At 51.6% G+C, this 56,872-nt stretch carries 54 protein-coding genes and 1 pseudogene (2 of these 55 running past the window's edge); 34 read left to right on the top strand and 21 right to left on the bottom strand.

All coding sequences use genetic code 11. The features are described 5' to 3' along the window. On the bottom strand, window positions 1-205 hold the 5' portion of the coding sequence (gene yjfY / locus ACLJR2_RS15410) for a DUF1471 family protein YjfY (protein ID WP_000466074.1). Its footprint begins 71 nt before the window's first position; the window shows 205 of its 276 coding nt (coding positions 1-205); its start codon is at window positions 203-205; its stop codon lies beyond the left edge, outside the window. A 386-nt stretch (window positions 206-591) separates the two neighbouring features. Between yjfY and rpsF the strand changes: the two genes are divergently transcribed. The 5 genes from rpsF to ACLJR2_RS15385 all read left to right on the top strand — a co-directional run bounded on the left by rpsF (window position 592) and on the right by ACLJR2_RS15385 (window position 3,105). Further along, window positions 592-987, top strand: a complete 396-nt coding sequence (rpsF, locus tag ACLJR2_RS15405) for a 30S ribosomal protein S6 (protein WP_001216673.1) — start codon at window positions 592-594, stop codon at window positions 985-987. Window positions 988-993: 6 nt separating this feature from the next. After that, entirely contained in the window at window positions 994-1,308 is a 315-nt protein-coding gene (priB, locus tag ACLJR2_RS15400) for a primosomal replication protein N (RefSeq protein WP_001519453.1), read from the top strand. A gap of 4 nt (window positions 1,309-1,312) precedes the next feature. Next, complete coding sequence (rpsR, locus tag ACLJR2_RS15395; protein ID WP_000135199.1) at window positions 1,313-1,540, top strand: 30S ribosomal protein S18; 228 nt, start codon at window positions 1,313-1,315, stop codon at window positions 1,538-1,540. Between the two features lie 41 nt (window positions 1,541-1,581). Further along, entirely contained in the window at window positions 1,582-2,031 is a 450-nt protein-coding gene (gene rplI, locus ACLJR2_RS15390) for a 50S ribosomal protein L9 (RefSeq protein WP_001196065.1), read from the top strand. Window positions 2,032-2,178: 147 nt separating this feature from the next. Continuing rightward, window positions 2,179-3,105 carry a DMT family transporter gene (locus ACLJR2_RS15385; protein ID WP_001534469.1) on the top strand — a complete coding sequence of 309 codons (927 nt, stop codon included), beginning with the start codon at window positions 2,179-2,181 and terminating at the stop codon, window positions 3,103-3,105. A 49-nt stretch (window positions 3,106-3,154) separates the two neighbouring features. Here the strand turns inward: ACLJR2_RS15385 and ACLJR2_RS15380 are convergent, their stop codons facing one another. After that, a complete protein-coding gene (locus ACLJR2_RS15380; protein WP_001119446.1) occupies window positions 3,155-3,790 on the bottom strand; it encodes an OapA family protein in 636 nt (211 codons plus the stop codon). Window positions 3,791-4,009: 219 nt separating this feature from the next. Here ACLJR2_RS15380 and fklB point away from each other — a divergent pair, with 219 nt between their 5' ends. Together fklB and cycA are read left to right on the top strand one after the other, a co-directional pair. Next, the gene (gene fklB / locus ACLJR2_RS15375; RefSeq protein ID WP_000235161.1) at window positions 4,010-4,630 is read left to right on the top strand and encodes an FKBP-type peptidyl-prolyl cis-trans isomerase; all 621 of its coding nucleotides are present in this window, start codon (window positions 4,010-4,012) and stop codon (window positions 4,628-4,630) included. 295 nt (window positions 4,631-4,925) lie between these two features. Continuing rightward, window positions 4,926-6,335 (top strand): D-serine/D-alanine/glycine transporter, encoded by a 1,410-nt coding sequence (gene cycA / locus ACLJR2_RS15370; protein ID WP_000228322.1) that lies wholly within the window; start codon window positions 4,926-4,928, stop codon window positions 6,333-6,335. Between the two features lie 111 nt (window positions 6,336-6,446). Here the strand turns inward: cycA and ytfE are convergent, their stop codons facing one another. The 3 genes from ytfE to ACLJR2_RS15355 form a co-directional block, all read right to left on the bottom strand. Beyond that, a complete protein-coding gene (ytfE, locus tag ACLJR2_RS15365) occupies window positions 6,447-7,109 on the bottom strand; it encodes an iron-sulfur cluster repair protein YtfE (RefSeq protein ID WP_000331471.1) in 663 nt (220 codons plus the stop codon). A 102-nt stretch (window positions 7,110-7,211) separates the two neighbouring features. Next, window positions 7,212-8,177 carry a DMT family transporter gene (locus ACLJR2_RS15360; protein WP_000623290.1) on the bottom strand — a complete coding sequence of 322 codons (966 nt, stop codon included), beginning with the start codon at window positions 8,175-8,177 and terminating at the stop codon, window positions 7,212-7,214. An 80-nt stretch (window positions 8,178-8,257) separates the two neighbouring features. Next, window positions 8,258-9,106, bottom strand: a complete 849-nt coding sequence (locus ACLJR2_RS15355) for an SDR family oxidoreductase (protein ID WP_000560603.1) — start codon at window positions 9,104-9,106, stop codon at window positions 8,258-8,260. 87 nt (window positions 9,107-9,193) lie between these two features. Here ACLJR2_RS15355 and ACLJR2_RS15350 point away from each other — a divergent pair, with 87 nt between their 5' ends. Next, entirely contained in the window at window positions 9,194-9,580 is a 387-nt protein-coding gene (locus tag ACLJR2_RS15350; RefSeq protein ID WP_001201295.1) for a winged helix-turn-helix transcriptional regulator, read from the top strand. A gap of 57 nt (window positions 9,581-9,637) precedes the next feature. Here ACLJR2_RS15350 and ACLJR2_RS15345 read toward each other — a convergent pair whose 3' ends face one another. Further along, window positions 9,638-11,581, bottom strand: a complete 1,944-nt coding sequence (locus ACLJR2_RS15345) for a bifunctional 2',3'-cyclic-nucleotide 2'-phosphodiesterase/3'-nucleotidase (RefSeq protein WP_000589401.1) — start codon at window positions 11,579-11,581, stop codon at window positions 9,638-9,640. A 267-nt stretch (window positions 11,582-11,848) separates the two neighbouring features. Between ACLJR2_RS15345 and cysQ the strand changes: the two genes are divergently transcribed. Continuing rightward, window positions 11,849-12,589 carry a 3'(2'),5'-bisphosphate nucleotidase CysQ gene (gene cysQ, locus ACLJR2_RS15340; protein ID WP_000893398.1) on the top strand — a complete coding sequence of 247 codons (741 nt, stop codon included), beginning with the start codon at window positions 11,849-11,851 and terminating at the stop codon, window positions 12,587-12,589. Here cysQ and ACLJR2_RS15335 read toward each other — a convergent pair. Continuing rightward, complete coding sequence (locus ACLJR2_RS15335) at window positions 12,579-13,136, bottom strand: YtfJ family protein (RefSeq protein WP_000175300.1); 558 nt, start codon at window positions 13,134-13,136, stop codon at window positions 12,579-12,581. The two genes, cysQ and ACLJR2_RS15335, sit on opposite strands and share 11 nt — an antisense overlap. Before the next feature lie 326 nt (window positions 13,137-13,462). Here ACLJR2_RS15335 and ACLJR2_RS15330 point away from each other — a divergent pair, with 326 nt between their 5' ends. Further along, entirely contained in the window at window positions 13,463-13,669 is a 207-nt protein-coding gene (locus tag ACLJR2_RS15330) for a DUF1107 domain-containing protein (protein WP_000689229.1), read from the top strand. A gap of 84 nt (window positions 13,670-13,753) precedes the next feature. On the opposite strand, the gene ACLJR2_RS15325 is transcribed toward ACLJR2_RS15330, so the two are convergent. Next, window positions 13,754-15,097, bottom strand: a complete 1,344-nt coding sequence (locus tag ACLJR2_RS15325) for a hemolysin family protein (protein ID WP_000934974.1) — start codon at window positions 15,095-15,097, stop codon at window positions 13,754-13,756. 182 nt (window positions 15,098-15,279) lie between these two features. Further along, complete coding sequence (msrA, locus tag ACLJR2_RS15320; RefSeq protein WP_000051471.1) at window positions 15,280-15,918, bottom strand: peptide-methionine (S)-S-oxide reductase MsrA; 639 nt, start codon at window positions 15,916-15,918, stop codon at window positions 15,280-15,282. A 212-nt stretch (window positions 15,919-16,130) separates the two neighbouring features. On the opposite strand from msrA, the gene tamA reads away from it, so the two are divergent. Genes tamA through ACLJR2_RS15305 form a run of 3 tightly spaced genes read left to right on the top strand, consistent with a single transcriptional unit; the run spans window position 16,131 to window position 21,987 of the window. After that, entirely contained in the window at window positions 16,131-17,864 is a 1,734-nt protein-coding gene (gene tamA, locus ACLJR2_RS15315; RefSeq protein WP_001120230.1) for an autotransporter assembly complex protein TamA, read from the top strand. Beyond that, window positions 17,861-21,640: an autotransporter assembly complex protein TamB gene (gene tamB / locus ACLJR2_RS15310; protein WP_000060817.1), complete on the top strand. Its 3,780-nt coding sequence runs from the start codon at window positions 17,861-17,863 to the stop codon at window positions 21,638-21,640. Before tamA ends, tamB begins: the two co-directional genes overlap by 4 nt. Window positions 21,641-21,642: 2 nt before the next feature. Continuing rightward, window positions 21,643-21,987, top strand: a complete 345-nt coding sequence (locus ACLJR2_RS15305) for a gamma-glutamylcyclotransferase (protein ID WP_001219167.1) — start codon at window positions 21,643-21,645, stop codon at window positions 21,985-21,987. A gap of 53 nt (window positions 21,988-22,040) precedes the next feature. Here ACLJR2_RS15305 and ACLJR2_RS15300 read toward each other — a convergent pair whose 3' ends face one another. From ACLJR2_RS15300 to fbp, 4 genes are all read right to left on the bottom strand, one after another. Further along, a complete protein-coding gene (locus ACLJR2_RS15300; protein WP_000203131.1) occupies window positions 22,041-23,249 on the bottom strand; it encodes an MFS transporter in 1,209 nt (402 codons plus the stop codon). Then, window positions 23,246-24,409, bottom strand: a complete 1,164-nt coding sequence (locus tag ACLJR2_RS15295; RefSeq protein ID WP_000977194.1) for a metallo-dependent hydrolase — start codon at window positions 24,407-24,409, stop codon at window positions 23,246-23,248. The genes ACLJR2_RS15300 and ACLJR2_RS15295 overlap by 4 nt, the downstream gene beginning before the upstream one ends. A gap of 409 nt (window positions 24,410-24,818) precedes the next feature. Further along, window positions 24,819-25,349, bottom strand: a complete 531-nt coding sequence (gene ppa / locus ACLJR2_RS15290) for an inorganic diphosphatase (RefSeq protein WP_000055079.1) — start codon at window positions 25,347-25,349, stop codon at window positions 24,819-24,821. A gap of 226 nt (window positions 25,350-25,575) precedes the next feature. Further along, window positions 25,576-26,574: a class 1 fructose-bisphosphatase gene (fbp, locus tag ACLJR2_RS15285; protein WP_000853764.1), complete on the bottom strand. Its 999-nt coding sequence runs from the start codon at window positions 26,572-26,574 to the stop codon at window positions 25,576-25,578. Between the two features lie 174 nt (window positions 26,575-26,748). On the opposite strand from fbp, the gene mpl reads away from it, so the two are divergent. Further along, window positions 26,749-28,128 (top strand): UDP-N-acetylmuramate:L-alanyl-gamma-D-glutamyl-meso-diaminopimelate ligase, encoded by a 1,380-nt coding sequence (mpl, locus tag ACLJR2_RS15280; protein WP_001219823.1) that lies wholly within the window; start codon window positions 26,749-26,751, stop codon window positions 28,126-28,128. A gap of 490 nt (window positions 28,129-28,618) precedes the next feature. Continuing rightward, window positions 28,619-29,452: a myo-inositol utilization transcriptional regulator IolR gene (gene iolR, locus ACLJR2_RS15275; protein ID WP_000033840.1), complete on the top strand. Its 834-nt coding sequence runs from the start codon at window positions 28,619-28,621 to the stop codon at window positions 29,450-29,452. Window positions 29,453-29,502: 50 nt separating this feature from the next. On the opposite strand, the gene iolT1 is transcribed toward iolR, so the two are convergent. After that, entirely contained in the window at window positions 29,503-30,936 is a 1,434-nt protein-coding gene (iolT1, locus tag ACLJR2_RS15270; protein WP_000107709.1) for a myo-inositol import MFS transporter IolT1, read from the bottom strand. Between the two features lie 227 nt (window positions 30,937-31,163). Then, entirely contained in the window at window positions 31,164-31,358 is a 195-nt protein-coding gene (locus ACLJR2_RS15265) for a hypothetical protein (RefSeq protein WP_000667713.1), read from the bottom strand. Window positions 31,359-31,394: 36 nt separating this feature from the next. Here ACLJR2_RS15265 and iolT2 point away from each other — a divergent pair, with 36 nt between their 5' ends. Continuing rightward, window positions 31,395-32,831 (top strand): myo-inositol import MFS transporter IolT2, encoded by a 1,437-nt coding sequence (gene iolT2, locus ACLJR2_RS15260; RefSeq protein ID WP_000083109.1) that lies wholly within the window; start codon window positions 31,395-31,397, stop codon window positions 32,829-32,831. Window positions 32,832-33,183: 352 nt separating this feature from the next. On the opposite strand, the gene iolB is transcribed toward iolT2, so the two are convergent. From iolB to ACLJR2_RS15245, 3 genes and pseudogenes are all read right to left on the bottom strand, one after another. Continuing rightward, window positions 33,184-33,993 carry a 5-deoxy-glucuronate isomerase gene (gene iolB, locus ACLJR2_RS15255; protein ID WP_001534487.1) on the bottom strand — a complete coding sequence of 270 codons (810 nt, stop codon included), beginning with the start codon at window positions 33,991-33,993 and terminating at the stop codon, window positions 33,184-33,186. A 24-nt stretch (window positions 33,994-34,017) separates the two neighbouring features. After that, the gene (gene iolA, locus ACLJR2_RS15250) at window positions 34,018-35,523 is read right to left on the bottom strand and encodes a malonate-semialdehyde dehydrogenase IolA (protein ID WP_000450729.1); all 1,506 of its coding nucleotides are present in this window, start codon (window positions 35,521-35,523) and stop codon (window positions 34,018-34,020) included. 15 nt (window positions 35,524-35,538) lie between these two features. Then, a pseudogene (locus ACLJR2_RS15245) lies at window positions 35,539-35,841 on the bottom strand (hypothetical protein). Window positions 35,842-35,963: 122 nt separating this feature from the next. Between ACLJR2_RS15245 and reiD the strand changes: the two are divergent. The 5 genes from reiD to iolI1 all read left to right on the top strand — a co-directional run bounded on the left by reiD (window position 35,964) and on the right by iolI1 (window position 41,271). After that, window positions 35,964-36,788 carry a myo-inositol utilization transcriptional regulator ReiD gene (gene reiD / locus ACLJR2_RS15240; RefSeq protein ID WP_000332219.1) on the top strand — a complete coding sequence of 275 codons (825 nt, stop codon included), beginning with the start codon at window positions 35,964-35,966 and terminating at the stop codon, window positions 36,786-36,788. A 258-nt stretch (window positions 36,789-37,046) separates the two neighbouring features. Continuing rightward, on the top strand, window positions 37,047-37,967 hold the full coding sequence (gene iolE, locus ACLJR2_RS15235; RefSeq protein ID WP_012601329.1) for a myo-inosose-2 dehydratase: 921 nt from the start codon (window positions 37,047-37,049) through the stop codon (window positions 37,965-37,967). An 18-nt stretch (window positions 37,968-37,985) separates the two neighbouring features. Further along, window positions 37,986-38,996 carry an inositol 2-dehydrogenase IolG1 gene (gene iolG1, locus ACLJR2_RS15230; protein ID WP_000172704.1) on the top strand — a complete coding sequence of 337 codons (1,011 nt, stop codon included), beginning with the start codon at window positions 37,986-37,988 and terminating at the stop codon, window positions 38,994-38,996. Between the two features lie 97 nt (window positions 38,997-39,093). After that, window positions 39,094-40,437, top strand: coding sequence for a lysosomal glucosyl ceramidase-like type III secretion effector SrfJ (srfJ, locus tag ACLJR2_RS15225; protein WP_000678388.1), 1,344 nt, complete (start codon window positions 39,094-39,096; stop codon window positions 40,435-40,437). Further along, a complete protein-coding gene (gene iolI1 / locus ACLJR2_RS15220; RefSeq protein ID WP_000976927.1) occupies window positions 40,438-41,271 on the top strand; it encodes a 2-keto-myo-inositol isomerase IolI1 in 834 nt (277 codons plus the stop codon). It begins immediately after the preceding gene. Here iolI1 and ACLJR2_RS15215 read toward each other — a convergent pair. Beyond that, entirely contained in the window at window positions 41,268-42,434 is a 1,167-nt protein-coding gene (locus ACLJR2_RS15215; protein ID WP_001111176.1) for an MFS transporter, read from the bottom strand. The genes iolI1 and ACLJR2_RS15215 overlap by 4 nt on opposite strands. A gap of 60 nt (window positions 42,435-42,494) precedes the next feature. Then, complete coding sequence (locus tag ACLJR2_RS15210; protein WP_014343940.1) at window positions 42,495-44,432, bottom strand: bifunctional 5-dehydro-2-deoxygluconokinase/5-dehydro-2-deoxyphosphogluconate aldolase; 1,938 nt, start codon at window positions 44,430-44,432, stop codon at window positions 42,495-42,497. 416 nt (window positions 44,433-44,848) lie between these two features. Here ACLJR2_RS15210 and iolD point away from each other — a divergent pair, with 416 nt between their 5' ends. The 5 genes from iolD to iolH all read left to right on the top strand — a co-directional run bounded on the left by iolD (window position 44,849) and on the right by iolH (window position 51,204). Beyond that, entirely contained in the window at window positions 44,849-46,789 is a 1,941-nt protein-coding gene (gene iolD, locus ACLJR2_RS15205) for a 3D-(3,5/4)-trihydroxycyclohexane-1,2-dione acylhydrolase (decyclizing) (protein WP_000849472.1), read from the top strand. Between the two features lie 180 nt (window positions 46,790-46,969). Continuing rightward, window positions 46,970-47,992, top strand: coding sequence for a D-chiro-inositol-2-dehydrogenase IolG2 (gene iolG2 / locus ACLJR2_RS15200; protein ID WP_000736098.1), 1,023 nt, complete (start codon window positions 46,970-46,972; stop codon window positions 47,990-47,992). Window positions 47,993-48,064: 72 nt separating this feature from the next. Beyond that, window positions 48,065-49,291 (top strand): MFS transporter, encoded by a 1,227-nt coding sequence (locus ACLJR2_RS15195; protein WP_000661780.1) that lies wholly within the window; start codon window positions 48,065-48,067, stop codon window positions 49,289-49,291. A 160-nt stretch (window positions 49,292-49,451) separates the two neighbouring features. Then, window positions 49,452-50,267: a 2-keto-myo-inositol isomerase IolI2 gene (gene iolI2 / locus ACLJR2_RS15190; RefSeq protein ID WP_001019385.1), complete on the top strand. Its 816-nt coding sequence runs from the start codon at window positions 49,452-49,454 to the stop codon at window positions 50,265-50,267. Window positions 50,268-50,319: 52 nt separating this feature from the next. Next, window positions 50,320-51,204 carry a sugar phosphate isomerase/epimerase IolH gene (gene iolH, locus ACLJR2_RS15185; protein ID WP_000683955.1) on the top strand — a complete coding sequence of 295 codons (885 nt, stop codon included), beginning with the start codon at window positions 50,320-50,322 and terminating at the stop codon, window positions 51,202-51,204. A 55-nt stretch (window positions 51,205-51,259) separates the two neighbouring features. Here the strand turns inward: iolH and yjgA are convergent, their stop codons facing one another. Then, entirely contained in the window at window positions 51,260-51,811 is a 552-nt protein-coding gene (yjgA, locus tag ACLJR2_RS15180; RefSeq protein WP_000166287.1) for a ribosome biogenesis factor YjgA, read from the bottom strand. Between the two features lie 95 nt (window positions 51,812-51,906). On the opposite strand from yjgA, the gene pmbA reads away from it, so the two are divergent. The 8 genes from pmbA to ACLJR2_RS15140 all read left to right on the top strand — a co-directional run. Continuing rightward, on the top strand, window positions 51,907-53,259 hold the full coding sequence (gene pmbA / locus ACLJR2_RS15175; protein ID WP_000852995.1) for a metalloprotease PmbA: 1,353 nt from the start codon (window positions 51,907-51,909) through the stop codon (window positions 53,257-53,259). Between the two features lie 98 nt (window positions 53,260-53,357). After that, the gene (gene cybC / locus ACLJR2_RS15170; RefSeq protein WP_001232230.1) at window positions 53,358-53,744 is read left to right on the top strand and encodes a cytochrome b562; all 387 of its coding nucleotides are present in this window, start codon (window positions 53,358-53,360) and stop codon (window positions 53,742-53,744) included. Between the two features lie 277 nt (window positions 53,745-54,021). Then, window positions 54,022-54,360: a glycine dehydrogenase gene (locus ACLJR2_RS15165; protein ID WP_001255103.1), complete on the top strand. Its 339-nt coding sequence runs from the start codon at window positions 54,022-54,024 to the stop codon at window positions 54,358-54,360. 10 nt (window positions 54,361-54,370) lie between these two features. Continuing rightward, window positions 54,371-54,733, top strand: coding sequence for an SFCGS family glycine-rich protein (locus tag ACLJR2_RS15160; protein ID WP_000435389.1), 363 nt, complete (start codon window positions 54,371-54,373; stop codon window positions 54,731-54,733). Beyond that, window positions 54,733-55,035 carry a DUF4312 family protein gene (locus ACLJR2_RS15155; protein WP_000975187.1) on the top strand — a complete coding sequence of 101 codons (303 nt, stop codon included), beginning with the start codon at window positions 54,733-54,735 and terminating at the stop codon, window positions 55,033-55,035. Before ACLJR2_RS15160 ends, ACLJR2_RS15155 begins: the two co-directional genes overlap by 1 nt. Window positions 55,036-55,057: 22 nt before the next feature. Next, on the top strand, window positions 55,058-55,834 hold the full coding sequence (locus ACLJR2_RS15150; RefSeq protein ID WP_000478578.1) for a DUF4311 domain-containing protein: 777 nt from the start codon (window positions 55,058-55,060) through the stop codon (window positions 55,832-55,834). Window positions 55,835-55,845: 11 nt separating this feature from the next. Continuing rightward, the gene (locus tag ACLJR2_RS15145; protein ID WP_000392128.1) at window positions 55,846-56,490 is read left to right on the top strand and encodes a DUF4310 family protein; all 645 of its coding nucleotides are present in this window, start codon (window positions 55,846-55,848) and stop codon (window positions 56,488-56,490) included. Between the two features lie 58 nt (window positions 56,491-56,548). Continuing rightward, window positions 56,549-56,872, top strand: partial view of an amidohydrolase/deacetylase family metallohydrolase gene (locus ACLJR2_RS15140; RefSeq protein ID WP_000459951.1) — the 5' portion only. It continues 810 nt past the right edge of the window; 324 of the gene's 1,134 nt are visible here — the first part of the coding sequence; the start codon lies at window positions 56,549-56,551; its stop codon lies off the right edge, out of view.

Raw genomic sequence — 56,872 nt, 5'->3', positions numbered from 1 at the left:
AGTACATTGCGCCTCGCGCATCAGTTTCTTCTTTCAGCGCCTGGCGGGCCTCGCTTTCAGTCGCGAAATTATGGTTTATGTAAATCACGCCTAAGCTCTGTATATCGTCCATATTTCTGGCCTGACGATTATCAATTTCAATGGCTGCCATTGTATTTACGCTGAGCAAAAATCCAGCCAGAAGGGGGAAAATACGGAAGAACATAGTGACCTCCTCGGCGGCGGTTGCTGACCTGGCCCTGCCTCCTTTTTTGTGAACCTCTGATGTTATTTTAATCGCTACCAGCAGGAGCGATAGCGACCATTTCTGATGCAGTTGTTCAAAAAATTACCGCATTTCCCGCTGATGCCTGATAAATCGTCAACTCGCTAGCTGTTATGGTGGTTAACAGGTCGGTATCTCATCCTTAATCTTTTACATTTCAGAACTGATCGGCAGGCACATAAATAATCGAACTATTGCCTTGAGTTTCGCCGGGCGTGTCAGTATTATAACGCGTCATTTTTCAGCCGACCTTTAACACGTTCCTTGCCTCCATGGGCCGCGGCTGACCCAGACAGGAGGCTGAATAATCCGTAAGGAGCAATTCGATGCGTCATTACGAAATCGTTTTTATGGTCCATCCTGACCAGAGCGAACAGGTTCCGGGTATGATCGAGCGTTACTCTGCCGCCATCACTGGCGCAGAAGGCAAGATCCATCGTCTGGAAGACTGGGGCCGCCGTCAGCTGGCTTACCCGATCAACAAACTGCACAAAGCGCACTACGTTCTGATGAACGTTGAAGCGCCGCAGGAAGTGATCGATGAGCTGGAAACTACCTTCCGCTTCAACGATGCCGTTATCCGCAGCATGGTTATGCGTACTAAGCACGCTGTTACCGAAGCCTCTCCGATGGTTAAAGCGAAAGACGAGCGCCGTGAGCGTCGCGATGATTTCGCTAACGAAACCGCAGATGATGCTGAAGCTGGGGATTCTGAAGAGTAATTTCTGATGACCAACCGTCTGGCGTTGTCCGGCACCGTGTGCAGGGCCCCCCTTCGAAAGGTCAGTCCATCAGGAATTCCGCATTGCCAGTTCGTGCTTGAGCATCGTTCTGTGCAAGAGGAAGCCGGCTTTCACCGGCAGGCGTGGTGCCAAATGCCCGTTATTGTTAGCGGACACGAAAACCAGGCCATTACTCACAGTATAACGGTCGGCAGCCGCATAACCGTTCAGGGGTTTATTTCTTGCCACAAGGCAAAGAACGGTCTGAGCAAAATGGTTCTGCATGCCGAGCAGATTGAATTGATAGATTCTGGAGACTAGCCATATGGCACGTTATTTCCGTCGTCGCAAGTTCTGCCGTTTCACCGCGGAAGGCGTTCAAGAGATCGACTATAAAGATATCGCTACGCTGAAAAACTACATCACCGAAAGCGGTAAGATTGTCCCAAGCCGTATCACCGGTACCCGTGCAAAATACCAGCGTCAGCTGGCTCGCGCTATCAAACGCGCTCGCTACCTGTCTCTGCTGCCGTACACTGATCGCCATCAGTAATCGGTCACGGTCCATTAATACGACTTTGAGAGGATAAGGTAATGCAAGTTATTCTGCTTGATAAAGTAGCAAACCTGGGTAGCCTGGGTGATCAGGTTAACGTTAAAGCGGGCTATGCTCGTAACTTCCTGGTACCACAGGGTAAAGCTGTTCCGGCTACCAAGAAAAACGTTGAATACTTCGAAGCACGTCGCGCTGAACTGGAAGCTAAACTGGCTGACGTTCTGGCTGCTGCAAATGCACGCGCAGAGAAAATCAACGCCCTGGAAACCGTTACTATCGCGTCTAAAGCAGGCGACGAAGGTAAACTGTTCGGTTCCATCGGTACTCGCGACATCGCTGACGCTGTGACTGCAGCTGGCGTTGACGTGGCTAAGAGCGAAGTTCGTCTGCCGAACGGCGTTCTGCGTACCACTGGCGAACACGAAGTGAACTTCCAGGTTCACAGCGAAGTATTCGCAAAAGTTATCATCAACGTGGTTGCTGAGTAATCAGTCATTCTCGTTTTTGCTAGCAACGAAACGTCGGCCCAGCGCCGACGTTTTGCTTTTTTAACCCCATCGCTTTTCGACTGGCTATCTCCCCCTCTTTTCGCGATAATTAAAAATAAAACATTATTTTAATTTCTTGGTGAAAGAATGGATACCCAACGCCAGGCCTCCCCGTTTGCCCGCAAAAACGTCGTTTATGTGTGTGCCGCATTTTGTTGCCTGCTATGGGGCAGCGCTTATCCAGCCATAAAAAGCGGTTATGACCTCTTTCAGATAGCCACCGACGATATCCCTTCTAAAATTGTTTTTGCTGGTTATCGTTTTTTGTTTGCGGGTGGGTTGCTACTACTGTTCGCGCTGCTTCAGCGTAAACCGATTGGTCGGTTTCGTCCGCGCCAGTTTGCTCAGTTAACGTTACTGGGTCTGACCCAGACGTCGCTGCAATATCTCTTTTTCTATATCGGCCTTGCGTTCACCTCCGGCGTGAAAGGCTCAATCATGAACGCGACAGGCACATTCTTCAGCGTATTGCTGGCGCACTTTATTTATCAGAACGACCGATTGAGCTACAACAAAACGCTCGGCTGTATTCTGGGCTTTGCGGGCGTCATGGTGGTGAACGTCAGCAACGGCCTGGATTTCAGCTTTAATCTGCCGGGAGAAGGCTCCGTGGTGCTGGCTGTGTTTATTCTTTCTGCGGCCACATTGTATGGCAAACGTCTCTCGCAGACGGTCGATCCGATGGTCATGACTGGCTATCAATTGGGGATTGGCGGTCTGGTACTGGTCATTGGCGGTTACGTTTTTGGCGGTACGCTGACGATACATGGCTTCTCGTCGGTGGCGATTTTAGTCTACCTGACGCTGCTCTCGTCGGTCGCTTTTGCGCTATGGAGCATTTTACTCAAATATAACCGCGTGGGGATGATTGCGCCGTTTAACTTTCTGATCCCGGTTTCTGGCGCGGCTCTTTCGGCTATTTTTCTCGGCGAGAATATATTGGAGTGGAAATACATGATTGCGCTGGTGCTGGTGTGTTCGGGGATTTGGTGGGTGAATAAGGTGAAGCGGTAATGCTTCACCTGAACGAATAGGGTATAGGCGGGGTAAGGCGCAGCCGGCGTTACTGTGCGCGAATAAAACTGCCGTCAGGCTGACGCGTAAACAGCACCTGTTGACCGTTATCGCCATCTATCGTTAAACCTGTCACCACCCCGCTGGCATTCTGGCGAATTTTAATCATTTGACCATTTTTGAGATTACTCAGCGGCTTGCCAGCGCCTTCTACCTGCGCCATTGCATAAACGTCTGTCGGGGGCAGTCCGTGGTCACGGAACAGTTGCGCCAGAGTTTTACCAGGCTCTACCCGGTACGAGCGCCATTGTTGACCGATGCCGCTATCCTGCTGGAAAGGCTGCGTCTGCGGCTGGTTTTGTTCTTCCGGCTGGCCTTCCTGGATAGGTTCCGGCGCAACGGGCGCCACCTGATCCGGATCGTTTTGCGGCGCGACCAGCTGCGCCTGAAGCTGGGCCTCCGTCGGCGGCTGTGATTGCGATTGCAGATCCAATTGCGCTTCCCGCGTGACGACAGGCGAGTCGCTGGTCTCGCTGGCGGGCAGCAGGAAGCCGATCACCAGCACGATAGCGGCAATGATAATGCCACGACGATGCATAGGCGGCAGCGGCTCCATGATGCGAAAATTATCCGGCGCGTGCCAGATTTTCGCCAGGGTTGGTTTTAATTCAAAGCGCCCGGGCATGGTTTACCTCCTGCTCCGCATCTCGTTCCTTAATCATAGAGTATAGATGGCTAACGCTATGATACTGGTAGTGCTATCCGCTTTCGTGACATCAATACGGATAATCTATTGTTTCTTTTTCCCTGCGATTTGTCATCCTCCCTGAGACAAAGTTTTACCAGAAGAAGCGTGGCTGTTATGCTGCCCGCTACTTTTTTGATATCCAATGAAGGAAAAATAATGGCCACCCCGACTTTTGACACTATTGAAGCGCAAGCGAGCTACGGTATTGGTTTGCAGGTAGGGCAGCAGCTCAGCGAATCCGGTCTTGAAGGGCTGTTGCCTGAAGCGCTGGTTGCAGGCATTGCTGATGCGCTGGAAGGTAAACACCCGGCGGTTCCTGTTGATGTGGTGCATCGTGCGCTGCGTGAAATTCATGAGCGTGCGGACGCGGTGCGTCGTGAGCGTTTCAAAGCAATGGCGGCCGAAGGCGTGAAATACCTGGAAGAAAACCGCGAAAAAGACGGTGTGAACAGTACTGAATCTGGTTTACAGTTCCGCGTTCTGACGCAGGGCGAAGGCGCGATTCCGGCGCGTACCGACCGCGTACGCGTGCATTACACCGGTAAGCTTATTGATGGCACCGTATTTGACAGCTCCGTCGCGCGCGGCGAACCGGCTGAATTCCCGGTAAATGGCGTGATCGCCGGCTGGATTGAAGCGCTGACTCTGATGCCGGTAGGTTCCAAATGGGAACTGACTATCCCACAGGAGCTGGCCTATGGTGAGCGTGGGGCCGGGGCATCTATTCCGCCATTCAGCACCCTGGTGTTTGAGGTGGAACTGCTGGAAATTCTGTAAGCGCTCCGGGTTTGCCGGATGACGGCGTAAACGTCTTATCCGGCAACCCTGACTTCAGTAGATGCCAATATTTTATTTTGCAAATGGCGTCGTTACGTGTATTTTTGTGAGCTAATTCGCATTATCAAAGTGATATAACACTCATTTTAAACATAAAATTAACATTGTATTTGAATCTTAGTATTCATCCCGCCGATTCTTACCTAATATCGATGAGTCCTGACAACAGGATCGTCGTATCATAGACCAAAGGCCGTAGAGCCCGCACAACACAGACAGGTACAGGAAGAAAAACATGGTAGATCAGGTAAAAGTCGCAGCCGACGAACAGGCTCCGGCTGAACAGTCGCTACGGCGCAATCTTACAAACCGTCATATACAGCTTATCGCTATTGGCGGCGCTATTGGTACCGGTCTGTTTATGGGATCGGGTAAAACGATCAGTCTCGCCGGACCGTCGATCATTTTTGTGTATATGATCATCGGTTTTATGCTTTTTTTCGTGATGCGCGCCATGGGGGAATTGCTGCTCTCGAATCTGGAATATAAATCGTTTAGCGATTTTGCTTCCGACCTGCTTGGCCCCTGGGCGGGATATTTCACCGGCTGGACGTACTGGTTTTGCTGGGTAGTGACCGGTATGGCTGACGTGGTGGCGATTACCGCCTACGCGCAGTTCTGGTTTCCCGGCCTTTCCGATTGGGTCGCCTCGCTGGCGGTAGTGATCCTGCTGTTAAGCCTCAACCTCGCCACCGTTAAAATGTTTGGTGAAATGGAATTTTGGTTTGCTATGGTCAAAATCGTCGCCATTGTGGCGTTGATTGTGGTCGGGCTGGTGATGATTGCGATGCACTTTAAATCGCCGACCGGCGTTGAAGCGTCTTTCGCGCATCTGTGGAATGACGGCGGCTGGTTCCCGAAAGGTATTAGCGGGTTCTTTGCCGGTTTCCAGATTGCGGTATTCGCCTTCGTGGGCATTGAGCTGGTCGGTACTACCGCCGCAGAAACTAAAGATCCGGAAAAATCGCTGCCGCGCGCGATTAACTCAATACCGATCCGTATCATCATGTTCTACGTCTTTGCGCTGATTGTCATTATGTCGGTGACGCCGTGGAGTTCCGTGGTGCCGGATAAGAGCCCGTTTGTTGAGCTGTTTGTACTGGTGGGTCTGCCTGCCGCCGCGAGCGTGATCAACTTTGTCGTGCTGACCTCGGCGGCGTCTTCCGCCAACAGCGGCGTCTTCTCGACCAGCCGTATGCTGTTTGGCCTGGCGCAAGAAGGCGTGGCGCCAAAAGCGTTCGCTAAGCTATCGAAACGCGCGGTACCGGCGAAAGGCCTGACCTTCTCCTGTATCTGCCTGCTGGGCGGCGTGGTTATGCTGATGGTCAACCCGAGCGTGATTGGCGCATTCACCATGATCACTACGGTTTCGGCTATCCTGTTTATGTTTGTCTGGACCATCATTCTGTGTTCATACCTGGTGTACCGCAAAAAGCGTCCCCACCTGCATGAAAAATCCATCTATAAGATGCCACTCGGTAAGCTGATGTGCTGGGTCTGTATGGCGTTCTTTGCGTTCGTGCTGGTATTACTGACGCTGGAAGACGATACGCGCCAGGCGCTGATCGTGACGCCGCTGTGGTTTATCGCGTTGGGTCTGGGCTGGCTGTTGATAGGTAAGAAACGGATGGCGGGAATGCGTTAATTGTTTTGCCCGGTGGCGCTGGCGCTTACCGGGCTTACAGCGTAGCGTTGATTTGGAGGCCGGATAAGGCGCCGTTTACAGCCGCCATCCGGCAAAATGCCCGGCTGGCGATTATTCCCCGGCCAGCGCGCGTGGGAACAGCACGTTATTCTCCAGGCTGATGTGCTCCATCAGATCATCAATCATCTCATTAATGCCGTTATACATCGCTTTCCAGGTGGTACACGCTTCTGGCGGCGGCGTTACATTTTGGGTGACGTGTTTGATGACGTCTACCAGCTCTCCCGCCTCGTCATGCTCGCTTTCCATTACGCTTATCGGGCCCGTTGCCTGGCGACCCATACCCTGTTTGATCATTGGGAACAGGATCTGTTCTTCTTTCATCATATGGCTGGAAAGCTCTTCATGCAGCGCGGTGAGATATTTTGTCAGGCCGCGTGGGACGTTTGGCTTATCCGCGTGGACGCGTTCCACTTTGGTTGCCTGCAGGATAAGCTCCGGCAGTTGCTCGCGGTGTCGGTCATGATAGCGCACAACGATATGGTCAATAATGTCTGCCAGCGGAACGGCGCGCCAGTCTTTTTCGATGGGCTGTTCAGCCAACTGCGCCAGTTGCGCTTCAATGATGTCAATATCGACGTCGTGACGCGCGGCGGCGCGCGCCAGCGTCTGTTTTCCGCCGCAGCAGTAATCCATATCGTACTGGCGAAACAGCGCCGATGCGCGGGGAATAGAGAGCGCCAGTTCGCCTAAAGGTTGATCGCGATAAGCCATAGCCGTTACCTCATTTGCAATAATATAAGTTGTATTTTAAATGCATCTTTAAGGCGAGGCTATAACTCTTTCGGGGTGCGTATAATTTAAGCGAGTATGAAATTAGCGTTCCGTGACCGGAACGACGGTCGCTTTTTCCGGTTTCGCTCTCACGGCAATGACCACGCCCGCCACCAGGAGCGCAATGCCGCTTAACGTCAGGAATGGCGGGATTTCCTGGCGCAGAATGAAGGTATAGAGCAGTCCCGCCAACGTCTCAAAAACAATCAGCGGCCCTAAAATAACGGTTGGCAATTTTTGGCTGGCGATATTCCAGCACAGCGCGCCCACCCAGGAACACAGCACCGCGATGGCGATCATCAGACCGATAAACAGCGCGGGATGCGGGCCAAAGGGCAGGGTAAACAACGGTTTCTGGATACTCAGCCACAGACAGACCGCCGCATAGCCGATTAACGAGACCGGCAGCGTAACCAGCGCCTGCGCCGTTGCCCACATCATGGGATGTTTGTCGGGATTTTCCCGCAGCCAGCGGGCGTTGCGCAGCGCATACCATGCCCAGCACGCTACGGAAATCAGCGCCAGCACAATGCCTGAACCATAGCGCCAGCCGCTAACATCGGACAATCCCTGGCTAAGTTCAGCAATATTGACGCACAGCAGGCCAAAACCGATAAGCGCCAGCGCGGGCGCTAAACGCCGCCAGGATAATCTGCCGTCTCGTTGGCTATAGAGAACGTTAGCGAAAAGCGGAATGACGACTGGCAATGTCCCGATGATCATCGTCGACACCGGCGCGCCGGTTCGCTGAATGGCGCTGGCGAGGCAGGCGTAATAGATTACATTGCCCATCAGAGTCAGCGACAGGGCGGTGGACCAGTCTTTGCGCGTCAACTGGCGTAACCGTGTGCGGCCTAACCAGGCAATTGGCAGGGCAATCAGCCCCAGCGCCAGATAGCGTCCCATTGACTGTAAGAGGGCCGGGTAATCCGGCACGATTAACGGGCCGACGAAAATCAATCCCCACATTAGCCCTGCCAGCAGGGCGTATAGCACGCCGCTAATCATCAGATTCTCCTCATAAACCGTTCCGTCATTATCAGAGAAGGTCTATGAGGATGCTACATAAATTAACTAAATTTTAACACTTACAGTACGGAGCGAAGGCTTTCTGTGAGCGTCGTCGTCGGGCGACCGATGAGTTTACGCAGCGTATGGCTGTCATCAAACAGGCCGCCTTTCGCCGCGCCAGCGTCAGAATTGGCCAACATATCCGCCAGTCCGTCAGGCAGGCCTGCGCCTTTCAGCGCGGCGGCAAAATCGACTTCGCTCAGGTTCTGGTAGACGATTTTTTTTCCGATCTGATGAGTAAGTTCATCCGCCAACTGGCTTAATGTCCAGGCGTCATCACCCGCCAGTTCGTAGACATTCCCGGCGTGACCCTCTTCACGGATGACGCGCGCGGCGGCGGCGGCATAGTCAGCGCGCATTGCGGAGGCGATTTTCCCTTCTCCCGCCGCGCCAATAAAGACGCCATGTTTCAGCGCGGCAGGGACGCTCGCCAGGTAGTTTTCCGTATACCAGCCGTTACGTAATAGCGTGTGAGGAATACCTGACTCAGCCAGCATTTTTTCCGTTTCAATATGTTCATCGGCGAGCGCCAGCGGCGATTTATCCGCATGTAGCAGGCTGGTATAGGCGATGAATTTCACCTTCGCGGCAATGGCGGCCTGAATAACGTTGCGGTGCTGCGCGGTGCGTTGTCCCACTTCGCTGGATGATATAAGCAGCAGTTTATCAACGCCCTGTAAGGCGGTGGTCAGCGCGGCTTCGTTAGCGTAATCCGCCTGGCGAACGGCAATCCCGCGCTGACTGAGCGGGGCGGCTTTTTTCGGGTTACGGACGATCGCGACGAGGTGGCTGGCGGGCATCGTTTTTAGCAGGTTTTCAATAACGTGTTGGCCCAGTTGGCCCGTTGCGCCAGTGATAGCAATCATGGTGAACTCCTCAGTGTTGGTCTTGTGTTTTATTACGCTACCACCTAAACTTACTTTTAGTAAGTACGTACAAAAAGGTAAGTATCAATGCGCGCTCATACTCTTTCCCGGCAGTTGCGTGAAGGCAATCTCTTTGCTGAACAGTGCCCGTCCCGTGAGGTGTTAAAACATGTCACCAGTCGCTGGGGCGTACTGATTCTGGTCGCGTTACGCGACGGTACACACCGTTTTAGCGACCTGCGGCGCAAGATGGGAGGCGTGAGTGAAAAGATGCTGGCGCAGTCGTTACAGGCGCTTGAACAGGACGGATTTCTCAACCGGGTGTCATATCCAGTTGTTCCGCCGCATGTGGAGTACAGCCTGACGCCGCTTGGCGAGCAGGTGAGTGATAAAGTCGCCGCGCTGGCGGACTGGATAGAACTGAATTTGCCGCAGGTATTGGCGCAGCGGGACCGTTTATCAGATGGCGGCTAGCGCTTTATTCGGCCTGACTGGCAGGCCGAATAAACGCAGCGCCATACGGGACACACGTTACTTGCTTAAATCCACCTGATAAATGGCAAAACCGATATCATCGACGGCAACCTTCTTCATCGGATACTGCCCTTTCGCTTTAATGAAGGCAGCGGCTTTATCGCCTGGCGATGTTTCAAAGCGGATATCCAGCGCCGTATCGCTGTGGATTGGCGCCAGACGCCAGTTATTATCCGCCGCCGGATGGATTTCGCCCGCGCGTTTTGACTCTGCGCCAATCCATGCCGCCAGCACGGCGCGATTTTCATCCGGAGACGCAAAGGCGATATGGCTGTCGCCCGTGCCGGCAAACTTGCCGCCGTAAGCGCGATAGTTATTCGTGGCGACCAGGAACGTAGTGTTCGGGTCGACAGGCTTACCGTTAAAGGTCAGGTTTTTAATACGTTCCGCCTGCGGATTCACCATCTGGCATTCGCCATCATAGCGGGCGGGCTGTGACACATCGATTTGATAATTCACGCCGTCAATGACATCGAAATTATAGGTGCGAAAGTCATCCCAATTGATCAACGATTGCGGTTTGTTGCTGTGAATATCAATTTGATTAAACTGTCCGGCAGAACATTCCAGCCACTCTTTTACCTCTTTGCCGCTGGCTTTCACCACCACCAGCGTATTCGGATAGAGATAAAGATCGGCGGCGTTACGGAAGGTCAACTGGCCTTTTTCCACTTCGACAAAACTGGCAGGATCGTTCTTACGCCCGCCAACTTTAAACGGCGCGGCGGCGGACAGCACCGGCAGTTTCGCCAGATCCGGATCGCCCTGAATAAAGTGTTCCACATACGCTTTTTGCGCGTTATTCACCACCTGTACGGTAGGATCGTCCTGCACCAGAGCAAGATAACTGTACATATTATCGGCGGATTTACCGATAGGCTTGCTGACAAACTCGCGGGTGGCATCGTGATCGGCTTTCAGAATACCGACCAGCTTACTGTCTTCCGCCGCCAGCGACTTTTTAGCGGCGGCGTCATAGATAGGCCGCGCTTCCGCTTTCGCCTGCGTAACCTGCCATTTGCCGCTGTCGTTATTGAGCACCAGATCGACCACTCCCAGATGGTCGCCCCACATGCCAGGCATTACCGCAGGAATGCCGTTAAGCGTACCTTTGGCGATATCCGCGCCTTTGATGTCGGCAAAATCTTTACCGGGGAAGACGGCATGGGCGTGGCCAAACATAATCGCGTCGACGCCGGGAACTTCACTGAGGTAATAAACCGAGTTTTCCGCCATGCTGTGGTACGGATCGGCAGAAAGGCCTGAATGAGCAATGACTACCACGATATCTGCGCCTTTCTCGCGCATTTCGGGCACATATTTCCGGGCGGTTTCCGTAATGTCATTGACGGTAACTTTGCCGCTCAGGTTCGCTTTATCCCAAATCATGATTTGCGGCGGGACAAAGCCGATATAGCCAATTTTCAGGGTTTGCGGGTTGCCGTCTTTATCAATAACGTTCGTCTCTTTAATCAGATAAGGCGTAAAGAGCGGCTTTTGGGTTTTAACGTCGATAATATTGGCGTTAACATAAGGGAATTTCGCGCCAGCCAGCGCGTTATGCAGATAGTCCAGACCATAATTAAACTCATGGTTGCCGAGGTTTCCAACCGCGTAATCCAGAGTGTTGAGCGCTTTATAGACCGGGTGAATATCACCGTTTTTGAGCCCTTTTGCCGCCATATAATCGCCCAGAGGGCTCCCCTGAATCAGGTCGCCGTTATCCACCAGCACGCTGTTTTTGACTTCATTTCGGGCGGCATGAATCAAACTTGCGGTACGTACCAATCCGAATTTTTCGGTTGCGGTATCCTTGTAATAATCGAAATCCATCATGTTGCTATGTAAATCAGTAGTTTCCATGATACGGAGATCGACGGTGGCCGCATTCACGCTGGCGGCGATCAGCGTAGCCAGAAGCGTTGCACTAAACTTAATCATCAGAGGCACCTTTTAAGAACGCAATAGAAAAGCCGGATAGTGAAAAATAGCGATGATAAACAGTGAAACCCGATATCGTTCCGACCGTCGCCAGAAGAAGGCGAAACCGCCCCATCCGGCCGATTTTTTGCGAGTGTTCACAGAAAGGTGAATCATGCCATGAAAGCTATTATCAAAACCGCTGACGGTATCACAGTTGGCGGAACCCTTAACGATCGGGTATAAGTAAAACAACGAGTTAACGCCCCTGTCATAAAGAGGTGGAGAATGTTAGAACAAGTATGCCAGCTTGCACGGAACGCGGGCGATGCCATTATGCAGGTTTATGATGGAGCCAAACCGATGGAGTACGCCCGCAAGCAGGACGATTCTCCAGTCACTGCGGCGGATATCGCCGCACATACCGTGATTCTCGAAGGGTTACGCACGCTCACGCCGGATATTCCGGTGCTTTCAGAAGAAGATCCGCCTGCCTGGGAAGTGCGCCAGCACTGGCAGCGCTACTGGCTGGTCGATCCGCTCGACGGCACCAAAGAGTTCATCAAGCGCAATGGCGAATTCACGGTCAATATCGCGCTGATTGAGCAGGGCAAACCGGTGTTGGGCGTGGTCTATGCGCCGGTGCTGAAAGTGATGTACTACGCGGCGGAAGGTAAGGCCTGGAAAGAGGAGTGCGGGGTGCGTAAGCAGATTCAGGTCCGGGATGCCCGCCCGCCGCTGGTGGTGATTAGCCGTTCGCATACGGATGATGAACTCACCGAATATCTCCAACAGCTTGGCGAACATCAGACCACCTCTATTGGTTCCTCGCTGAAATTCTGCCTTGTGGCGGAAGGCCAGGCGCAGCTTTACCCCAGATTTGGGCCGACCAGCGTCTGGGACACTGCCGCAGGTCATGCCATTGCCGTTGCAGCCGGGGCGCACGTTCACGACTGGCAGGGAAAAACGCTGGACTATACCCCTCGTGAATCGTTCCTTAACCCCGGCTTCCGGGTGACTATTTACTGAGGAGCTTATGCAGCAGGTCGACCACCTGCTGTACCTCTTGCTGGGTTAACGCGCCATCTTTCACCCATTGAACCCGGCCGTCTTTGTCAAGCACGATGACGGCGGACCCCTCTTCTTTTAATTGCCAGGCGTTACGCGCCACGCCATTGCTGTCGACAATAAATTGCGACCACGGGTAGAGCTTTTTATTACTTTCTATACTGCTACGCACGAACATACCGGAGCCGGGGATCGCATCATCGGTGTTCACAATTGTGGTCGTCTGGTATCTGTCATGCGGAAGCCCGGCGGATTTAATCGCTTCAATCAGCGTGGCGTTTTTTTCCTTCGCTGACGTTCGACCCGCAATGTGCAGCAGGACGCGCACTTTTCCCGCCAGCTGCGCGCTATTCCAGTTTTTATAACTAAACTCATCTTTATTCAACGTCAGTTCGCCACGATCGGCAATGCCTACCGGCGGCACCCGTTGGTTATCTTCAAGGTTATGCGCACAAGCCATTATGGGGAGTAGCAGACACGACATCGCCAGAATTTTACGTAGGGTCATGGTCATTCCTTCTTTATTTTTTTGCAGGTGATCCGACCACTTTGGGCCGATAGTTAATCATATGTGCGATTGATGCTTTTTCCCGCAAAGGGGATGCCAGTTTGCGGGCGGGCGCACACTTCCTGTGAAAAATGAAGGCATATACTGAGAAAAATGAGCTGATGTTTAGATAATTCTGAATAACTGTAATCAAAAGGTAAATATACTTATGCACACTGGAAACGACGTAGATATGGTCTATAGTCATATGGCATTAAAATTTGCGCCTTAAAACTGTTGGGCCGATTGTGGCACCGCAAGGGCGTAATACTCTGCAGGAGACAACAATGAAAATTTTCCAACGCTACAACCCGCTACAGGTGGCGAAGTACGTGAAGATCCTGTTCCGTGGACGGTTATATATCAAGGATGTTGGCGCTTTTGAGTTCGATAAGGGTAAGATTCTTATCCCAAAAGTGAGAGACAAGCAGCACTTGTCTGTGATGTCTGAAGTTAACCGTCAGGTTATGCGTCTGCAAACTGAGATGGCGTAACCAAAAGTGCTATGCAGTAGGTTAAAAAAGTAAAAAAAAACGGCTCCTGAATCAGGAGCCGTTGATGTTTCTGGCAAACGGATTTCAGGCCGCGCTGTCTTCTTTACCTTGCGCATCGGGCAGTTTCGGCGCCGGTACGTTGCTTTTATTGTCGAGACGCGTCACCAGCAACTGATCGATACGGTAGTTGTCGATATCCACCACTTCAAATTTGTAGCCGGAAAACTTCACCGAATCAGTACGTTTTGGGATCTTGCGCAGCATAAACATCATAAAGCCGCCAATGGTTTCATAGTTGCCGGATTGCGGAAACTCATCGATATCCAGCACGCGCATGACGTCGTCAATCGGCGTGCCGCCGTCAACCAGCCAGGAATTTTCATCGCGCGCCACAATTTGCTCTTCCAGTCCCTGGCCGACCAGGTCACCCATTAGCGTGGTCATCACATCGTTCAGCGTAATGATACCGACGACCAGCGCGTATTCATTCATAATGACCGCGAAATCTTCGCCCGCCGTTTTGAAACTTTCCAGCGCCTCAGAAAGGGTCAGCGTATCCGGCACAATCAAGGTATTGCGAATTTGCACGCCGCTATTCAGCGCCATACTTTGGTTCGCCAGCACGCGATTCAGCAGATCTTTGGAGTCTACATAGCCGATGATGTGGTCGATATCTTCATTACACACCAAAAATTTTGAGTGCGGATGTTCGGCGACCTTTTTCTTCAGGCTTTGTTCGTCTTCGTGCAGATCAAACCAGATGATACTTTCGCGCGACGTCATAGAAGACGGTACGGTGCGGGATTCAAGTTCAAACACATTTTCAATCAGTTCGTGCTCTTGCTTGCGCAAGACGCCCGCCAGCGCGCCGGCTTCCACCACTGCGTAAATATCATCAGAAGTAATGTCGTCTTTCCGCACCATTGGAATTTTGAACAGGCGGAAGATGTTGTTTGCCATGCCGTTAAACAGCCACACCAGCGGGCGAAAAACGAACAGGCAGAAGCGCATCGGGTTGATGATACGCAAAGCCACAGCTTCTGGCGCAATCATACCGATGCGTTTCGGGGTTAAATCCGCGAACAGGATAAACAGCCCCGTCACCAGCGAGAAGGAGAGAATAAAGCTCAGCTGCTCGGAGAGTTCTGGCGACATATAGTGCGAGAAAAGGGCGGAAAAGGCGGGCGAAAATGCCGCATCGCCGACGATACCGCCAAGAATAGCGACGGCGTTCAGGCCAATTTGCACAACGGTGAAAAACATGCCGGGATTTTCCTGCATTTTCAATACGCGTTGTGCGTTGATACTGCCTTCATCAGCTAATAACTTAAGTTTAATCTTACGTGATGCGGCAAGCGAGATCTCGGAGATGGAGAAGAACGCACTTACAGCGATCAGGCAGAATATAATGAATATACTGTTTAACATATCTTATCCGGCGAAACGCCAGATCCTCGGAAGGGAAGTTTATAAATCCGTGTGGTAACGTTTAATGAAAACCGGCTCGTAGCAGTGAGCCGATAAGTTCAGGGCTAGTATAGCGTAAGCTACTGTAAAGTCGCCAGAGGGTTCATTTTCAACTCCGACAAGTTCCCCCTACGCCAGCGTCGTCACGCGTCAGGCGGCAGGCAAACGCCGATCCCGCCAATCCCGCAGTAACCGTATGGATTTTTGTGCAGATACTGTTGGTGTTCATCTTCGGCGTAGTAAAACGGCGTCGCATGGGCGATTTCCGTGGTAATAGGGCGATGGTCTCCGGCGGCGGCCATTGCCGACTGAAAGCGCTCGCGACTGGCGTGAGCGGCGGCATTCTGTTCCGGCGTTAAGGGATAAATCGCAGAACGGTATTGCGTACCGTGATCGTTACCCTGTTGCATCCCCTGCGTCGGATCGTGATTTTCCCAGAAGGTCTGTAAAAGCTGCTCATAACTGATAACGGCAGGATCGTACACTATCCGTACCGCTTCGGCATGACCGGTCTGCCCGGAGCAGACTTCCCGGTAGGTTGGATTAGGCGTGTAACCGCCTGCATACCCTGCCGCGGTGCTATATACGCCGGGCAATTGCCAGAATAAACGTTCTACGCCCCAGAAACAGCCCATAGCGAAGTAGGCGATCTCCATCCCGGCAGGGACATTGGTCATAGAGTGTTCATTTACCGCATGCAGAGTGGCGATCGGCATCGGGGTGTTGCGTCCTGGTAACGCATCTGCTTGAGTAACCAGATGTTTTTTATCAAATAAACTCATGAGCTATTCTCCCGAAAGCGTTAATTGGCGTTAAGGTTGTAACGAGACGCATCTTTGCACACAATAACAACATTAATGTATCTGGATTTAACCATAAGAAATATTTGGGCAGTCGTCTGCTTTTCAATCGAAATTGTTGATTTTATGTTAAGCCGCGGAGCGGTAGTGTGATTTTTTCCAGGGGTGGGAATAGGGGATATTCAGGAGAAAATGTGCCACATATCCGTCAGTTATGTTGGGTTAGCTTACTGTGCCTGAGCAGTTCTGCGGTAGCCGCAAATGTTCGTCTGAAAGTCGAAGGGCTATCCGGAGAGCTGGAAAAAAACGTTCGCGCACAGCTCTCTACGATTCAGAGCGATGAGGTGACGCCGGATCGGCGCTTTCGCGCCCGAGTTGATGATGCGATTCGCGAAGGGCTTAAAGCGTTAGGCTATTACGAACCCACTATCAAATTCGACCTGCTTCCACCGCCTGCGAAAGGACGGCAGGTATTAATCGCCAGGGTTACGCCCGGCCAGCCGGTGTTGATTGGCGGTACAGAAGTCATTTTACGCGGCGGCGCGCGCACGGACAAAGATTATCTGGCCTTACTGAAAACGCGTCCGGCAATCGGCACGGTGCTCAACCAGGGAGACTACGACAATTTTAAAAAGTCGTTAACCAGCGTGTCGCTACGTAAAGGCTATTTCGACAGCGAATTCATTAAAAGTCAGTTGGGAATTGCTCTGGGCCGTCATCAGGCGTTTTGGGATATTGATTATGATAGCGGTGAGCGCTATCGCTTCGGACCTGTCACCTTCGAAGGTTCGCAGATTCGTGATGAATATTTACAAAATCTGTTGCCGTTTAAAGAGGGCGATGAGTACGAGTCGAAAGATTTGGCGGAACTAAACCGCCGGCTTTCCGCTACCGGATGGTTTAATTCTGTCGTAGTGGCGCCGGAATTTGAGAAATCGCGTAAAACAAAAATTCTGCCGTTAAAAGGCGTGGTATCGCCGCGAACCGAAAACACGATTGAAACCGGGGTGGGGTACTCCACCGACGTCGGGCCGCGCGTGAAAGCGTCGTGGAAAAAACCGTGGATGAACTCCTACGGTCATAGCCTGACCACCAGCACCAGTATTTCTGCGCCGGAACAGGTGCTGGATTTTAGTTATAAAATGCCGCTGCTGAAAAACCCGCTGGAGCAATACTATCTGGTCCAGGGCGGTTTTAAACGTACCGATTTGAATGATACGGAGCAGGACTCGACCACGCTTGCCGTGTCGCGTTACTGGGACCTTTCCAGCGGTTGGCAGCGGGCGATTAACCTGCGCTGGAGTTTCGACCACTTTACCCAGGGGAACGTCACCAATACCACCATGCTGTTCTACCCGGGCGTGATGATCAGCCGAACCCGCTCGCGAGGGGGACTGATGCCAACCTGGGGCGATTCGCAGCGCTATTCAGTAGACTATTCGAATACGGCCTGGGGCTCCGACGTGGATTTCTCCGTGCTGCAGGCGCAAAACGTCTGGATTCGGACTTTGTACGATCGCCACCGTTTTGTGATGCGCGCCAATTTGGGCTGGATAGAAACCGGTGATTTCGACAAAGTTCCGCCGGATTTACGTTTCTTCGCCGGGGGCGACCGCAGTATTCGCGGCTATAAATACAAATCTATTTCGCCTAAAGATAGCGACGGCAATCTTAAAGGCGCCTCAAAACTGGCAACCGGATCGCTGGAGTACCAGTATAACGTCACCGGCAAATGGTGGGGGGCAGTGTTTGTCGATAGCGGCGAGGCGGTGAGTGATATTCGCCGTAGCGATTTCAAAACCGGGACCGGGGTCGGCGTGCGCTGGGCGTCGCCGGTTGGGCCTATCAAACTCGATTTTGCCGTACCGGTCGGCGACAAAGACGAACACGGTTTACAGTTTTATATCGGTCTGGGGCCTGAATTATGAGTTTATGGAAGAAAATAAGCCTCGGCGTGTTGATTTTCATTGTGGTGTTACTGGCGAGCGTTGCGTTTCTGGTCGGGACGACGACGGGGCTGCATCTGGTATTCAGTGCGGCGAACCGCTGGGTGCCGGGGCTGGAGATTGGGCAGGTCACCGGCGGCTGGCGGGACTTATCGTTAAAAAATATCCGCTATGAGCAGCCGGGCGTTGCGGTGAATGCGGGCGAAATTCATCTGGCCGTCGGGTTTGATTGCCTGTGGCGCAGTAGCCTGTGCGTCAATGATCTGGCGCTAAAAGACATTAATGTCGCTATCGACAGCAAAAAAATGCCACCCTCCGAACCGGCGCAAGAAGAGGAAGAAAGCGGACCGCTGAACCTCTCCACCCCCTGGCCCATCACGCTGTCGCGCGTGGCGTTGAATAACATCAATATCAAGATTGATGACACTACCGTTTCGGTGCTGGATTTTACCTCCGGGCTGGCATGGCAGGAGAAAAACCTGACCCTGAAACCGACGCGGCTTCAGGGACTGCTGATCGCTCTGCCGAAGGTCGCTGACGTGGCGCAGGAAGAGGTGGTTGAACCCAAAATCGAGAAACCTCAACCGGATGAAAAGCCGCTTGGCGAAACGCTAAAAGATCTGTTTGCAAAACCGGTAATGCCGGAGATGACCGATGTTCACCTGCCGCTCAATCTGAATATCGAGTCATTTCGCGGCGAGCAGCTACGCATCACCGGCGATACCGATCTGACGGTGCGCACGATGCTGCTTAAAGTCAGCAGTATCGACGGTAATATGAAGCTGGATACTCTGGATATCGACGCCAACCAGGGCACGGTGAAAGCCTCTGGTACGGCGCAGCTCGCCAATAACTGGCCGGTTGATATTACGCTCAACAGTACGCTGAATATCGATCCGCTAAAGGGTGAAAAGATAAAACTCAAGGTCGGCGGCGCGTTACGCGAACAACTGGAGGTCGGGGTGAACCTTTCCGGGCCGATGGATGTCGCGCTTCGCGCCCAGACGCGGCTGGCGGAGGCCGGTTTACCGCTCAATCTTGAAGTCGTCAGCCAACGCATTGCCTGGCCATTGACGGGTGATACCCAGTTTCAGGCTGACGATCTGAAGCTCAAACTGAGCGGTAAGATGACCGACTATACGTTGTCGATGCGAACCGCCGTGAAAGGACAAGATATTCCGCCGGCGACCATTACGCTGGATGCTAAAGGGAATGAGCGGCAGATTAATCTCGATAAACTCACCGTCGCCGCTCTGGAGGGAAAAACCGAACTGAAAGCGCTGGTGGACTGGCAGCAGGCGATTAGCTGGCGTGGCGAACTGACGCTGAATGGCATCAATACCGCTAAAGAGATCCCGGATTGGCCCGCGAAGCTTAACGGCGTCATGAAAACCAAAGGCAGCCTCTACGGCGGCACCTGGCAGATGGATGTTCCGGAGCTCAAGCTGACCGGCAATGTGAAGCAGAACAGCGTTAACGTCAACGGGACGCTAAAGGGCAACAGCTACATGCAGTGGACGATCCCGGGGCTGCACCTTGCGCTGGGCCCAAACAGCGCCGATATAAAAGGCGAGCTTGGCGTTAAGGAGCTGAATCTTGACGCCGCCATCGATGCGCCAGGGCTGGATAATGCGCTGCCAGGACTGGGCGGCATGGCAAAAGGAATCGTTAAAGTCCGCGGTACGGTAGAAGCGCCGCAGCTGTTGGCGGATATCACCGCCCGCGGTCTGCGCTGGCAGGATCTGTCTGTCGCCCAGGCGCGCATTGAGGGCGATATTAAATCCACCGATCAGATAGCGGGCCATCTCAACGTTCGCGTAGAGCGGATTTCGCAACCCGACGTTAACATCAATCTGGTGACGCTTGACGCCAAAGGCAGCGAGAAGCAGCATCAGCTACAGCTCCGTGTTCAGGGAGAACCGGTATCCGGTCAACTCTCCCTGACAGGCAGTTTTGATCGCGAGGCGGCGCGCTGGAAAGGGACGTTAAGCGACACCCGTTTCCAGACGCCAGTGGGGCCATGGTCGTTGACCCGCGCGATTGCGCTGGACTACCGTAATAAAGAACAGAAAATTAGTATCGGGCCGCATTGTTGGCTGAACCCGAACGCCGAGCTGTGCATCCCGCAAACCATTGATGCGGGCGCCGCAGGACGGGCGGTGGTCAATCTCAACCGCTTTGATCTGGCGATGCTGAAGCCATTTATGCCTGATACCACTCAGGCCAGCGGGATCTTTAGCGGGAAAGCGGACGTGTCGTGGGACACCACCCAGGAGGGATTGCCGCAGGGGAAGGTCACGCTTTCCGGTCGTAATGTGAAGGTCACGCAGACCGTCAATGACGCGCCGTTACCGGTCGCGTTTGAGACGCTGAACCTCAGCGCCGATCTGCACAATAATCGCGCCGAGTTGGGATGGCTGATTCGCCTGACGAATAATGGTCAATTCGATGGCCAGGTGCAGGTAACCGATCCTCAGGGGCGGCGCAATCTCGGCGGTAACGTCAACATGCGCAATCTCAATCTGGCGATGATCAACCCTGTCTTTTCGCGCGGAGAAAAAGCGGCGGGAATGTTAAACGCCAGGCTACGTCTGGGCGGCGATGTACAAAGCCCGCAGTTGTTTGGTCAGTTGCAGCTTAGCGCGCTGGATATTGACGGTAATTTTATGCCGTTTGAGATGCAGCCGAGCCAGCTCACCATGAACTTTAGCGGGACGCGTTCGACGCTCGCCGGTATCGTGCGAACACAACAAGGGCAAATTAACCTGAACGGCAACGCCGACTGGAGTCAGATTGACAACTGGCGCGCGCGGGTGACGGCGAAAGGCAGCCGGGTGCGGATTACCGTTCCGCCGATGGTGCGCCTGGATGTCTCGCCGGATGTGGTCTTTGACGCGACGCCTTCGCTGTTCACGTTGGATGGGCGTGTGGACGTTCCGTGGGCGCGAATTGTGGTGCACGACCTACCAGAGAGTGCGGTTGGCGTCTCCAGCGATGTGGTTATGCTCAATAATGACCTGCAACCAGAAACGCCGCAGACAGCGTCTATTCCCATCAACAGTAATCTGACGGTCCACGTCGGCAACAACGTGCGCATCGACGCCTTCGGGCTTAAAGCGCGTTTGACCGGCGATTTGAAAGTCGCGCAGGATAAGCAGGGGCTGGGGCTGAATGGTCAAATCAATATTCCTGACGGCCGATTCCGCGCCTACGGCCAGGACCTGCTTGTCCGTAAAGGCGAGCTGCTGTTCTCCGGCCCGCCGGATCAGCCGCTGCTCAATATCGAAGCGATCCGTAACCCTGACGCCACCGAAGACGATGTCATTGCGGGCGTGCGCGTCACAGGCACTGCTGATGAACCCAAAGCGGAAATCTTCTCCGATCCGGCGATGCCGCAGGCTGAAGCGCTTTCTTATCTGCTGCGTGGGCAGGGGTTGGACAGCAATCAGAGTGATAGCGCAGCAATGACTTCCATGCTTATTGGCCTGGGGGTTGCGCAAAGTGGTCAGGTTGTGGGTAAAATCGGAGAGACATTCGGTGTAAGTAATCTGGCGCTGGACACGCAAGGGGTGGGCGATTCGTCCCAGGTTGTGGTCAGCGGCTATGTACTGCCGGGTCTACAGGTGAAGTATGGTGTAGGGATATTTGACTCTCTGGCGACGCTCACGTTACGTTATCGCCTGATGCCTAAGCTATATCTGGAAGCAGTGTCTGGCGTAGATCAGGCACTTGATTTGCTCTATCAGTTTGAGTTTTAGCAATGCGAATATTTGTCTATGGCAGTTTACGACAGAAACAAGGCAACAGTCACTGGATGACCAATGCCCAATTGCTTGGCGATTACCGTATCGATAACTACCAGTTGTATAGTCTGGGCCACTATCCAGGCGCAGTTCCGGGAAACGGAGCGGTATACGGTGAAGTTTATCGAATTGATAACGCCACGCTGGCCGAACTTGATGCTTTGCGCACCAGGGGCGGTGAATACGCACGCCAGTTAATCCAGACGCCTTACGGCAGCGCATGGATGTATGTATATCAACGTCCTGTTGATGGGTTAACTCTGATTGAAAGCGGTGACTGGTTAGACAGAAACCAGCCCTGAACTGAACACGCCACCCTCGGGTGGCGTTGTTTTTTACATTCTGGCTGATGGCGCTAGCGCCGGGCATGGTGAGCTCTTATTCTGCCGTAGATCAATAATGACGCGCCGCCCAGGATAACAATGCATCCGAGAACCATAAATCCCTGCATATAGCTGCCGGTTGTTCGGTAAAAATAGCCGACCATTAGGCCTGCCAGCGTACCGCCGCCGCCGGCGCCGATGCCATTAATAATACCGGAGGCTGGGCCAATCGCATGGGGTTTAACGTTCGACTGGATAATCGACCAGATGTTGGGGGTAAAGCTGGCGGCATAATAACCCATCGCCAGGGTAATGAGCGTGATTTTAAAGCCCGGCGCATCGACAAATGGCAGGAGAAATAACATCACGCCGGGGATTAGTAGGCCCAGTGAAGCAATAAGTACACGCTTTTGTGTCTTATCACTGATCCATGAGATAGGGATTGCCAGTATAACCGCAGTCAGATAAGGCAGAGAACTGACCAATGCTTTACTGAATCCGGTATAGCCGAGAGAATTGACAACCATGGGTATCCATAACGTAATTCCCCAGAACAACATCCCTTGAGTGATGTAGGTAAAAATAAGGAGTAGGAAGGGGGTTCCGCCCAGCGATTCCAGGGTAAGCTTAGTTTTCTCTGTTGGCGCCGGCGCACGATAATAAGGCGCTTCTTCCTGTTTTTTCAGCATTGTTATATAAAGTGGAACTACAACAACAATGCCGATCACACCAGTGATAATAAAAACATTTCGCCAACCGAAGGCAGCATCCAGCGGGGACAAAATCATAAATCCCAGGCCTAATGCCAGGAACTGTCCATAATACTGGATAATGCTGTTCGCCTGCGTCCGTTCTTTGTCTGAAAACCAGTCGCTGGCGAAGCGGGACTGCTGCGGCCAATAAATGCCTTCGGTAATGCCAAGCACCAGCCGACAAATCAAAATAACGTACACTGACGAGGTAAATCCGACAAAAACGGTCGCAATCGACCAGATTAGCACCATCAGAATGACTATTTTTTTCGGATCGTATCGCTGGGTAAATACGCCGCCAAAAATATTTGAAAAGGCATAGCCAATAAGAAATATGGTTAATACAATGCTGGCCGTTGCGCCATCAATATTCAGGTCGTGTGTAATCGTAGGTAACGTAACGGAAAGATTAGAACGGTCAAGATAAGCAACAAAAAGGCCGAACATTAATGTCGCGCCGATCCGTAGCCATTTTTGCATTGAGGTCATTTTTCAACTCCGTTTGGCCGCGCGCCAAAATCAATTTGACGAAATAATATCTCACCGGATTTTATGGTCATTTGTGGTACCAGCACATGCGTCCCCGTGAGCGTTTCACCATGAATATCGGCAAATTCAACATGCCTGTTTTTTAATTTAAAGATGGCGATATCGGCAAATGCCCCAGGGGCCAGCGTACCAATTTCTGCTGCCATGCCCAATAAAACTGCTGGGGTATGGGTACAGGCGTTAATGACATCGGTAAGCGCGACGCCGAGTGCTAAATATTTCGATAAAATCCATGGTAAGGCGTAAACAGGCCAGGCGAGTTTAGTGATGGTTGAGAGATCGCTACTGATGATATCCGGAAGAAAGCCATTGGCGATGGCTCGGCGTGCCGTGTTCATTGAAAAATGGCTGCGACCATTGGCGGCATCAAATATAACGCCTCTTTCCCTTGCCTGACGGACTTCGGCTAAGACAGCGCCTTCATCAGTAAGAATGGTGCTACCTTTGCCGTGAAACGCATGAGCGATAATATCGCCGCGGCGTAGCAAGGAGACAAGTTCTTTCATGGGAACGACGGGATGAGTCGAGTGTATTGCCACGGGGCACCTTAAATCGTTGGCAATACGAAGGGATTCAGTCAGCGGTTTTAAGCCATATTCAGCAATGTCCTCAGTCTGAACCTTGAGTTTTAATCCCTGAAGAACGATGCGATACTGGCGAAACAGCGCGTGGATCTTATTTTCATCAATATTGTCAGGATCATAATTTTCTTGTGACCAGGTTTGGCCCGGCGGCGACACGGTCAGAAACGCTTTGATTCGAACTTTGCTGGCGCAAATCACCGTTCGGTAGAAGGCATCAAAGTTTGCCGTACCGGCAGAACCTGCATCCACGACGGTGGTGACGCCATTCGGCGGCATGTACATATCAGGCCTGACGCCGCCTTCCGTCGCGTCATAAAAAACATGCGCGTGATAATCGATAAGACCGGGAGTGACGATCATACCGTCGGCATGGATAATCCGGGTCTCCGAAGTTACAGGATATTTATCGGCATCAACGATAATATCGTTAATGATGCGTAACTTGTTAATCTCATTAATATTACGAGCGGGATCGATGATATGTCCACCGGTAATTAATATATCATTTTTCATCATAATCTCTTAAAATAGTAAATAATTATGGCAGCCATTAAAAATATATTAAAAAGTGTGTTTTGAGCGGATATTATGTTGGATTAAAAATACGGTTATTGGTAGGGAGAGCTTAGGATACCTTATTAAAAAGGTAATCGGGCCTATGCACTAAATAAGAATTTAGCGCTTGCTAATATTTAGGGCGTAAGTCCAGAGGAGTCTGCGGGCATTCACAAAACAATTATTATCTTAAGCTTTTTAGAGAAAATGTGAGCGTATTCAACCCTTTTTAATAAAAAATAAGGTAAAGTCTTATTCATTCCGTGAATGTTAAACTAATAATGATAAAAATTGTGTTCTATTCATTAGCCAATAAAAAGGCCCTCATTACTATGAGAGCCTTTATCTTGACACTTATGTAAAAGCGAACTTATTTCTTCGCTGCGCGCTCGAAGGAGGCAACGATTTCCGCTTTAGCCGCTTCGGCGTTGTCCCAACCGTCAACTTTCACCCATTTGCCTTTTTCGAGATCTTTATAATGCTCGAAGAAATGAGTGATCTGCGCTTTCAGCAGTTCCGGCAGATCGTTCACATCTTTAATGTGATCGTACTCTTTGCTCAGTTTGGTGTGCGGTACGGCAACCAGTTTCGCATCTTCACCGGATTCGTCGGTCATTTTCAGTACGCCAACCGGACGGCAACGGATGACGGCGCCTGGCTGCAGCGGGTACGGCGTCGGGACCAGAACGTCTACCGGGTCGCCGTCCAGAGACAGGGTATGGTTGATGTAACCGTAGTTGCACGGATAGAACATCGCGGTGGACATGAAGCGGTCAACGAACAGCGCGCCGCTCTCTTTGTCAACTTCGTATTTGATCGGATCTGCGTTAGCCGGGATCTCGATAACGACGTAGATATCTTCCGGCAGTTCTTTACCCGCCGGGACGTTGAGTAAGCTCATGTCTGTTTCCTTTGAATTTATGACAAACAAGTGGCGAGTATTATAGCCAACTCACGCCGAAAGTCTTCGCTTGTTTTCGTTTCCGCCTCATCTGGCGCGTCGTTGCGGAGCATGAACGCCAAAGGTTAAGAACCGGAAAAATCACGTGTCTGATAAGGCAACGCCGCCATCGGACATGTTATTGCCCAATGGCGGCTTCATGCGTTATTCCGCATGGTGGTAAAGATTACGCGTCCGGGTATTCGCGGATAAAGCGTTCCACATCGTCAACCATATGGCGGTTGCCGACGAAGAACGAGCGGCGCTGGTGCAGGCTTTCCGGAATGATATCCAGAATACGTTCTTTACCATCGCTTGCTTTGCCGCCGGCCTGTTCCGCGAGAAACGCCATCGGGTTGCACTCATACAGCAGACGCAGTTTTCCCTGCGGATGGCTGGCGGTGCTGGGGTAGAGATAGATGCCGCCTTTCAGCAGGTTGCGGTGGAAATCGGCCACCAGAGAGCCAATGTAACGTGAGGTATAAGGGCGACTTGTTGAACTATCCTCTTCCTGGCAGAATTTGATGTACTTCTTCACTCCATTCGGGAACTTAATGTAGTTGCCTTCGTTAATGGAGTAGGTTTTACCCTTTTCCGGGAAACGCATACGTTCCTGGCACAGACAGAACACGCCTAACGACGGATCGTAGGTGAAAGCGTGTACGCCGCAGCCGGTGGTGTAAACCAGCATGGTGGACGAGCCATACACGACATATCCCGCTGCGACCTGTTTGTTGCCGGGTTGCAGGAAATCTTCTTCGGTGACCGGCGTGCCGACGGGCGTCACGCGGCGATAAATCGAGAAAATCGTACCGACAGAGACGTTAACGTCGATGTTAGAAGAGCCATCCAGAGGGTCCATCAGCACCACATATTTCGCGTGTTCACAGCCTTCAAAGACGACGATTTCGTCCTCTTCTTCCGATGCGATGCCCGCTACAATATCGCGCGCTTTTAGTGCAGCTTTCAGTTTCTCGTTCGCGAACAGATCGAGTTTCTGCTGAACCTCGCCCTGTACGTTCTCAGCACCGCTGGCACCCAGGATATCGACCAGACCGGCCTTGTTGATATCGCGGTGGATGATCTTGGCGCCCAATTTTATTGCCGACAGCAAAGCAGTGAGCTCACCGGTAGCCTGAGAGAACTCGTGCTGCTTTTCGACAATAAATTCACCTAACGTTTTCATAACACTTTCCCTGCAATTGATTGGAGTAAAGCGACCGTAACAATCTTAACAAACATTTCAGATGATGCGCTCAGGTGAATCGCGCCAGCAAAGTACAGATTTACCTGAAATGCGTTTCTCACTTGCCAGACATGTGCGTAAAATGGCTCGCAGATAAAAAAAGGATAGTGACGTATGCGCATTCATATTTTGGGAATTTGTGGCACTTTCATGGGGGGGCTGGCGATGCTGGCTCGCTCGCTTGGTCATGAAGTAACGGGTTCGGACGCCAATGTGTATCCGCCGATGAGTACCTTACTTGAGAAGCAAGGCATTGATCTGATCCAGGGTTATGACGCCAGCCAGCTCGATCCGCAGCCGGATCTGGTGATTATCGGCAATGCGATGACGCGCGGGAATCCGTGCGTGGAAGCGGTGCTGGAAAAAAACATTCCCTTTATGTCTGGTCCACAGTGGCTGCATGACTTTGTGTTGCGCGATCGCTGGGTACTGGCGGTCGCCGGTACCCACGGCAAAACCACGACCGCAGGCATGGCGACCTGGATACTGGAAGCGTGCGGGTACAAACCGGGCTTCGTGATCGGCGGCGTACCGGGCAACTTTGAGGTTTCCGCGCGCCTGGGCGAGAGCCCGTTCTTTGTTATCGAAGCGGATGAGTACGACTGCGCGTTCTTTGATAAACGTTCTAAATTTGTGCATTACTGCCCGCGTACGCTGATCCTCAACAACCTTGAGTTTGATCATGCCGACATCTTCGACGATCTGAAAGCGATCCAGAAGCAGTTCCACCATCTGGTGCGCATCGTGCCGGGGCTGGGGCGCATCATCTGGCCGGAAAACGACATCAACCTGAAACAGACCATGGCGCTGGGCTGCTGGAGCGAGCAGGAGCTGGTGGGCGAGCAGGGACACTGGCAGGCGAAGAAGCTGACTACGGATGCTTCCGAGTGGGAAGTGTGGCTGGACGGCGAAAAAGTCGGCGATGTGAAATGGGGCCTGGTCGGCGAACATAACATGCACAACGGGCTGATGGCGATTGCCGCCGCGCGCCACGTGGGCGTCGCGCCCGCAGAAGCGGCCAGTGCGCTGGGGTCATTTATTAACGCCCGCCGCCGTCTGGAGCTACGCGGTGAAGCGAACGGCGTGACGGTGTATGACGATTTTGCTCACCATCCGACGGCAATTCTGGCCACGCTGGCGGCGCTGCGCGGTAAAGTGGGCGGCACCGCGCGCATTATCGCAGTGCTGGAGCCGCGCTCTAACACGATGAAGATGGGGTTATGCAAGGATGACCTGGCGCCGTCGTTAGGGCGTGCGGATGAAGTGTTCCTGCTGCAGCCGCCGCATATTCCGTGGCAAGTGGCGGAAGTCGCCGAAGCCTGCGTACAGCCTGCTCACTGGAGTGGAGATGTCGATACGCTGGCGGAAATGGTGGTGAAAACCGCACAGCCTGGCGATCACATCCTGGTGATGAGCAACGGCGGTTTCGGCGGCATCCATCAGAAATTGCTGGATGGGCTGGCGAAAAAAGCTCAGAACGTAACAGCGTATTAAATGACTATGCGGTCAGCCAGCCTTGTGGCTGGCTGTTTTATATGGGGCATCTTGCCATCGAAAGCGCATTCCGCTCGCCGGGAGACGTTAAAGCAATACTGAAAAATCATTTGCCGCTCAGTATTGAAAAAGAGTAGACGCATATCCTTAAAGTAATCAGTGTAATACACTAAGAGTGTTCCGCCGGTTGCCGTATGCGGGACGAAAAGAGCCAGTTCGCAATAAAAGATGAAGGTTTCGTGATTTATAAACGTCATCTTCTGCCTTTCAACGTTTGCGATGCCGCCTGGCTGCGGGCATCGTCCAGTCATAACAATGCTGATCCTGTCGCATTTATGCGGTCAGATTCAGATTGCTCAGAACCCAGCCCGCCAGCAAATTCTGTACTGAAGGTAACCACAGCGCAATTTGAATGTTGTTAACTGCATGTTCAGTTCATTTGTGCTAATATGGTTATTTACGAAATTTTCGTTCTATTAGAGTATCATGCATGTCTAAACATCAAACTCAACTTTCCTTACTGCAGGATGATATCCGCAGTCGCTATGACAGCCTTAGCAAACGTCTTAAACAAGTTGCTCAGTATATTCTGGATAACAGTAATAGCGTTGCTTTTGACACGGTAGCTTCCATCGCGCAACATGCCGATGTTCCCCCTTCGACACTGATTCGTTTTGCTAATGCGTTTGGTTTTAGCGGATTTAATGAAATGAAACAGGTATTTCGCCAGCACCTGATGGAGGAAACTGTAAGCTATACCGAGCGGGCGCGTTTGTTCAGACAGAAAAATGCGGATGAAGGGGAACCTACCCCGGAAAAGCCGGGTGAAATTCTGAAGCTATTTTCAATGGTGAATGCACAGGTATTACAACAATTACCGGTGCAGATTAAAAATGAGCAGTTGGATGCGGCGGTAAATCTGTTAGCGAAAGCCGACAATATTTATGTGATTGGATTACGTCGTTCGTTTAGCGTGGCCAGTTATTTAACCTACGCATTGCGTCATCTGGAGAGACGGGCATTTTTAATTGACGGTATTGGCGGAATGTTCTCTGAACAGCTAAGTATGGTCAGCCCCGACGATGTCGTTATTGCCATCAGCTACTCGCCTTACGCGCAGGAAGTGGTGGAATTAGTCGAGCTTGGCGCGAAACGCGGTGCGCACCATATTGCGATAACCGATAGCCAGGTCAGCCCGCTGGCAGCGTTCAGTGAAGTCTGTTTTGTGGTACGTGAAGCGCAGGTCGATGGTTTCCGTTCTCAGGTCGCGTCCATGTGTCTGGCGCAAACGTTAGCGGTTTCACTGGCGCTGGCGACGGAGTAAAAAAACAAGCCGATGATCGTATTTAGCGATCATCGGCATTGTGGTGAAACTTAATCAGAATAACGTTCGGTTTGAATTGGCTGCAGTTTTTTTCTGCGTTTTGCTAACACTACGCTCTCCATTTTCTCCAGCGAAATGCCTTTTGTTTCCGGCAGGTAACGGCAGATAAAGAAGTAACTGAAGATGCAGCAGATGGCAAATATCCACATTGGAAATGCGCCGTGGAAATGCGAAAGTAAATACGGGTTTTCATTAATCATCGGGAAGAATTGCGAAACTAAAAAGTTTGCCATCCACATAAATCCGACCGAAATACTCATTCCCTGCGACCTCATCCGGTTAGGGAATATTTCAGAAATAAGCACCCATGCGCCCACGCCCCAGGAAAGCGCGTAGAAAATCATAAAGAACAGCATACCGAATAGCGCGAAATAACCGGTTGCCTGGCTGTACAGCGCCCATGAAGTGAGCAACAAGCCGATGATGCTGCCAATAGTGCCTTTACGCATCAGCGACAAACGCCCCATCTTATCCATAATCATTGCGCCAATAATGGAACCGATAAGCTGAATCACGCCGATCCAGATTGTCTGGAACAGGGCCTCCTGGGCGCTACCGGTCACATCCTTAAGGACGATTGGCGCGTAATACATCATGACGTTAACCCCTGTTACCTGTTGCAGCATAGCGATCATGCAGCCCAGAATCAGGATGAAACGCACGTTCCCGTCGCGGTAATTGAGTTTTTGATGGGCGTTTAGTTGGTCATTTTGCAGTGAGGTTTTTATATCGGCAAGAAGATGTCTGGCATGTTCTTCGTTGGATATTTTGGTCAGTATTTTTAGCGTCTCCTCCTCGCGACCAATCATCATCATCCAGCGGGGAGATTCCGGGATTAAAAAGACTAAAATACAGAACAAAATGCAGGGAATAATACCCGCAGCAAACATATAGCGCCAGCCAAGTTCAATGAGCCAGGTATCCGCTGCAATCGATGCTATTTTGTAGTTAACGTAGAAGATCAGAATCTGACCGAAAACGATAGCGAACTGCTGCATACTTAATGCTCTGCCGCGCATGTTTTTCGGTGAGACTTCAGACATATACATCGGTGATACTGTTGCCGCCAGGCCGACTGCCAGTCCACCGATAATGCGATAAATCACAAAATGGGTGAACGTGTAGGAGAGGGAAGTGCCCACTGCGGAAATAGTGAATAACAGCGCTGAAACCATCAATGATTTCTTGCGTCCAAAACGTTTGGATAAATATCCGGCGCTAAACGAACCAATAACGCACCCCACCACAACGCAGGAAACCGCCCAGCCGGTCTCAGCAGGAGATAGATGAAAGTAGCTGGTCAGTGAACCAATCGCACCTGAAATAACAGCAGTATCGTAGCCAAATAATATTCCGCCCAGTGCGGCAATCGCGCAGATGCGTAATATGTAACCCGTATTATAACAACTATCTGATGTGGACATAGGTAGATTATCTCCAGAATAAACTTCATCTATCTGTTTGAATTTAGTGAACAAATAGACAAATTCATCTTATGTCGGTCATTGCCGTAGCTCTGCCGACGATCTTATAGCTATTGAGAACTCTCGTTTCACAACCTATGTTTTAATTTCAAAACCATCAATAATGAAACTTATGTTTTGTTATGGGTATCACATTTCGAATTTCATAATCTTGGCGTTTTTTATCGTTAAGATGCTGCGTTTTGCGCAGTGCCATCATCTATCTTGTTGAATTTACTTGATTTTATTGCTTTCGTGACAGTGCCTGAATTCAATTTGTCAGGGGCCGTACTTTTTGTTCTTTCCTGGAATATCTCCATTTCGTGATCTTTTGCATGGAATTTTTCTTCTAATGAATGCAAAAATAAAATGAAAAATTTCATTGGTGTGTTGTTTCCTCAACAGGCAAGGGAGGGATTATGTCTCAGAGAAGTAAGTACAATTCGGCCTATGTGTACGTCCTGTGTTGTATTGCGGCGCTGGCTGGATTGATGTTTGGTTATTCAACGGCGGTGATTACCGGGGTGGTATTGCCTTTACAGCAGTATTACCAACTGACGCCAACCGAGACCGGATGGGCCGTTTCCAGTATCGTGATTGGTTGTATCATCGGCGCGCTGGTCGGTGGAAAAATTGCCGATAAACTGGGGCGTAAACCTGCGCTTCTGATCATTGCGATCATTTTTATCGCTTCTTCCTTAGGGGCGGCGATGAGTGAATCGTTCATGATCTTCTCCCTTTCCCGCATTGTGTGTGGTTTTGCGGTTGGGATGGCCGGAACGGCATCCACCATGTATATGTCTGAACTGGCGCCTGCTGAAATTCGCGGCAAAGCGCTGGGCATTTACAATATCTCCGTGGTATCTGGCCAGGTTATCGTGTTTATAGTCAACTATCTGATAGCAAAAGGAATGCCTGCTGATGTGTTGGTTTCCCAGGGCTGGAAGACTATGCTTTTTGCCCAAGTGGTACCCTCCATTGCGATGTTAGCGATTACGCTTTTCCTACCCGAATCACCGGCATGGTGCGCCCGTAACAACCGCAGCGAAGCTCGTTCGATAAAGGTGCTTACCCGGATCTACAGTGGATTAACGGCCACAGATGTGGCCGCTATTTTTGACAGCATGAAAGAAACCGTACGTCCACAGGACAACGTCGCCGGGGGAGAACGCACCAACCTGAAAAGCTCGCCGGTGCTCCGCTATATTCTGTTGGTTGGATGCTGTATCGCCGTTTTGCAACAGTTCACAGGCGTTAACGTAATGAACTATTATGCGCCGCTGGTGTTGCAGAACAGCAGTACCGAAGTGGTTATGTTCCAGACCATTTTTATCGCGGTATGTAATGTGGTGGGCAGTTTTATCGGCATGATCCTGTTCGACCGCTATGGCCGTATACCGATTATGAAAATTGGTACCATCGGCTCAATTGTCGGCCTGTTGATCGCGTCATACGGTTTGTACACCCACGATACAGGCTACATTACCATCTTTGGCATCCTGTTTTTTATGCTGCTGTTTGCCGTCAGCTGGAGCGTTGGCGCATGGGTACTGATTTCTGAGGTTTTCCCTGAAAAGATAAAAGGTTTTGGGATGGGGCTGGCGGTGAGTCTGATGTGGATAGCCAACTTCCTCATCTCACTGTTGTTCCCGGTCATAAATGATAACACCTGGCTGCAGGAGACCTTCGGCGGCGCTTTCTCGATGTGGATTTTTGTCGTCTTTAATTTGGTCTGCTATGTCTTTATTTCTCGTTATGTGCCGGAAACAAAAGGGGTGCCGCTAACAGAAATTGAACGGCTGGCCGAGAACAAGCTGCGTGAAATTCAGGGGAAACGTCGCGATGTAATAGCCTGATACCTCTCCAATATTAGCGGAGAATATCCAGGGATATTCTCCGCTGGTTACACAACCTTTACTCCCTCCAGCGAGTGCGCACAGGATATACCCTGTTGAAACCTCCCCAGTGTTTACCACCTCTACGTAACTACTTGATCCATAATAATATCGGCAAATAGGGTAAGTCTTCTTCTGCATCATTATTTTATTGCGTATTCCTGGTGGGGGCCGTGCCGTAAATACGCTATATACAAAACAGGGAAATAATTTAAGAGAAGGCGGATAGCGATCTTATGAGCGTGTGTGGCGCTGAGTTGAATAAAAAAGCCAGCCGCAGAGGACGGCTGGCAAAGTACCACTCAACGAAGTGTTATCGCGGGTAGTCTGGTGAGTTAATCCACGCGTGGTTCTCTTCCCAGGTGAAACTCCATTTTCGTAGCGGGCCGGCCATCACGTTCAGATAGTAGTTATCGTAACCCGCGATGGTGGCAACCGGGTGGTAGCCTTTAGGTACTTTCACTACATCCCGGTTATAGACCGCCATACATTCATCCAGGCTGCGATCGTCGGTGTAGACGCGCTGTAAGCAGAATCCCTGAGGTGGATTGAAACGGTGATAGTACGTCTCTTCCGGATAGGTCTCCTGGCCTTCAACTGCCGTATCGTGCTTGTGCGCGGGCCAGGAGCTGGTATCGCCTTCATTAGTGTACACTTCAACGACTAGCAGGCTGTCGGCGAGCTGGCTATCAGGAAGGATGTTATGCACCAGGCGCTGATTGCGCCCTTTTCCCCGATGCTCTACCCCGACCTCTTGTGGCGAGATCAGACGTACCGGAAGCTCTCCGAATCCCGGCGCGCTGCATACGGCCAGCTCAAGGTCGGTTTCGGCTGTCACTTTCGCCTCCGTATGATGGGGGAGGTAAACCGAATAAGCCGGAATGCGTTCAAACGGACTCATGCGCTGACCAATCCGATAGAAAAAACTGTCGGCGGCCTTAACGCTGACCAGCCCGGCAACCAGCACCAGACAGCGTTCACGCTCATCGGACGGCAGGGTTATCGACTCTCCAGCCTTTAACTGCCAGACATCAAAACCGACATACTCCCAGCCTGCATTTTGAGGGGAAATGTGTTGGATATTTCCCGACTCAGAGGTACAGGTACTCAGCAAGTTGGCCATAATCTTCTCCTTCCTGAAAGCGTATTAACCGAGAGTCGGCATACTGAACTCCGATACGATCTGCTGTCCGTTCGGCCAACGCGAGGTAACGGTTTTCATCCGGGTATAGAAGCGCACGCCATCCGGCCCATGGACGTTCAGGGCGCCAAACACCGAGCGCTTCCAGCCGCCAAAAGAGTGAAATGCCATCGGAACCGGAACTGGAATATTAATACCGACCATCCCAGCTTCAACCGACTGGGCGAATTCGCGCGCATAGTGACCGTTGGTGGTGAAAATCACGCTGCCGTTGCCGAATTCATGGGAGTTTACCGTGCTAATGGCGGTGGCATAATCCGGGACGCGCACAATTCCGAGAACCGGGCCAAAAATTTCTTCACGCCAGATGGTCATCTCAGGCGTGACGTTATCAAACAGAGTGCCGCCGACATAAAAGCCTTCAGGATATCCCGCCACGCTATAGTTGCGGCCATCCATGACCAGAGTTGCTCCCTCGCTAACTCCTTTGTCGATGTAACCCAACACTTTCTGTTGATGAGCACGTGAAACAACCGGGCCCATTTCATTTTCATCTTTGCCGCGCAGCTCTCCCGGGCCGATACGTAGCGCCGCAATCAGCGGTTTCAGGCGTTCGATCAGACGGTCCGCCGTTTCATCGCCCACCGCGACCACTACCGGCAGCGCCATACAGCGTTCGCCCGCGGAACCAAATGCTCCGCCCATAATGGCGTTGACGGTGGCGTCCAGGTCTGCATCCGGCATGACGATTGCGTGATTTTTGGCGGCCCCGAAGGCCTGTACGCGTTTGCCATGGGCGCTGGCGGTGGTATAGATATGTTCCGCGACGGCGGAGGAACCGACAAAGCTGACGGCCTGTACGCGAGGGTCGCTGGTCAACAGGCTAGCCGCCTCATTGCCACAGTGAACAACGTTAAACACGCCGTCCGGCAGGCCAGCCTCCTGCAGAAGCTGCGCCATACGTAACGATGCGGACGGCACCAGTGCGGGCGGCTTCAGGACGAAGGTATTGCCGCAAGCCAGAGCAACCGGGAACATCCACATAGGCACCATTGCCGGGAAGTTAAACGGTGTGATGCCTGCCACAACCCCAAGCGGCTGCATTAATGAAAAGCTGTCAACGCCTGAGCCGACGTTAAAGGAGTACTCTCCTTTGCTGAGGTGCGGGATCCCGCAGGCAAATTCGACAACCTCTATGCCGCGCGTCAGTTCGCCAAGCGCATCTGACCAGACCTTGCCATGCTCGCTGACGATCAGCGCCGCCAGTTCGTCCCGATGCTTTTCCAGTAATACTTTGAATTCAAAAAGGATACGTGCCCGGCGTAGCGGAGTCATTTTACTCCATGCCGGAAAAGCCTCATGTGCGCTTTGAATTGCCGCCAGCATCTCCTCTCGGGTGCTCTGGGTGACCTGACGAATTACTTTACCGGTGGCCGGATTAGTCACCGGTAGCGTCTCGCCGCTGCTGCTCAGTGTCGTTTTACCATGAATAAAATTGCCGACTGTTTCCATCTCTTTTTTATCCTCTTAAACCGATGTTGACGACGTTCTGACTGAGCGGTCACAGGAAAGCCTGGTTATCTTCAGCCTAAAACGCATACCGTATTCAATGTAAATTTTAGGATTAAAAATTTCAAATTTATTTTTATGAAATTTTATTTTGAAAATTTGACGACTGATTTTTATACGAGGTTATGTGCAGCAAAAAACCAAAATTCTAATTAAATTATTGATTTTTATTGTTTTTATTTGGTGTGGTATCAATGGTTGTCTGTTGTGATGAGGAAAGATTTGGAAAAAATTATGATCTATATAGCATTTTTGTTTCATTTGGTGTGGTATAAAAATTCAAATTTCAGGGGTGTTTCGGCACCACAGTTTCGGATATTGGAGGGTAAATCATGCGCTTGTGCTTCTGTCCTTCAGAACGAGAGAATAAGGCTCAGCCCCAGTTGGCGTATGTGAGTCAGGTCAGTGAGAGCAATGGTCCGTTTGTCCGGTTCATGCATATGCACCCACAGACCGTTGAACTGATTCTTATCACCGAAGGAGACGGGGAGTATTTCATTGGCGATCGCATCTACCCGGTTCGTAAAGGCGACCTGGTCATTTATAACAGCCAGGTGGTGCATGATGAGTATCTGGAAAGCGGGCGACCAATTGGCACTATTTGTTGTGGGATTAACAATATTTCGTGTCCGGGTCTACGTGAGAATGCGCTAATACCGGATGATATTGTGCCGGTTATTCCACTGTATCACCATTATGCGACGGTGGAAAAACTGATGAGCTCCGTGTTTACCGTTATTAATCAGCATGCGGTAGAAGGGCCAGCAATGGCGCAGCTATTGACCCAGGTAGTACTCAAATACATTGAGGGAAATGTCTTATTACGCACAGGTAACGATGCCATACAGCGCCATGAAAATTTACTTGATTCAATAAAATCCTATATTGATCGCAATTTCTATGAGCCAATTCGGCTGGATACACTGGCGACGAAATTTAATGTCAGTCCTTATTATGTTTCCCATGAATTTAAACGCCGCTATGGTTATTCACCGATGGATTACCTGATAAAACGTAGGCTGGGGGAGGCGCAATCGTTACTAACCACGGATGAAGGCGGGCGCGAAAAGATCACCTCTATTGCCTATCGTGTTGGCTTTAGCAACCTTAGTCATTTTCAGAATTACTTCAAAAATAAAGTGGGGAAAACGCCCGGTCAATATCGCAAGGACTATCGTAAAGCTAATTATTTATTATTTGAATATTAATTCTTGCTAAAATTTAATCGTCATGAGAATGGTCGCAATACTGCGGCCATTTTTATTTGTCGGTATATTTTATGCGTTTATCTATAGCGCGAAAAGTCTGGCAATATCATTAAAGAGTGATGATTTTTTTGTGATACCTGACGCATTTATCCCACTTCTTCAACCAGGATAGATAAAGTTTTTCAGGCTACAAAAAGTAATATGTTGTCCATCAAAGGTTAATTTGCATCGCGGTATGCAGTAAAAGCGTTTCATTAAGTGGGAGCCAGCAACATGTACAATGTAAAAAAGAGCATTAAGTTGGGGATTGCGCCTATCGGTTGGCGCAATGATGATATTCCTGAGATTGGTAAAGAAAATACATATAAACAAATACTTAGTGATGCCGCGCTCACCGGTTTTTCCGGGACGGAAGTTGGCGGTTGTTATCCGCAGGATCCTGCTGAGTTAAATAAAGAGTTAATGCTTCGCGGACTGGAAATACCAGGCCAGTGGTTTTCTTCCTTTATTATTCGCGATGGTATTGCATCTGCGATGAATGCTTTTGAACAGCATTGTGCTTATTTGCAGGCAATACATGCATATGTCGCCGTTGTTTCTGAACAAACTTATAGTATTCAAGGTATTATCGATAAGTGCGTTTATACAGAGAAGCCTAACTTCAGCGACAGCGAATGGCAGCTTTTATGCGAAGGACTTAATGCGCTTGGGAAGATTGCCAATGCGCACGGGCTGAAGCTCGCTTTCCATCATCATATGGGCACCGGTGTGCAGACTCTGCCAGAAGTGGATCGACTCATGGAGAATACCGATCCGCAATTTGTACATCTGCTGTTTGATACCGGGCATATATATGTTTCTGACGGCGATGTCATGCCGCTACTGAGTAAACATTTTGATCGTATTAAACACGTTCATTTTAAAGATGTGCGTAATGAAAAACTCAAAGCATGTCGCCTCGCGAAGAAATCATTCCTCAATTCTTTCCTTGATGGTGTGTTTACCGTCCCCGGCGATGGAAATATTGATTTTAAATCCGTATTAGCTTATCTGGTCGGGCATCAATATTCTGGCTGGATTGTTGTTGAGGCCGAGCAGGATCCTAAGAAATATAACCCATTGGAATATGCGCAAAAAGGTAAAAAGCATATTGATGAGTTACTGAAAAATTATCTTTAATTGAAAAGGAAACAGAAAATGACTTTAAAAGCAGGTATTGTAGGTATCGGCATGATCGGCTCCGATCACTTAAGACGTCTGGCCAACACCGTGTCGGGTGTAGAGGTTGTTGCCGTATGTGATATCGTCGCGGGTAGGGCGCAGGCGGCGCTGGATAAGTATGCGATCGAAGCCAAAGATTATAATGACTATCACGATCTGATTAATGATAAAGACGTTGAAGTGGTCATCATTACCGCATCAAATGAGGCGCATGCCGATGTGGCCGTTGCCGCGCTAAATGCTAACAAATATGTTTTCTGCGAAAAACCGTTAGCGGTGACGGCTGCGGATTGTCAGCGTGTGATTGAAGCAGAGCAGAAAAATGGTAAGCGCATGGTGCAGATTGGTTTTATGCGCCGCTACGACAAAGGTTACGTTCAGCTGAAAAATATTATCGACAGCGGCGAAATCGGTCAGCCATTAATGGTTCATGGACGTCATTACAATGCCAGCACGGTGCCAGAATACAAAACGCCACAGGCTATCTATGAAACATTGATTCATGAAATTGACGTTATGCACTGGCTGCTTAACGAAGATTATAAAACCGTTAAGGTTTACTTCCCGCGTCAGTCCAGCCTGGTGACCACTCTGCGTGATCCGCAGCTGGTTGTAATGGAAACCACCTCCGGCATCAATATTGTGGTTGAAGTGTTTGTGAACTGCCAGTATGGCTATGACATTCACTGCGATGTTACCGGCGAGAAAGGAATGGCGGAGCTGCCAACCGTCGCCAGCGCCGCGGTACGGAAAGCGGCGAAGTATAGCACCGATATCCTGGTTGACTGGAAACAGCGCTTTATTGATGCCTACGACATTGAGTTCCAGGATTTCTTCGATCGCCTGAACGCAGGATTGCCGCCGGCAGGCCCAACGTCATGGGATGGTTATCTGGCTGCGGTTACCGCTGATGCCTGCGTGAAGTCTCAGGAAACAGGGAATACCGAGATTGTTGAATTACCCTCAAAACCTGATTTCTACAAATAAACCTTCCGCGTATTAAAACCTTCTGCCGGATAGCGATGCTTAAGCGTCCTATCCGGCATATCACAATTTATTATCTTCTTTTATCCGGAACTTCCCTATGAAAGGCAGACTCATCTCTTCCGATCCGTATCGTCAGCAATTCCTTGTTGAGCGTGCGGTCTCTTTTTCGCATCGTCAGCGTGATTGCAGTGAATTAATCAGCGTCTTACCGCGCCACACGTTACAGCAGATTGACGGATTCGGCGGCAGCTTTACCGAAGGTGCGGGCGTGGTATTCAACAGCATGAGCGAAAAGACGAAGGCGCAATTTCTTTCCCTTTATTTTTCTGCTCAGGAACATAATTACACTCTGGCGCGGATGCCAATTCAGAGCTGTGATTTTTCCCTGGGCAATTACGCGTATGTCGATTCCAGCGCTGACCTGCAGCAGGGACGGCTCTCCTTTTCCCGCGATGAAGCGCATTTAATACCGCTGATTTCCGGGGCATTGCGGTTAAATCCACACATGAAGCTGATGGCTTCGCCGTGGAGTCCGCCGGCGTTTATGAAAACTAATAACGATATGAACGGTGGCGGCAAGCTGCGGCGCGAATGCTACGCCGATTGGGCCGATATCATTATCAACTACCTGCTGGAATACCGCCGCCACGGCATTAATGTGCAGGCGCTCTCCGTGCAGAATGAGCCGGTGGCGGTAAAAACCTGGGACTCCTGTCTGTATAGCGTGGAAGAGGAGACAGCCTTTGCCGTGCAGTATCTGCGTCCGCGCCTCGCCCGGCAGGGTATGGATGAGATGGAGATCTATATCTGGGATCACGATAAAGATGGCCTGGTAGACTGGGCTGAACTCGCCTTTGCTGACGAAGCTAATTATAAGGGAATTAACGGGCTGGCATTCCACTGGTATACCGGCGATCATTTTTCGCAAATACAGTATCTGGCCCAGTGCCTGCCGGATAAAAAACTCCTGTTTTCCGAAGGCTGTGTGCCAATGGAGAGCGATGCCGGTAGCCAGATTCGCCACTGGCATACCTATCTCCATGACATGATTGGTAATTTCAAATCGGGTTGTAGCGGGTTTATCGACTGGAATCTGCTGTTGAACAGTGAGGGTGGGCCGAATCATCAGGGTAATCTGTGTGAAGCGCCCATTCAATACGATGCGCAAAACGATGTGCTGCGGCGTAACCACTCCTGGTATGGTATTGGCCACTTCTGCCGCTATGTGCGTCCGGGGGCGAGGGTCATGCTTTCTTCAAGTTACGATAATCTTCTGGAAGAGGTGGGATTTGTGAATCCCGACGGCGAGCGTGTGCTGGTGGTGTATAACCGCGATGTACAGGAAAGGCGTTGCCGGGTGCTGGATGGCGATAAAGAGATCGCGTTAACGCTGCCGCCGTCAGGCGCCAGTACGTTGCTATGGCGGCAGGAGTCGATCTGAATGATGAAGCTGGGATTTAATGAAGCGACCTGTATGCGAAACTCCACGCTGGCACAGGATGTTGTGTTGGCGGAACGTTTTGGCTATGACTACATCGAAATCCGTCTGGATATGTTGCAGGAGTGGTTGCAGAAACATACGTTAAGCGAGCTGGCAGACATTTTTGCCGTCGGCCACCTTAAGCCCTGGGGCTACAATTCGCTGGAAGACATTACGTTTTGTGATAGCGAAAGCTGGGCGGAGAAACGGCGGCAGTTGGCTTTCGCCTGCCATGCTGGCTCAGTGGTGGGGGGTGATTGTCTGGTAGTGGTGCCCACCATTCGTCAGGGGGGAAATTTTCCGCCAGGGGAAACGGTGAAAGATTCAGTGAAGCGTCTGCGCGAGATGGCGGCAGTGGCGGAAGAAAGCCAGATGCGGCTGGCCTTTGAGCCGATCGGTTCCGCAGGATGCTGTGTGCGCAGTCTTGCCATGGCGATGGAGATCGTAGATGCGGTCGATCGCAGTAATGTCGGGCTGGTCGTCGACGCCTTTAACCTTTACCTGCACGATCAATGGCGGGATCTGACCACGCTTCGCCAGATCCCTGTGGAAAAGATCTTCGTTTACCATATTGATGACGCCGATAATCTGCCGCTGGCAACGCTGGAGCATTGCCATCGTCTGTTTCCTGGCAACGGCGTGATCCCACTGCATGAGATCACGCATGAGCTAGTGCAGAAGGGCTATGAGGGGATCTGTTCGCTGGAACTGTTTAACCCTGGCTACTGGCAGATGGCTGCCAGCGAAGTCTTTGCGATAGGGGCGGAAAAGACTCGCCCCTTCTTAACAGCTTAATGTTGCCGCAGCAGGAGATGGACAACCGCCGCGCCCAGCAGCGCGCAGGCCGCGGCCAGAAGAAAGACCTGCTGATAGCCGATAAACGGCGTCAGCAGGCCCGCTATTGGTCCGGTAAATCCGTAGGCCAGATCCTGAAACGCTGACCAGACGCCGAGGGCCGTACCACGAATCTCCGGTGGCACTCTGCGCACAACCTCTACGCCCAGCGATGGGAACATCAGCGAACAGCCGCAGCCGGTAATCGCCGCGCCAATCAGCGCAGCGCCTGCTGACGGAGCGGCCCACATTACCGCCAGTCCGGTCCCCTCTACCAGTAGTGAAAAGGTTGCGACCGTGGCGCCGCCGTAACGGTCGGGAAATTTGGCGCAGAAAAAGCGGACAGCGATAAACGCAATGCCAAACAGCGTCATCGCAAAACCGGTGTTATCCCAGTGACGCTCGTTGAACCAGAGGGCGGTAAACGCGCTTAGGGTGGCAAAACCAATGCCCTGGAGCACAAGCCCTGTTCCGGGCCGCCACACCAGGCCGACTACCCGTAGCACTGGCACGCGGGGACGGGCTGTTGGGATATTCCCCGGAATGCCATAGATGACTCCACTGGCGATGATCGGCAACAGCACGACGAGGAGCGCCGGAAGCGCCAGGCCGGCCCTGGCGTAAAGCGACAGCCCCAGCGGCGCGCCGATAGCCAGCGCACCGTAGGTCGCCATGCCGTTCCAGGAAATAACCTGACCCGCGTGGGTCGAGCCCGCCAGCCACATCCCCCAGGTTAAATTACCGGTCAAAATGAAACTTTCACCGATGCCCAGCAGCACACGACCAACAATCATTATGGCCCATGCGAGCAGCGGAACCGGGTGAGCGATTAGACTGACCAGCATCAGCAGACCTGATGCGGCGCAGTAGAACTGACCGGTGATAACCGTCCGACGTCCGCCTGACGTGTCGGCTTTTCGACCCGCGGCGCCCCGGGTAAGCAAGGTGGCGATAAATTGGCTGCCTACCGCGATACCGATCAACAGATCGCTCAGATGCAACTGCTGCTGAACGTACAGCGGCAGCATGACTAACGGGATGCCAATAGTCAGATAGTTGAGAAACATCGCGGCGCTGATGCGAAACAGCGTGATCGATGTGGAATGTTGTGTGAGAGCTGGCATGGAATCGTCCTTGAACACGCCCCTTGTCCGATGCAGACACGGGGCGTGATGAGGCAGGCATTAACGTGCCGGGCGGTATTCGCGCCAGTAGTCGATAAGCATGCGGTATTTTTGTTTCACCGTTGCGATGAGCTGTTCATCGTTAAGCTGGCCGCCTAACCACTGGCGTGACGGTTCGCCAAAGATGGTCCGGCCGACGGCGAAACCTTTCACCCAGGGCATATCCGCTGCTGCGGCGAATCCTGACTTCAACTCGCTTTCCGGTGCGTCCAGGCCAAGTATCAATATACCGCGACATTCAGGGTCATAATGCTCAATATGCTGGCTGATTTCTCGCCAACGATCTGGGCTTAACGGCGGCAGTTTCCACCAGTCCGGCAGGATCCCCAGTTGATAAAAACGTTCCACAATCTGAGGATAGTATTGCTCATTTTGGTCTGCCGCATCGCGCGGCAAGATGACTTCCAGCAGCAGATCGTGACCAGACTGGCAGCAGGCGCGGTAAACCTCGTCAATGAGCGCCTCTTGTTCAAGACGTACCGACTCTGCATCGAGTGGATGATAGAAGACCAGACATTTCACGACGTGCTCTTGCGGCCAGCTGACAAGCTGAGAGCCAATATCGCCATGTTCCAGCTTCAGCGGATACGAACCGGGCATCTCAACCGGTCGGCCAATCCACCATCCCTGGCCGGTCACGTCGTTAAGCGCCTGCTGACCAAAGGTGGTATCGGCAAGGATGCCGCTATTATTCTGTAAACCGGCCTCAAGCGCCGCCTGACGTGCCCCTTCCAGCAGTAGCATCTTCAGGGGGGGGATCGCGGATTCACTGGCGCCGACTTCATTTGCGATATCCACCAGTTGCTTGCGATGGTCAAAGGCGAATACGCACAGCTCCGGCCAGTGCTGTTTACGGGTTGTGACCCGATGAAGGTGATTCAGCCGCGGGTCTTTGTCTGGCCGGGTGATGGATTGTTCACGCGCGAGGTAGTCGTCCAGCTCTTTTTTGGTTGGCATGGCGGGGGCACAACCGTGGCGCGATACCACTAACGCGCCGCAGGCGTTTGCATAACGGCAGGCTTGCTCCCAGCTTTCATCGTTCAGGTATCCCCGCAGCAGTCCTGACATAAAGGCATCGCCCGCGCCCAGAACGTTCAGAACGTCTACGCGAACGCCGCTATGTATCTTCACCTGCGACCAGTCATCGGCGATGTTGCCTTCAAAGACTGAGCAGCCCAGCGCGCCGCGTTTGCACACCAGTACGGCCTGGGTCAACTGACGGACGCGCCGCAGGGCGGTCAGCGTGTCGGTACTGCCGCCGGCGATATGGAATTCTTCTTCGGTCCCAACGATCAGATCGAAATGGCGCAATACCTGCTGGAGCTGTTCGGTAACCTGTGATGAGGCGATGAAACGTGTTTCACCGTCTCCTAGCGACGTCAGGCCCCACAGTACGGGGCGGTAGTCGATATCCAGCGCCCGCCGCAGCCCGTGTTTTTGCGCATACTCCAGCGCTTTAAGAACGGCGGCGCGCGTATTGGGGTGAGAAAGATGGGTACCGGTGACGGCTAATGCGCGTGAAGAAGCGATGTAATCTTCGCGGATATCCTCGGGTGTTAGCGCCATGTCCGCGCAGTTATCGCGGTAGAAGATCAGAGGAAAGGTGTCCTGATCTTTAATGCCGAGGATCACCAGCGCGGTCAGACGATCGCGATCCGACAGCAGGCACTGCGTATCCACACCAACGCGGTTTAATTCTTCACGAACGAAACGTCCCATATGCTCATCGCCGACGCGGGCCAGCATAGCGGAACGTAATCCCTGAATGGCCGTGCCGTAGGCAACATTGCCTGACGATCCCCCTAAATATTTAGCGAAAGTCGTCATATCCTCCAGCCGCGACCCGATTTGTTGACCATACAAATCAACGGCGACTCGTCCCAGACAGATAACGTCCAGCGGCTTTTGCTCACTACTGACTGCTTTATTCATTGACATATCCCCTAACAGAAGACGGTGTTATTTTTGCCCATACTAAGGTTTGGTGATTTCATTTTCAATAAAAATGGAAATAATGTTTTCATTTATTGTTTGAACAAGATCACAGAAATGGCATTTCCGGGCAACGCGTATGATCGTTTTTTGTTGTGTTTTTTGTTTTAATTGATTGATTATTAGTGTGTTATTTCTTTTAAAAGCACATGGAAGATAAATTTCATTTTCATGAAAAATACGCCTAAATGGCGAAATTTTTTAACCGTTTTTTGATCTCCTTCCCATAAATGAAATATAAATTCCATATAATTGTGAGAACGGAAATTTTGATCCTATGATAAGTCTCTGTGTTTTTGGGGCTGAAGCGATGCATAAGCAGGCAACGACAGCCGAACGGTTGATAAAAGCAGGTGGGGTACATGAAAACAATCAGGTTGACCATGGCGCAGGCTTTGGTGCGCTTTCTTGATAATCAGTACATCGACGTAGACGGCAGCGAAATCAAATTTGTAAAAGGGATTTTCGCCATTTTTGGCCACGGGAACGTCGTCGGATTGGGGCAAGCGCTGGAAGAGGACTGTGGCCAACTTAGCGTTCATCAAGGGCGTAACGAACAGGGAATGGCGCATATCGCGACGGGATTTGCCCGCCAGATGCGTCGCCATCAGATTTATGCCTGCACCTCCTCAGTGGGGCCAGGGGCCGCCAATATGATCACCGCAGCGGCGACCGCGACGGCTAACCGTATTCCACTGCTTTTGCTGCCGGGCGATGTGTACGCATCTCGTCAACCCGACCCGGTTTTGCAACAGGTTGAACAAGAACACGATCTGACGCTGAGCACCAATGACGCTTTCCGTGCAGTTAGCCGCTACTGGGATCGCATTACGCGTCCGGAACAGCTAATGAGCGCCTGTATCAGCGCGATGCGGGTGTTAACCGATCCGGCGGATACGGGGGCCGTGACGCTTTGCCTGCCACAGGATGTGCAGGGTGAAGCCTGGGATTATCCGGATTATTTTTTCGCTCGCCGGGTCTATCGTCTTGAGCGTCACGCGCCGACGGAGCCGATGCTGAACGAGGCGGTTGCGCTGATTCGCCGCCACCAGCGGCCGCTGATCGTTTGCGGTGGGGGCGTGAAGTATTCGCAGGCTGAAGAGGCGCTGCTGAGATTTGCCGAACGCTGTCATCTGCCGATTGCTGAAACCCAGGCTGGCAAGGGAGCGCTCAGTTCTGCACACCCGCTGAACGTCGGCGGGATTGGCGAAACCGGTTCACTGGCGGCGAATCTGCTGGCGCAGGAGGCCGATCTGATTATCGGTGTAGGGACGCGCTATACCGATTTCACCACCTCCTCAAAGTGGATCTTCCAGAATCCCGACGTGCGCTACTTAAATATCAACGTTAGCCGCTTTGATGTCTTCAAGCTGGATGGCGTACAGATGCAGGGTGACGCTCGCGTCGCCCTGACGCAGCTTAGCGAACGGCTGGCCCAGGAGCATTATGCTTCGCAATGGGGGGAGACTATTCACCGCGTCCGCTCGCAATATATGGCGGAAGTTGAGCGCGTCTATGCTGTGGAATATAGCGGAGAGGACTTCAAACCTGAAATTGAGGATCATATGGATACTCAAAAGGTGTTTGAAGAGTTTAATGAGATTACGCGGTCGTGGCTGACCCAGACGCGCGTGTTGGGCGTGCTTAACCGGATGTTGCCGGAAAACGCGCTGGTGGTGGCGGCGGCGGGCAGCCTGCCGGGCGACCTCCAGCGTGTCTGGCAAAGCCGCGGCGAGAATGATTACCACGTCGAGTACGGCTACTCCTGTATGGGCTACGAAGTCAATGCCGCATTGGGGGCCAAACTGGCGCAGCCGGAGCGCGAGGTGTACAGCTTCGTGGGCGACGGTTCGTTCATGATGCTGCACTCTGAGTTGGTCACTTCCGTCCAGATGGGGAAAAAGATTACCGTCATTTTGCTCGATAACATGACCAACGGCTGTATCAATAATCTGCAAATGGAACACGGTATGGACAGTTACTTCACCGAGTTTCGTTTCCATCAGCAGGAGAGCGGTCGTCAGGAAGGCGGGTTTATCCCGGTCGATTTCGCTCGCATCGCTGAAGGATATGGCTGTAAAAGCTATCGCGTCACCACCATTGAACAACTGCATGAAGCGTTGGAAGATGCTCGTAAACAGACCGTGAGCACGCTGATAGACATAAAAGTGCTTCCCAAAACGATGGTGCATAAGTACCTGAGCTGGTGGCGCGTTGGCGGGGCGCAGGTATCCCGTAGCGAACGTATCCAGGCGGTAGCGCGTATGCTTGAGGAACATATCGGACAGGCCCGGCAGTACTGATTAATTTGCCGTCGTTCAGGTTGCAGAAGTGTGGTTATTGTTCTGCAACCTGAACGATACAGCGTCAACGCATTGTTTGCTTTTCAGAACGGCAAAATAAAACGATCCGTTTTTCGCAGAATTACGGGTGCTTTTCTTTTGCGGTTTTAAATTTACTATTCATGAGATTAAGAGGTACGAATGAAAAAGCTTCGATGTGGTGTTATTGGCCTCGGTCGGGTAGGTAAAATGCATGTTGAGAATATGTATTTACTGCCTCAATTAGATATTATCTGCGCCGCCGATTATTTTATTGAGGAGATGAGCGATTGGCTTTATTCGGTAAATATAACTTCAGGGTATAAAAATTATCAGGAACTTTTACAGCGTGATGATATAGAGGCAGTTTTTATTTTCACCTCAACGGATATGCACGAAGAGATCGTCACGGCGGCAGCGCAGGCGGGGAAGCACATTTTTTGTGAAAAACCGCTCAGCATGAATGAAGATGAGCAGGCCTCAATGGCGGTGCTGAGAAAAGTGAAAGAGAAGGGGGTGACGTTGCAGGTTGCCTTTAACCGCCGTTTTGATCCTCAGTTTCACGAGGTCTTTGAGCTGGTGCGCAGCGGCAAGATTGGTCGGCCCCAGATGATAAAAATCACCTCCCGCGATCCGGACCTGCTACCCCATGATCTGATCAAACGTATTGGCGGTCTGATTTTTGACTTCACCATGCATGACTTTGATATGGCTCGTTTTATGATGCAGGATGAAGTCAGCGAAGTCTATGTTAAGGGCAATACGCTGATTGATCCCAGCCTGAAAAATATTGATGATGTTGATACGCTTGCGGTGATGCTGACTTTCAGAAACGGCGGCTACGCGCTCATTGATAACAGCCGTCGGGCGGTATATGGCTATGACCAACGGGTGGAGGTTTTTGGCTCAGAAGGGATGGCGTATGCGGATAACGTTAGTGAATCGACGGTGAAAGTTTTCAACAGCCAGCACTGCATAATGAAAAATCCCCTTCCTGATTTCACGGTTCGTTATCGCGAAGCTTACCGAACGGAAATATTACACTTTATTGATTCAGTCCTGCATCATACGCCGGTTGTCTGTACCGGCGAAGACGCATTATTGGCCCAGCGTATCGCTATTGCCGCGCAGCAATCATTAAAAAGCGGGCTGCCGGTGAAAATAACAAGCGATATTTATCTTTAACTGCATCTGTTAATAATGAATAAACTCTCGCACTGAAAAGTGTGAGAGCTTTTCTATACCGAGGGTAATAAAATGAAAGAAATGCAGGCAACGCTGCCCCAGACATTTTATATAAAACCAGGTAAGTTTATCTGGAGCTACCTGGGAACATTTTTATTTATGTTGGGCGGCTGTATTGAGAACAGCTGGTTATCTGCCTGGTTAAATACGCAGGGATTTGATCAAGCGCATATCGGGCAGATTTTTGCCGGATATGGGATTGTGGTCGCGATTACCTCCTGGCTATCCGGCGTCTGTGTGGACGTTTTTGGTCCTAAAAAGGTGATGGTTACCGGTTTTATCGTCTATCTTCTGGCTTCCGTCGCGTTTCTGAACTTTGCGCTACCCAGCCATGATTTTGGCGCCATTCTCGTGACCTATATGCTGCGTGGCGTGGGGTATCCGCTGGTCTGTTACTCCTTCCTGGTACGCCTGACCATCCAGTTGGATAATCACCAGCAAGGGATCGGCACCTCGCTATTTTGGGTGGTCTATAACCTTGGTTTTACCATCATTGGGCCGGTAGTGGCGGCGTCGTTAATTCCTGCGTTGGGGCATATCAACGTGATGTGGGCCGGGATGGGCGTTGCGCTGCTGGGGGTTCTCTTCATGCTGGTGCTGGAACGCAATGAATTCATTCTGAAACCGCGAACGACGCCGGTCTTCAAAGAGTTATCTGCGGGTATCTCCATTATGTATGAACGGCCACGGATCGGTCTGGCGGTGATTGTCAAAACTATTAACGGTCTTGGCACCTATGGTTTTGTTGTCGTATTACCTCTGTTTCTGCTGGATAAGCACTTTACGCTTGAGGAATGGGCGAGTATTTGGGGGATTACCTTTATCTCTAACCAGGTCTTCAACATTATCTTTGGCTGGATGGGCGATAAAATTGGTTTTCGCCGAACTATCCAGATTTTTGGCAGCATCCTGACCGGTGTCGCTACGCTGATTGTTTACTGGGTGCCGATGATATGGGGGCATAACTATGTCGCCTTTATGCTGGCGATGTGTTTGTGGGGAGCCGGGCTGGCTGGCTTTGTGCCAATGACGCCGCTGGTGCCGATGATGGCGCCGGATAAGAAGGGGGCGGCGAACTCGGCCGTGAACTTTGGCTCCGGCCTGGGGAATTTCGTTGGACCAGCGCTGGTCTCTGTTCTGGCAGGGTTCGGCACCGGCGTGGTGATGTATACTATGGCGGGGCTCTATTTATTCAGCGGCATCCTGGTGCAGTTTCTTAAAGTGCCTGGCGAAAAATAGCTTCAAATATTCTTCAAAAATCCCTTATAGCCTGTGATGTTCATCACTAAATTAAACCGGTTTTTATCAAGATTGATAAAGCCGGTTTTTTCACCCTACGTTAAATTGTACTAACGGATTACGGTTATTTAACCACTCATATACGTTCAGGGAGAAAATAATGAATATCGAGAAAACACGGTTTTGTATTAACCGGAAAATTGCACCGGGTCTAAGCATAGAAGCATTCTTTCGACTGGTTAAACGTCTTGAGTTTAATAAAGTGGAATTGCGTAATGATATGCCAAGCGGCAGCGTTACTGATGACTTGAATTATAATCAGGTGCGTAACCTGGCAGAAAAGTATGGACTTGAAATTGTCACAATTAATGCGGTCTATCCCTTCAACCAACTGACCGAGGAGGTCGTAAAAAAAACGGAAGGATTATTACGAGACGCGCAGGGAGTCGGCGCGCGGGCATTAGTTCTTTGTCCGCTGAATGACGGAACGATTGTGCCGCCGGAGGTTACGGTTGAGGCAATAAAACGACTGAGCGATCTCTTTGCCCGGTATGATATTCAGGGGCTGGTTGAACCTTTGGGATTCCGCATAAGTTCGCTGCGTTCTGCCGTCTGGGCTCAGCAACTGATCCGGGAAGCAGGTTCCCCCTTTAAGGTTTTGCTGGATACCTTCCATCATCATCTGTACGAAGAGGCCGAAAAGGAGTTTGCGTCGCGCATTGATATTTCTGCTATCGGGTTGGTGCATTTGTCCGGTGTGGAAGACACCCGACCAACGGAAGCATTGGCTGATGAGCAGCGTATTATGCTGAGTGAAAAGGATGTAATGCAGAATTACCAGCAGGTGCAGCGTCTGGAAAATATGGGATATCGCGGTATTTACGCTTTTGAACCTTTTTCTTCCCAGTTGGCTTCCTGGAGTGAGGCGGAAATAGAGGAACAAATTAATCGCAGCGTGTCATTGCTGTTGCAATGATGCAGCTAATTTCCAGGTGACCGTTTTCAGTTTCCGCAGCGTGGTATTTACAATGAAAATTGCTTTTGATGTCGATGTTATTAAACATTTACCCATTACCCAAATGGTACGGCAGGTTTCCGAGTGGGGGTATAAATATATTGAGCAGTCGCCGCACCCGCGTATTAATCCGTTTTATAAACACCCTAAAGCTGGTCGCGATACCATGCAGGAATATAAACGCGCCTTGCAGAACTACGGTGTGGAAATCTCGTCATTTATTGTGGTTTATCGTTGGTCCGGCCCCGATGAAGAGCGTCGGCGCGCCGCGGTAACCAACTGGAAGCGGATGATTGAGATTGCCGTTGATATGGGCGTACAGGTGATTAATACCGAGCTTTCCGGGACGCCGGATGAGCCGGAGATTTGTGAAGAGATGTGGTATCGCTCCATGGAGGAACTGCTGCCGATCGTGGAACGAGAGGGAATTCGAATCGAAATTCAGTCTCACCCCTGGGATTTCTGCGAACTGAACGATGAGACGGTCGACATGGTGCAGTCTTTGCGTAGTGATAACGTGACCTATCTGTACAGCGCACCGCATGGCTTCTTTTACGATAAAGGGCAGGGCGACGTCGCAAGGATGCTGAACTATGCCGGGGCCGATCTTTCGCATGTTCTGCTGGCCGATACGCACAACCACACGCTTCCCTGCCGCTACATCATGAACCCGCCTGGCGTGAATGCGACGATTCATCAGCACATCGGGCTGGGAGAAGGTGAGGTCGATTTTGACGCGCTATTCCAGGCGCTGCGTGAAATGGATTTTGCAAACCGCACGTTTAAGGTGGGCGGTGAGGCAATTATCACCACGTCGCTGTTTGGTTATCCTGAAAAAATGAGTGTTCAGGCGGTGGAAACGCGCGAGCGGATCGAGCGGGAGCTACTCGGACGTTAAAAACGGGTGGATTTGCCTGTACCGCGCCACAGGCTGGCGCGGTCATTTGCGGCAATTACCCTTCGTTTTCCGCCAGCTCGCGCAGATACTGGAAGATCTGACGCGCTGATTTCGGCGGTTTGTTGCCTTCTTTCTCTTTCTTCGCATTGCGGATCAATGAACGAAGCTGTTGACGATCGGCGTGCGGCCACAGGGTCAGTACTTCGGCTACCGCGTCATCGCCTTCGACGATCAGACGATCGCGCAGATGCTCAAGCTTGTGAAACAGCACCACCTGCTGATTATGGCGGTTCTTCAGCTTGTCCAGCGCCTGGCGAATAGGTTCAACGTCGCGTTGGCGCAGCATTTTTCCGATAAGCTGCAACTGGCGGCGGCGTCCTTCCATTTTGATTCGCTGGGCCAGTTCAATGGCGTCGCGCAGATCGGCGTCCAGCGGGATCTTATCCAGCGCGTTTTTCCCCAGATCCACCAGTTCCGCGCCCAGGCGTTTTAATTCCTCGGCATCGCGTTTAATTTCACTTTTACTGACCCAGATAATTTCATCGTCTTCGTCTTCGATGTCATCACCGGGAACGTCGTCGAGCCAGTCTTCGGGCTGCTTTGTCATGTCAGGCTCCTTAAAAAAAGAGGCTAATGTTACCAGTTAAGATGCGCACTGAAAAACGGTTCTCTGTTAGACTTCAGAGAAACTCTCTCTACATTATGGCATTTGCAATGAAAGTAATCTCACAAGTTGAAGCGCAGCGTAAGATTCTGGAAGAAGCAGTTTCGACAGCGCTGGAGTTAGCCTCAGGCAAATCGGATGGGGCGGAGGTCGCCGTCAGCAAGACCACCGGCATTAGCGTCAGCACCCGTTATGGTGAAGTAGAGAATGTCGAATTTAATAGCGACGGCGCGCTGGGCATTACGGTGTATCACCAGAACCGCAAAGGCAGCGCCTCTTCGACGGATTTAAGTCCGCAGGCGATTGCCCGTACCGTGCAGGCCGCGCTGGATATCGCGCGTTACACGTCGCCGGACCCGTGCGCAGGCGTGGCGGACAAAGAACTGCTGGCGTTTGACGCGCCGGATCTGGACTTGTTCCACCCGGCAGAGGTTACGCCAGACGAAGCCATTGAACTGGCCGCGCGTGCGGAGCAGGCTTCTCTAAAGGCGGATAAACGCATCACCAATACCGAAGGCGGTAGTTTTAACAGCCATTACGGCATTAAAGTGTTCGGCAACAGCCACGGCATGTTGCAGGGATATTGCTCCACGCGCCATTCGCTCTCAAGCTGCGTTATCGCTGAAGAGAACGGTGATATGGAGCGTGATTACGCTTACACCATCGGTCGGGCAATGGCGGATCTGCAAGCGCCGGAATGGGTCGGGGCCGAGTGCGCGCGCCGCACCTTATCCCGCCTGTCGCCGCGCAAGCTCTCCACCATGAAAGCGCCGGTCATTTTCGCCAATGAAGTGGCGACAGGGCTATTTGGTCATCTGGTCGGGGCGATTGCCGGCGGCGCGGTATACCGTAAATCCACTTTTCTGCTCGACTCGCTGGGCAAACAAATTCTGCCAGAATGGTTAACCATCGAAGAACACCCGCATCTGCGAAAAGGGCTGGCGTCTTCACCGTTCGACAGCGAAGGCGTGCGTACAGAGCGCCGGGACATTGTGAAGGATGGCGTACTGACGCAATGGTTGCTGACCAACTATTCCGCCCGCAAACTGGGGCTGAAAAGTACCGGTCATGCCGGCGGCATTCATAACTGGCGTATCGCCGGGCAGGGGCTGAACTTTGAGCAATTGCTAAAAGAGATGGGCACCGGCCTGGTAGTGACGGAACTGATGGGCCAGGGCGTCAGCGGTATTACCGGCGACTACTCCCGCGGCGCTGCGGGATTCTGGGTTGAAAATGGTGAAATCCAGTACCCGGTAAGTGAAATTACCATTGCCGGTAATTTAAAAGAGATGTGGCGTAATATTGTCACCGTAGGTGATGATATTGAAACGCGCAGTAATATACAGTGTGGTTCGGTATTGTTACCGGAGATGAAAATCGCCGGACAATAATACCCGTCATACTTCAGGCTGCAGGCGCGTTGGCTGCCTGCAACTCGAATTATTCAGGGTATTACATTTATCGTTAATAATAAAAAAGGAAGTGAGCAATGCGTAAAAGCCTGTTAGCTATTCTTGCTGTGTCATCGCTGGTATTCGGTTCGGCTGTTTTTGCTGCCGATCTTGAAGATAATATGGATATTCTCAATGATAACCTGAAAGTTGTTGAGAAAACGGATAGTGCCCCTGAGCTGAAAGCGGCATTAACCAAAATGCGCGCGGCCGCGCTGGATGCTCAAAAAGCTATGCCGCCAAAGCTGGAAGATAAAGCGCCGGATAGCCCGGAAATGAAGGATTTTCGTCACGGTTTTGACATTCTGGTCGGCCAAATTGATGGCGCGCTGAAGCTGGCGAACGAAGGTAACGTTAAAGAAGCGAAAGCGGCGGCGGAAGCGCTAAAAACCACCCGCAATACGTATCATAAGAAGTATCGTTAATTTTTGTGGGATGGCGGCTTCGCTTTATCCGTAGGTCGCCATCCGGCAAACTGTAATACCCATCACACTTTCTCACTTTAGACGACAACGTTATTGTTTCGCCATTTCCTCTTTATGCTGCGATAGATCTCACACTTTCCCGGCGATAATTCATTAATGCCGCCTTTTCTGTGGCGCAGATCACCTATCCCACTCGCGTTTCCACTTCGAGGTGGAAAATAACTCGCTACAAACTTTTAACCCTTACCGCTAGTTTTATCTCATTGCCATTAACGGGGTGAGACGCGTGGATAACGGAGCAGTAAAACACGATGCCGGTGAGCGAATTAACGAACTGGCTGAACAGGTGTTAACGCAGGTGGATGGCCTGCTGGGGCGGCATCACATTGTCCCCAATGCGGTACAGACGCAAATGCTGACCTCGCACGTTCGCGCGATGGCGCACCGGTCAATTACCGGCGAGCCTTTACCGGAAGTCGATGCCAGCTTGTTTGATGAAATCTCAGCCGAATCAATGGCGCTCGCCCGCGAAATCGTGGCGGCGTTTGGCAACCTTCCTGACGAAGAAGCCTGGCTATTATCGGTACATTTTGAAGTCGCGAAAGACAACCTCTAAGGAGCAAAAAATGGAACAGATTACCGTCGTGATTGGCGATCGCCTGGGTAAAGGCCAGAAAGTGGCGGCAGGCGTGGAAAAAGCGGGCGGTCGCGCGGTCGTCGTACCGGGCGTCGCGGCAGACATGAAGCTGGGCGATGTGATGAAAGCGGAAAACGCCACCTTCGGCATTTCATTTTGCGGCAGCGGCGGCGCGGGCGCTATCACCGCGCAAAACAAGCATGGCTACAAAGCCAAATATGGAATGCGGTCAGTGGATGAAGGCGTCACCGCTATCAATGAAGGCTGCAACGTGTTGGGTTTCGGCTTTATGGATAAAGAAGAGCTCGGCGAGCGCCTGGTGCAGGCGTGGCAAAAGAAATACGGCGCCTGATGATGAAAGAGCAATTCACCACCACGGTGAGAGTAAAAGGCAAGGGCGACGCCAAAGCACGCGCCTTTGCCGATGCGCTGAACCATGTTCAGTCGGCGGTGATGAGAGAGTCGCCGTATATCTTACTGCGTATTGAGCCACAGGATGTGCGGATTGTTCAGGCGCATGAGTCGGTGCGTAAAGAGGCCTTTCTGTTTTTCTTTTTGCGCCGGGAACGACGCACTTACAGCGTGGAGCTGGATGTGACCGTCAACGTGACCGCCATCAATCTCGACAGGGTGGATTTCGTCGCGAAACGCTGATTTTTATTAAAAAGGCATAGTTATGTTCCTGATAATACTAATTAAATCGCTCATTATCGGCGCGCTGGTCGGCGTAGGGGTGGGCGCTGGGGCTGCACGCATGTTTCACGCGCCAACCACGCAGGGGATGGGCGCGTTCCGTACGTTGGGCGAACTCAACTCTTGTGAAGGCGACCCGGCATCTCACTTCTCCTTTGGGCTGGGTTTCTTCTTTAACGCCTGGGCGTCGTCTGTGGCGGCCGGATCGTTCACCCAGGATGTCGATCACCGCATCATCCCTAACTGGGGCGCGGCGGCGCTAATGATCAAAAACCGTAACGTCGGCGAGACGCTGCACGACCCGAAAAAAATGGCGATCGCCTGCGCCGTCATCGGCATGATTGTCGTAACGTTCCTTAACCTGACCGCCTCATCCGTGCCAGAAGCGCTACAGGTGACGGCGGTTAAGGTGCTGGTACCGGCGGCAAACCTGCTGGTCAATATCGTCATGCCTGTGATCTTCTGGTTAGCGGCGATCGACGCTGGTAAAAAATCGGGCTTCTGGGCCACCGTTTTCGGCGGCGCGGCGCAGCTCATCATGGGGAACGCCGTACCGGGGCTGGTACTGGGTATTTTGATCGGTAAAGGCGTAGAAGAGAGCGGCTGGAACCATGTCACCAAAGTGATGATGGTCGCCATCGTTTTGCTGTTTGTGTTGAGCGGCTTCTTCCGCGGCTTCGACATGAAAATGATCGAGTCTTTCAACATGACGGTACCGAACTGGCTTGAACTGATCCACAACTCGCTCAGCGGCAAATAACGGAGGCCACAATGGAAGAGAATAAAGGTTTTTGGTATGCCGACTGGTCGTTCCCGATCTTTGTTGGCCTGCTCTCCTCCGGCGTTTTCGCCGGGACGCATATGTACTATCTGTACGGTATCGGCGCATTTAACGAAGTCGCTTTTGTGGCGATGTTGAAAGCGGGGATGGATACCGGCGTCTACGGCGCGGTCGCCGCTTTCGGCGCCAGCTTTTTATTTGCCCGCATTATCGAAGGTTCGCTGGTCGGAATTCTGGATATCGGCGGGGCAATTCAGACCGGCGTGGGCTTAGGGGTTCCGGCGTTACTGCTGGGAGCCGGCTTTGTCTTCCCGGTGGCGAACTTTATCGCTTCGCTGATAACCGGTCTGGTGATTGGCCTGGCGATTGGCTACATCATTATTCTGGCGCGTAAGTTCACCATCAATCAGAGCGACTCCACGTACGGGGCGGACGTCATGATGGGGGCCGGTAACACTTCAGGCCGTTTTCTGGGGCCGTTGATTATCCTCAGCGCCATGACGGCATCGATTCCCATTGGTCTGGGCTCTCTGGTGGGCGCGCTGCTGTTTTATATCTGGCAGAAGCCGATTACCGGCGGCGCGATTTTAGGCGCGATGATCCTCGGTTCCATCTTCCCGGTTGCGATTAGCTAACTGTTGATTTGTAGGCCGGATAAGGCGGTTGCGCCGCCATCCGGCAAAGGAGAGAGCGATGTTTGATTTACTCCTGCGCCATGCGCGTCTGGTCGATGACACGCTGACTAATATTGCCCTGCAAGATGGCAAAATCGCGGCGTTGGGTGACGTTGATGGTCCGGCGGTGAAAACCATTGACCTGCGCGGCGAGTGTTACGTTAGTGCGGGTTGGATTGATTCTCACGTTCACTGCTACCCAAAATCGCCGATTTACCACGACGAACCGGACAGCGTGGGTATTGCCACTGGTGTTACCACAGTGGTGGATGCAGGCAGCACTGGCGCAGATGATATTGATGATTTTTACACCCTGACCCGTGATGCGGCCACCGACGTTTAT

The sequence above is a fragment of the Salmonella sp. SAL03688 genome (assembly GCF_046551895.1).
Lineage (GTDB): Bacteria > Pseudomonadota > Gammaproteobacteria > Enterobacterales > Enterobacteriaceae > Salmonella > Salmonella enterica.
This window is presented reverse-complemented; position numbering and strand designations above follow the sequence as displayed.

What these genes read in the sequence shown, in the direction of transcription:
- ACLJR2_RS15345 (WP_000589401.1), bottom strand. Translation starts at nt 11,581, where the DNA reads ATGATTAAGTTTAGTGCAACGCTTCTGGCTACGCTGATCGCCGCCAGC.
- iolR (WP_000033840.1), top strand. Translation starts at nt 28,619, where the DNA reads ATGTCTAAACATCAAACTCAACTTTCCTTACTGCAGGATGATATCCGC.
- iolG2 (WP_000736098.1), top strand. Translation starts at nt 46,970, where the DNA reads ATGAAAAAGCTTCGATGTGGTGTTATTGGCCTCGGTCGGGTAGGTAAA.
- iolG1 (WP_000172704.1), top strand. Translation starts at nt 37,986, where the DNA reads ATGACTTTAAAAGCAGGTATTGTAGGTATCGGCATGATCGGCTCCGAT.
- pmbA (WP_000852995.1), top strand. Translation starts at nt 51,907, where the DNA reads ATGGCATTTGCAATGAAAGTAATCTCACAAGTTGAAGCGCAGCGTAAG.
- ACLJR2_RS15360 (WP_000623290.1), bottom strand. Translation starts at nt 8,177, where the DNA reads ATGATTAGCGGCGTGCTATACGCCCTGCTGGCAGGGCTAATGTGGGGA.
- ACLJR2_RS15380 (WP_001119446.1), bottom strand. Translation starts at nt 3,790, where the DNA reads ATGCCCGGGCGCTTTGAATTAAAACCAACCCTGGCGAAAATCTGGCAC.
- ACLJR2_RS15325 (WP_000934974.1), bottom strand. Translation starts at nt 15,097, where the DNA reads ATGTTAAACAGTATATTCATTATATTCTGCCTGATCGCTGTAAGTGCG.
- ACLJR2_RS15335 (WP_000175300.1), bottom strand. Translation starts at nt 13,136, where the DNA reads ATGACCCTACGTAAAATTCTGGCGATGTCGTGTCTGCTACTCCCCATA.
- cysQ (WP_000893398.1), top strand. Translation starts at nt 11,849, where the DNA reads ATGTTAGAACAAGTATGCCAGCTTGCACGGAACGCGGGCGATGCCATT.
- iolA (WP_000450729.1), bottom strand. Translation starts at nt 35,523, where the DNA reads ATGGAAACAGTCGGCAATTTTATTCATGGTAAAACGACACTGAGCAGC.
- iolD (WP_000849472.1), top strand. Translation starts at nt 44,849, where the DNA reads ATGAAAACAATCAGGTTGACCATGGCGCAGGCTTTGGTGCGCTTTCTT.
- fklB (WP_000235161.1), top strand. Translation starts at nt 4,010, where the DNA reads ATGGCCACCCCGACTTTTGACACTATTGAAGCGCAAGCGAGCTACGGT.
- ytfE (WP_000331471.1), bottom strand. Translation starts at nt 7,109, where the DNA reads ATGGCTTATCGCGATCAACCTTTAGGCGAACTGGCGCTCTCTATTCCC.
- rpsF (WP_001216673.1), top strand. Translation starts at nt 592, where the DNA reads ATGCGTCATTACGAAATCGTTTTTATGGTCCATCCTGACCAGAGCGAA.
- srfJ (WP_000678388.1), top strand. Translation starts at nt 39,094, where the DNA reads ATGAAAGGCAGACTCATCTCTTCCGATCCGTATCGTCAGCAATTCCTT.
- rpsR (WP_000135199.1), top strand. Translation starts at nt 1,313, where the DNA reads ATGGCACGTTATTTCCGTCGTCGCAAGTTCTGCCGTTTCACCGCGGAA.
- ppa (WP_000055079.1), bottom strand. Translation starts at nt 25,349, where the DNA reads ATGAGCTTACTCAACGTCCCGGCGGGTAAAGAACTGCCGGAAGATATC.
- ACLJR2_RS15215 (WP_001111176.1), bottom strand. Translation starts at nt 42,434, where the DNA reads ATGCCAGCTCTCACACAACATTCCACATCGATCACGCTGTTTCGCATC.
- priB (WP_001519453.1), top strand. Translation starts at nt 994, where the DNA reads ATGACCAACCGTCTGGCGTTGTCCGGCACCGTGTGCAGGGCCCCCCTT.
- ACLJR2_RS15145 (WP_000392128.1), top strand. Translation starts at nt 55,846, where the DNA reads ATGGAAGAGAATAAAGGTTTTTGGTATGCCGACTGGTCGTTCCCGATC.
- cybC (WP_001232230.1), top strand. Translation starts at nt 53,358, where the DNA reads ATGCGTAAAAGCCTGTTAGCTATTCTTGCTGTGTCATCGCTGGTATTC.
- rplI (WP_001196065.1), top strand. Translation starts at nt 1,582, where the DNA reads ATGCAAGTTATTCTGCTTGATAAAGTAGCAAACCTGGGTAGCCTGGGT.
- ACLJR2_RS15385 (WP_001534469.1), top strand. Translation starts at nt 2,179, where the DNA reads ATGGATACCCAACGCCAGGCCTCCCCGTTTGCCCGCAAAAACGTCGTT.
- ACLJR2_RS15160 (WP_000435389.1), top strand. Translation starts at nt 54,371, where the DNA reads ATGGAACAGATTACCGTCGTGATTGGCGATCGCCTGGGTAAAGGCCAG.
- yjgA (WP_000166287.1), bottom strand. Translation starts at nt 51,811, where the DNA reads ATGACAAAGCAGCCCGAAGACTGGCTCGACGACGTTCCCGGTGATGAC.
- iolB (WP_001534487.1), bottom strand. Translation starts at nt 33,993, where the DNA reads ATGGCCAACTTGCTGAGTACCTGTACCTCTGAGTCGGGAAATATCCAA.
- cycA (WP_000228322.1), top strand. Translation starts at nt 4,926, where the DNA reads ATGGTAGATCAGGTAAAAGTCGCAGCCGACGAACAGGCTCCGGCTGAA.
- ACLJR2_RS15355 (WP_000560603.1), bottom strand. Translation starts at nt 9,106, where the DNA reads ATGATTGCTATCACTGGCGCAACGGGCCAACTGGGCCAACACGTTATT.
- iolI1 (WP_000976927.1), top strand. Translation starts at nt 40,438, where the DNA reads ATGATGAAGCTGGGATTTAATGAAGCGACCTGTATGCGAAACTCCACG.
- iolT1 (WP_000107709.1), bottom strand. Translation starts at nt 30,936, where the DNA reads ATGTCCACATCAGATAGTTGTTATAATACGGGTTACATATTACGCATC.
- iolH (WP_000683955.1), top strand. Translation starts at nt 50,320, where the DNA reads ATGAAAATTGCTTTTGATGTCGATGTTATTAAACATTTACCCATTACC.
- iolT2 (WP_000083109.1), top strand. Translation starts at nt 31,395, where the DNA reads ATGTCTCAGAGAAGTAAGTACAATTCGGCCTATGTGTACGTCCTGTGT.
- ACLJR2_RS15195 (WP_000661780.1), top strand. Translation starts at nt 48,065, where the DNA reads ATGAAAGAAATGCAGGCAACGCTGCCCCAGACATTTTATATAAAACCA.
- msrA (WP_000051471.1), bottom strand. Translation starts at nt 15,918, where the DNA reads ATGAGTTTATTTGATAAAAAACATCTGGTTACTCAAGCAGATGCGTTA.
- ACLJR2_RS15150 (WP_000478578.1), top strand. Translation starts at nt 55,058, where the DNA reads ATGTTCCTGATAATACTAATTAAATCGCTCATTATCGGCGCGCTGGTC.
- mpl (WP_001219823.1), top strand. Translation starts at nt 26,749, where the DNA reads ATGCGCATTCATATTTTGGGAATTTGTGGCACTTTCATGGGGGGGCTG.
- tamB (WP_000060817.1), top strand. Translation starts at nt 17,861, where the DNA reads ATGAGTTTATGGAAGAAAATAAGCCTCGGCGTGTTGATTTTCATTGTG.
- fbp (WP_000853764.1), bottom strand. Translation starts at nt 26,574, where the DNA reads ATGAAAACGTTAGGTGAATTTATTGTCGAAAAGCAGCACGAGTTCTCT.
- ACLJR2_RS15155 (WP_000975187.1), top strand. Translation starts at nt 54,733, where the DNA reads ATGATGAAAGAGCAATTCACCACCACGGTGAGAGTAAAAGGCAAGGGC.
- ACLJR2_RS15350 (WP_001201295.1), top strand. Translation starts at nt 9,194, where the DNA reads ATGCGCGCTCATACTCTTTCCCGGCAGTTGCGTGAAGGCAATCTCTTT.
- ACLJR2_RS15210 (WP_014343940.1), bottom strand. Translation starts at nt 44,432, where the DNA reads ATGTCAATGAATAAAGCAGTCAGTAGTGAGCAAAAGCCGCTGGACGTT.
- ACLJR2_RS15305 (WP_001219167.1), top strand. Translation starts at nt 21,643, where the DNA reads ATGCGAATATTTGTCTATGGCAGTTTACGACAGAAACAAGGCAACAGT.
- ACLJR2_RS15295 (WP_000977194.1), bottom strand. Translation starts at nt 24,409, where the DNA reads ATGATGAAAAATGATATATTAATTACCGGTGGACATATCATCGATCCC.
- ACLJR2_RS15265 (WP_000667713.1), bottom strand. Translation starts at nt 31,358, where the DNA reads ATGAAATTTTTCATTTTATTTTTGCATTCATTAGAAGAAAAATTCCAT.
- iolI2 (WP_001019385.1), top strand. Translation starts at nt 49,452, where the DNA reads ATGAATATCGAGAAAACACGGTTTTGTATTAACCGGAAAATTGCACCG.
- ACLJR2_RS15330 (WP_000689229.1), top strand. Translation starts at nt 13,463, where the DNA reads ATGAAAATTTTCCAACGCTACAACCCGCTACAGGTGGCGAAGTACGTG.
- ACLJR2_RS15300 (WP_000203131.1), bottom strand. Translation starts at nt 23,249, where the DNA reads ATGACCTCAATGCAAAAATGGCTACGGATCGGCGCGACATTAATGTTC.